At 71.0% G+C, this 55102-nt stretch carries 58 protein-coding genes, 1 tRNA gene and 1 pseudogene (1 of these 60 cut by a window edge); 30 read left to right on the forward strand and 30 right to left on the reverse strand.

The window, feature by feature from the left end; genetic code table 11:
* Positions 1 to 139: 139 nt before the first annotated feature.
* Positions 140 to 2563: an excinuclease ABC subunit UvrA gene (locus tag BIU89_RS15880; RefSeq protein WP_071248186.1), complete on the forward strand. Its 2424-nt coding sequence runs from the start codon at positions 140 to 142 to the stop codon at positions 2561 to 2563.
* A gap of 54 nt (positions 2564 to 2617) precedes the next feature.
* On the opposite strand, the gene BIU89_RS18705 is transcribed toward BIU89_RS15880, so the two are convergent.
* The 3 genes from BIU89_RS18705 to BIU89_RS15890 all read right to left on the reverse strand — a co-directional run bounded on the left by BIU89_RS18705 (position 2618) and on the right by BIU89_RS15890 (position 4765).
* Positions 2618 to 2773, reverse strand: coding sequence for a hypothetical protein (locus tag BIU89_RS18705; protein ID WP_155896774.1), 156 nt, complete (start codon positions 2771 to 2773; stop codon positions 2618 to 2620).
* A 240-nt stretch (positions 2774 to 3013) separates the two neighbouring features.
* Positions 3014 to 3721, reverse strand: coding sequence for a 5'-methylthioadenosine/S-adenosylhomocysteine nucleosidase (mtnN, locus tag BIU89_RS15885; protein ID WP_083404427.1), 708 nt, complete (start codon positions 3719 to 3721; stop codon positions 3014 to 3016).
* 57 nt (positions 3722 to 3778) lie between these two features.
* Positions 3779 to 4765: a serine hydrolase domain-containing protein gene (locus BIU89_RS15890; protein ID WP_071248188.1), complete on the reverse strand. Its 987-nt coding sequence runs from the start codon at positions 4763 to 4765 to the stop codon at positions 3779 to 3781.
* 65 nt (positions 4766 to 4830) lie between these two features.
* Here BIU89_RS15890 and BIU89_RS15895 point away from each other — a divergent pair, with 65 nt between their 5' ends.
* The 4 genes from BIU89_RS15895 (at position 4831) to BIU89_RS15910 (ending at position 7608) form a co-directional block, all read left to right on the forward strand.
* Positions 4831 to 5163: a hypothetical protein gene (locus tag BIU89_RS15895; RefSeq protein ID WP_071248191.1), complete on the forward strand. Its 333-nt coding sequence runs from the start codon at positions 4831 to 4833 to the stop codon at positions 5161 to 5163.
* Between the two features lie 107 nt (positions 5164 to 5270).
* On the forward strand, positions 5271 to 6398 hold the full coding sequence (locus tag BIU89_RS15900; protein ID WP_071248193.1) for an NAD(P)/FAD-dependent oxidoreductase: 1128 nt from the start codon (positions 5271 to 5273) through the stop codon (positions 6396 to 6398).
* A complete protein-coding gene (locus BIU89_RS15905) occupies positions 6398 to 7420 on the forward strand; it encodes an arsenic resistance protein (RefSeq protein WP_071248482.1) in 1023 nt (340 codons plus the stop codon). Before BIU89_RS15900 ends, BIU89_RS15905 begins: the two co-directional genes overlap by 1 nt.
* Entirely contained in the window at positions 7417 to 7608 is a 192-nt protein-coding gene (locus BIU89_RS15910) for a hypothetical protein (protein WP_139179285.1), read from the forward strand. Before BIU89_RS15905 ends, BIU89_RS15910 begins: the two co-directional genes overlap by 4 nt.
* 120 nt (positions 7609 to 7728) lie before the next feature.
* Here the strand turns inward: BIU89_RS15910 and BIU89_RS15915 are convergent, their stop codons facing one another.
* Positions 7729 to 8331 carry a TetR/AcrR family transcriptional regulator gene (locus BIU89_RS15915; protein WP_071248198.1) on the reverse strand — a complete coding sequence of 201 codons (603 nt, stop codon included), beginning with the start codon at positions 8329 to 8331 and terminating at the stop codon, positions 7729 to 7731.
* A 154-nt stretch (positions 8332 to 8485) separates the two neighbouring features.
* Here BIU89_RS15915 and BIU89_RS15920 point away from each other — a divergent pair, with 154 nt between their 5' ends.
* The 6 genes from BIU89_RS15920 (at position 8486) to BIU89_RS19115 (ending at position 14307) form a co-directional block, all read left to right on the forward strand.
* Positions 8486 to 9436 (forward strand): alpha/beta hydrolase family protein, encoded by a 951-nt coding sequence (locus BIU89_RS15920; protein WP_083404429.1) that lies wholly within the window; start codon positions 8486 to 8488, stop codon positions 9434 to 9436.
* Positions 9433 to 10410 (forward strand): SDR family NAD(P)-dependent oxidoreductase, encoded by a 978-nt coding sequence (locus tag BIU89_RS15925; RefSeq protein WP_071248204.1) that lies wholly within the window; start codon positions 9433 to 9435, stop codon positions 10408 to 10410. Before BIU89_RS15920 ends, BIU89_RS15925 begins: the two co-directional genes overlap by 4 nt.
* Positions 10411 to 10471: 61 nt before the next feature.
* On the forward strand, positions 10472 to 10927 hold the full coding sequence (locus BIU89_RS15930; protein WP_111100045.1) for a GNAT family N-acetyltransferase: 456 nt from the start codon (positions 10472 to 10474) through the stop codon (positions 10925 to 10927).
* Positions 10928 to 10957: 30 nt separating this feature from the next.
* Complete coding sequence (locus BIU89_RS15935) at positions 10958 to 12424, forward strand: SDR family oxidoreductase (protein ID WP_017886157.1); 1467 nt, start codon at positions 10958 to 10960, stop codon at positions 12422 to 12424.
* A gap of 366 nt (positions 12425 to 12790) precedes the next feature.
* The gene (locus BIU89_RS15940; RefSeq protein WP_071248207.1) at positions 12791 to 13651 is read left to right on the forward strand and encodes a hypothetical protein; all 861 of its coding nucleotides are present in this window, start codon (positions 12791 to 12793) and stop codon (positions 13649 to 13651) included.
* 191 nt (positions 13652 to 13842) lie between these two features.
* Complete coding sequence (locus BIU89_RS19115; protein WP_368073341.1) at positions 13843 to 14307, forward strand: GIY-YIG nuclease family protein; 465 nt, start codon at positions 13843 to 13845, stop codon at positions 14305 to 14307.
* 195 nt (positions 14308 to 14502) lie between these two features.
* Here the strand turns inward: BIU89_RS19115 and BIU89_RS15945 are convergent, their stop codons facing one another.
* From BIU89_RS15945 to BIU89_RS15960, 4 genes are all read right to left on the reverse strand, one after another.
* Positions 14503 to 15648, reverse strand: a complete 1146-nt coding sequence (locus BIU89_RS15945) for a hypothetical protein (RefSeq protein WP_071248210.1) — start codon at positions 15646 to 15648, stop codon at positions 14503 to 14505.
* A gap of 468 nt (positions 15649 to 16116) precedes the next feature.
* The gene (locus tag BIU89_RS15950; RefSeq protein WP_071248213.1) at positions 16117 to 16971 is read right to left on the reverse strand and encodes a hypothetical protein; all 855 of its coding nucleotides are present in this window, start codon (positions 16969 to 16971) and stop codon (positions 16117 to 16119) included.
* Complete coding sequence (locus BIU89_RS15955) at positions 16971 to 17822, reverse strand: hypothetical protein (RefSeq protein ID WP_071248215.1); 852 nt, start codon at positions 17820 to 17822, stop codon at positions 16971 to 16973. Before BIU89_RS15955 ends, BIU89_RS15950 begins: the two co-directional genes overlap by 1 nt.
* A 209-nt stretch (positions 17823 to 18031) precedes the next feature.
* A tRNA-Gln gene (locus tag BIU89_RS15960) sits at positions 18032 to 18103 on the reverse strand.
* Between the two features lie 79 nt (positions 18104 to 18182).
* Here BIU89_RS15960 and BIU89_RS15965 point away from each other — a divergent pair.
* Both BIU89_RS15965 and BIU89_RS15970 read left to right on the forward strand, forming a co-directional pair.
* Positions 18183 to 18677: a MarR family winged helix-turn-helix transcriptional regulator gene (locus BIU89_RS15965; protein WP_027465090.1), complete on the forward strand. Its 495-nt coding sequence runs from the start codon at positions 18183 to 18185 to the stop codon at positions 18675 to 18677.
* 47 nt (positions 18678 to 18724) lie between these two features.
* Positions 18725 to 19201 (forward strand): VOC family protein, encoded by a 477-nt coding sequence (locus BIU89_RS15970; protein ID WP_071248218.1) that lies wholly within the window; start codon positions 18725 to 18727, stop codon positions 19199 to 19201.
* Between the two features lie 6 nt (positions 19202 to 19207).
* Here BIU89_RS15970 and BIU89_RS15975 read toward each other — a convergent pair whose 3' ends face one another.
* The 7 genes and pseudogenes from BIU89_RS15975 to BIU89_RS16000 all read right to left on the reverse strand — a co-directional run bounded on the left by BIU89_RS15975 (position 19208) and on the right by BIU89_RS16000 (position 24434).
* Positions 19208 to 20530 (reverse strand): ABC-F family ATP-binding cassette domain-containing protein, encoded by a 1323-nt coding sequence (locus BIU89_RS15975; protein WP_412163250.1) that lies wholly within the window; start codon positions 20528 to 20530, stop codon positions 19208 to 19210.
* A 56-nt stretch (positions 20531 to 20586) separates the two neighbouring features.
* Positions 20587 to 21055 (reverse strand): annotated as a pseudogene (locus BIU89_RS19190) (ATP-binding cassette domain-containing protein); the annotation flags it as partial.
* Positions 21056 to 21286: 231 nt separating this feature from the next.
* Entirely contained in the window at positions 21287 to 21685 is a 399-nt protein-coding gene (locus tag BIU89_RS15980) for a PLDc N-terminal domain-containing protein (protein WP_051596635.1), read from the reverse strand.
* Positions 21686 to 21770: 85 nt separating this feature from the next.
* Positions 21771 to 22211 carry a molybdenum cofactor biosynthesis protein MoaE gene (locus BIU89_RS15985; RefSeq protein ID WP_071248225.1) on the reverse strand — a complete coding sequence of 147 codons (441 nt, stop codon included), beginning with the start codon at positions 22209 to 22211 and terminating at the stop codon, positions 21771 to 21773.
* Positions 22208 to 22720 (reverse strand): MogA/MoaB family molybdenum cofactor biosynthesis protein, encoded by a 513-nt coding sequence (locus BIU89_RS15990; RefSeq protein WP_071248228.1) that lies wholly within the window; start codon positions 22718 to 22720, stop codon positions 22208 to 22210. Before BIU89_RS15990 ends, BIU89_RS15985 begins: the two co-directional genes overlap by 4 nt.
* Positions 22717 to 23205 (reverse strand): cyclic pyranopterin monophosphate synthase MoaC, encoded by a 489-nt coding sequence (moaC, locus tag BIU89_RS15995; RefSeq protein ID WP_071248230.1) that lies wholly within the window; start codon positions 23203 to 23205, stop codon positions 22717 to 22719. Before moaC ends, BIU89_RS15990 begins: the two co-directional genes overlap by 4 nt.
* Positions 23202 to 24434 (reverse strand): molybdopterin molybdotransferase MoeA, encoded by a 1233-nt coding sequence (locus tag BIU89_RS16000; protein WP_071248233.1) that lies wholly within the window; start codon positions 24432 to 24434, stop codon positions 23202 to 23204. Before BIU89_RS16000 ends, moaC begins: the two co-directional genes overlap by 4 nt.
* Positions 24435 to 24540: 106 nt before the next feature.
* On the opposite strand from BIU89_RS16000, the gene BIU89_RS16005 reads away from it, so the two are divergent.
* The 8 genes from BIU89_RS16005 (at position 24541) to BIU89_RS16040 (ending at position 33808) form a co-directional block, all read left to right on the forward strand.
* Positions 24541 to 25470, forward strand: coding sequence for an MTAP family purine nucleoside phosphorylase (locus BIU89_RS16005; RefSeq protein WP_071248235.1), 930 nt, complete (start codon positions 24541 to 24543; stop codon positions 25468 to 25470).
* Complete coding sequence (locus BIU89_RS16010) at positions 25467 to 26537, forward strand: NAD-dependent epimerase/dehydratase family protein (protein WP_071248238.1); 1071 nt, start codon at positions 25467 to 25469, stop codon at positions 26535 to 26537. Before BIU89_RS16005 ends, BIU89_RS16010 begins: the two co-directional genes overlap by 4 nt.
* A gap of 386 nt (positions 26538 to 26923) precedes the next feature.
* Complete coding sequence (locus BIU89_RS16015; RefSeq protein WP_027465082.1) at positions 26924 to 27673, forward strand: glycosyltransferase family 2 protein; 750 nt, start codon at positions 26924 to 26926, stop codon at positions 27671 to 27673.
* A complete protein-coding gene (locus tag BIU89_RS16020) occupies positions 27670 to 28329 on the forward strand; it encodes a TIGR04282 family arsenosugar biosynthesis glycosyltransferase (protein WP_071248241.1) in 660 nt (219 codons plus the stop codon). Before BIU89_RS16015 ends, BIU89_RS16020 begins: the two co-directional genes overlap by 4 nt.
* Positions 28326 to 28988 (forward strand): class I SAM-dependent methyltransferase, encoded by a 663-nt coding sequence (locus BIU89_RS16025; RefSeq protein ID WP_071248244.1) that lies wholly within the window; start codon positions 28326 to 28328, stop codon positions 28986 to 28988. Before BIU89_RS16020 ends, BIU89_RS16025 begins: the two co-directional genes overlap by 4 nt.
* 126 nt (positions 28989 to 29114) lie before the next feature.
* Positions 29115 to 29360 (forward strand): hypothetical protein, encoded by a 246-nt coding sequence (locus BIU89_RS16030; RefSeq protein ID WP_027465079.1) that lies wholly within the window; start codon positions 29115 to 29117, stop codon positions 29358 to 29360.
* A 145-nt stretch (positions 29361 to 29505) separates the two neighbouring features.
* Positions 29506 to 31125 (forward strand): phosphoglucomutase (alpha-D-glucose-1,6-bisphosphate-dependent), encoded by a 1620-nt coding sequence (gene pgm / locus BIU89_RS16035; RefSeq protein ID WP_071248247.1) that lies wholly within the window; start codon positions 29506 to 29508, stop codon positions 31123 to 31125.
* Between the two features lie 223 nt (positions 31126 to 31348).
* A complete protein-coding gene (locus BIU89_RS16040; protein ID WP_071248250.1) occupies positions 31349 to 33808 on the forward strand; it encodes an MDR family MFS transporter in 2460 nt (819 codons plus the stop codon).
* A 154-nt stretch (positions 33809 to 33962) separates the two neighbouring features.
* On the opposite strand, the gene BIU89_RS16045 is transcribed toward BIU89_RS16040, so the two are convergent.
* From BIU89_RS16045 to BIU89_RS16055, 3 genes are all read right to left on the reverse strand, one after another.
* On the reverse strand, positions 33963 to 34469 hold the full coding sequence (locus BIU89_RS16045) for a hypothetical protein (RefSeq protein WP_071248253.1): 507 nt from the start codon (positions 34467 to 34469) through the stop codon (positions 33963 to 33965).
* A gap of 40 nt (positions 34470 to 34509) precedes the next feature.
* Entirely contained in the window at positions 34510 to 36318 is a 1809-nt protein-coding gene (locus BIU89_RS16050; protein ID WP_071248256.1) for an alpha/beta hydrolase, read from the reverse strand.
* 101 nt (positions 36319 to 36419) lie between these two features.
* Complete coding sequence (locus tag BIU89_RS16055; RefSeq protein ID WP_139179287.1) at positions 36420 to 37310, reverse strand: DNA-methyltransferase; 891 nt, start codon at positions 37308 to 37310, stop codon at positions 36420 to 36422.
* A 125-nt stretch (positions 37311 to 37435) separates the two neighbouring features.
* Between BIU89_RS16055 and BIU89_RS16060 the strand changes: the two genes are divergently transcribed.
* On the forward strand, positions 37436 to 37726 hold the full coding sequence (locus BIU89_RS16060; protein WP_027465074.1) for a GNAT family N-acetyltransferase: 291 nt from the start codon (positions 37436 to 37438) through the stop codon (positions 37724 to 37726).
* Positions 37727 to 37763: 37 nt separating this feature from the next.
* Here BIU89_RS16060 and BIU89_RS16065 read toward each other — a convergent pair whose 3' ends face one another.
* From BIU89_RS16065 to BIU89_RS16075, 3 genes are all read right to left on the reverse strand, one after another.
* Complete coding sequence (locus BIU89_RS16065; RefSeq protein ID WP_051596634.1) at positions 37764 to 38093, reverse strand: hypothetical protein; 330 nt, start codon at positions 38091 to 38093, stop codon at positions 37764 to 37766.
* Positions 38094 to 38259: 166 nt separating this feature from the next.
* Positions 38260 to 39309 carry a lipoate--protein ligase family protein gene (locus tag BIU89_RS16070; RefSeq protein WP_071248259.1) on the reverse strand — a complete coding sequence of 350 codons (1050 nt, stop codon included), beginning with the start codon at positions 39307 to 39309 and terminating at the stop codon, positions 38260 to 38262.
* 131 nt (positions 39310 to 39440) lie between these two features.
* Entirely contained in the window at positions 39441 to 40310 is an 870-nt protein-coding gene (locus BIU89_RS16075) for an alpha/beta hydrolase (RefSeq protein ID WP_071248262.1), read from the reverse strand.
* 105 nt (positions 40311 to 40415) lie between these two features.
* Here BIU89_RS16075 and BIU89_RS16080 point away from each other — a divergent pair, with 105 nt between their 5' ends.
* The 3 genes from BIU89_RS16080 to BIU89_RS16090 all read left to right on the forward strand — a co-directional run bounded on the left by BIU89_RS16080 (position 40416) and on the right by BIU89_RS16090 (position 42961).
* A complete protein-coding gene (locus BIU89_RS16080; protein ID WP_027465071.1) occupies positions 40416 to 41573 on the forward strand; it encodes an inorganic phosphate transporter in 1158 nt (385 codons plus the stop codon).
* An 11-nt stretch (positions 41574 to 41584) separates the two neighbouring features.
* The gene (locus BIU89_RS16085) at positions 41585 to 41854 is read left to right on the forward strand and encodes a hypothetical protein (protein WP_071248265.1); all 270 of its coding nucleotides are present in this window, start codon (positions 41585 to 41587) and stop codon (positions 41852 to 41854) included.
* A gap of 162 nt (positions 41855 to 42016) precedes the next feature.
* Complete coding sequence (locus BIU89_RS16090) at positions 42017 to 42961, forward strand: acetamidase/formamidase family protein (protein WP_254791670.1); 945 nt, start codon at positions 42017 to 42019, stop codon at positions 42959 to 42961.
* Positions 42962 to 43141: 180 nt separating this feature from the next.
* On the opposite strand, the gene BIU89_RS16095 is transcribed toward BIU89_RS16090, so the two are convergent.
* Entirely contained in the window at positions 43142 to 43894 is a 753-nt protein-coding gene (locus tag BIU89_RS16095; protein WP_027465068.1) for an SDR family NAD(P)-dependent oxidoreductase, read from the reverse strand.
* 95 nt (positions 43895 to 43989) lie between these two features.
* On the opposite strand from BIU89_RS16095, the gene BIU89_RS16100 reads away from it, so the two are divergent.
* Both BIU89_RS16100 and BIU89_RS16105 read left to right on the forward strand, forming a co-directional pair.
* Entirely contained in the window at positions 43990 to 44400 is a 411-nt protein-coding gene (locus BIU89_RS16100) for a MarR family winged helix-turn-helix transcriptional regulator (RefSeq protein ID WP_071248270.1), read from the forward strand.
* 5 nt (positions 44401 to 44405) lie between these two features.
* Positions 44406 to 45734, forward strand: coding sequence for an MFS transporter (locus BIU89_RS16105; RefSeq protein WP_071248488.1), 1329 nt, complete (start codon positions 44406 to 44408; stop codon positions 45732 to 45734).
* A 170-nt stretch (positions 45735 to 45904) separates the two neighbouring features.
* Here BIU89_RS16105 and BIU89_RS16110 read toward each other — a convergent pair whose 3' ends face one another.
* Entirely contained in the window at positions 45905 to 46798 is an 894-nt protein-coding gene (locus BIU89_RS16110) for an alpha-E domain-containing protein (protein ID WP_071248273.1), read from the reverse strand.
* A 132-nt stretch (positions 46799 to 46930) separates the two neighbouring features.
* Between BIU89_RS16110 and BIU89_RS16115 the strand changes: the two genes are divergently transcribed.
* On the forward strand, positions 46931 to 47449 hold the full coding sequence (locus BIU89_RS16115) for a MarR family winged helix-turn-helix transcriptional regulator (RefSeq protein WP_071248276.1): 519 nt from the start codon (positions 46931 to 46933) through the stop codon (positions 47447 to 47449).
* Positions 47450 to 47459: 10 nt separating this feature from the next.
* Entirely contained in the window at positions 47460 to 47663 is a 204-nt protein-coding gene (locus BIU89_RS16120) for a hypothetical protein (protein WP_027465064.1), read from the forward strand.
* 66 nt (positions 47664 to 47729) lie between these two features.
* Here BIU89_RS16120 and BIU89_RS16125 read toward each other — a convergent pair whose 3' ends face one another.
* The 6 genes from BIU89_RS16125 to BIU89_RS16150 all read right to left on the reverse strand — a co-directional run bounded on the left by BIU89_RS16125 (position 47730) and on the right by BIU89_RS16150 (position 53932).
* Positions 47730 to 48578, reverse strand: coding sequence for an NAD(P)-dependent oxidoreductase (locus BIU89_RS16125; protein WP_302847415.1), 849 nt, complete (start codon positions 48576 to 48578; stop codon positions 47730 to 47732).
* 61 nt (positions 48579 to 48639) lie between these two features.
* Positions 48640 to 49254, reverse strand: a complete 615-nt coding sequence (locus tag BIU89_RS17870; RefSeq protein ID WP_217642845.1) for a M23 family metallopeptidase — start codon at positions 49252 to 49254, stop codon at positions 48640 to 48642.
* Positions 49255 to 49579: 325 nt separating this feature from the next.
* The gene (locus BIU89_RS16135; protein WP_071248283.1) at positions 49580 to 49936 is read right to left on the reverse strand and encodes a hypothetical protein; all 357 of its coding nucleotides are present in this window, start codon (positions 49934 to 49936) and stop codon (positions 49580 to 49582) included.
* A gap of 135 nt (positions 49937 to 50071) precedes the next feature.
* Positions 50072 to 50818: a lysophospholipid acyltransferase family protein gene (locus tag BIU89_RS16140; protein ID WP_027465061.1), complete on the reverse strand. Its 747-nt coding sequence runs from the start codon at positions 50816 to 50818 to the stop codon at positions 50072 to 50074.
* An 87-nt stretch (positions 50819 to 50905) separates the two neighbouring features.
* Positions 50906 to 52774 (reverse strand): DNA helicase RecQ, encoded by a 1869-nt coding sequence (gene recQ, locus BIU89_RS16145; protein ID WP_071248286.1) that lies wholly within the window; start codon positions 52772 to 52774, stop codon positions 50906 to 50908.
* A 9-nt stretch (positions 52775 to 52783) separates the two neighbouring features.
* Positions 52784 to 53932, reverse strand: a complete 1149-nt coding sequence (locus tag BIU89_RS16150; RefSeq protein ID WP_071248289.1) for a CPBP family intramembrane glutamic endopeptidase — start codon at positions 53930 to 53932, stop codon at positions 52784 to 52786.
* 36 nt (positions 53933 to 53968) lie between these two features.
* Between BIU89_RS16150 and BIU89_RS16155 the strand changes: the two genes are divergently transcribed.
* Positions 53969 to 54892 carry an EamA family transporter gene (locus tag BIU89_RS16155; protein WP_083404430.1) on the forward strand — a complete coding sequence of 308 codons (924 nt, stop codon included), beginning with the start codon at positions 53969 to 53971 and terminating at the stop codon, positions 54890 to 54892.
* A 7-nt stretch (positions 54893 to 54899) separates the two neighbouring features.
* Here BIU89_RS16155 and BIU89_RS16160 read toward each other — a convergent pair whose 3' ends face one another.
* On the reverse strand, positions 54900 to 55102 hold the final stretch of the coding sequence (locus BIU89_RS16160) for a GNAT family acetyltransferase (protein WP_071248294.1). Its footprint extends 268 nt past the window's final position; the window shows 203 of its 471 coding nt (coding positions 269-471); its start codon lies off the right edge, out of view — the gene reads right to left on this strand; its stop codon occupies positions 54900 to 54902.

Consider the following 55102-nt stretch of genomic DNA (forward strand, 5'->3'; position numbering starts at 1 on the left):
CGCCCAGATCAAGTAACACCTGCCGCAACACCGCTCGACACGAAGAGTCGCTCCGCCGATCAGGGCGGAGCGGCTCTTCGTCGTTCGCGGTTCCGCACCGGTACTGCTTCTCCCAGTGGCCGAGCCTACGATCGAGCGAATGCCCGCTCCTCGCTCGACCCCCACCGACGACCGACCCGGGCCGGACGACTTCATCCGCGTCCGAGGCGCCCGCGAGAACAACCTGCGCGACGTCGACGTGGACATCCCCCGCGACCGGATCGTCGCGTTCACCGGCGTCTCCGGTTCCGGCAAGTCCTCGCTCGCCTTCGGCACCGTCTTCGCCGAGGCCCAGCGCCGGTTCCTCGAGTCCGTCGCCCCGTACGCGCGGCGGCTGATCGCGCAGGGGTCCACCCCGCACGTCGACTCGATCACCGGACTGCCGCCCGCCGTCGCCCTGCAGCAGCGCCGCGGTGCCCCGAGCTCCCGCTCCACCGTCGGCACCATGACCACGCTGTCGAACTCGATGCGCATGCTCTACTCGCGTGCCGGCACCTACCCGTCCGGCGCCGACCGGCTCGAGTCGGACTCCTTCTCGCCGAACACCGTCGCCGGCGCCTGCCCCCGGTGCCACGGCATCGGGACCGCGCACGAGGTCACCGAGGCATCGGCCGTGCACGATCCGTCGCTGAGCATCCGCGACGGCGCGATCACCGCCTGGCCCGGTGCGTGGCAGGGCAAGAACCTGCGCGACGTCACCGCCGTGCTCGGCTACGACATCGACCGCCCGTGGCGCGAGCTGTCGCGCAAGGACCGCGACTGGCTGCTCTTCACCGAGGAACAGCCCGTCGTGCAGGTGCAGCCGAAGCGCGACCGTGTGGCCAAGCCCTACAAGGGCCGGTTCTGGAGCGCCCGCCAGTTCGTGCTGCACACCCTCGCCGACTCGCAGAGCGAAACCCAGCGCAAGAAGGTGCTGCAGTTCGTCGAGTCCGGCCCGTGCGGGCTGTGCGGCGGAACCGGCCTGACCCGAGCCGCCCTCGCCGTCACGATCGGCGGCCACTCGATCGCCGAGCTGAACGCCCTGCCGTTGACCGGCCTGGCCGACGTCCTGCGCCCGATCGCGGCGATCACGGACGCGGCAGCGGCGACGTCGCGAGCATCGTCCGGCGAGCACACCGAGGTCGCCGTGGCGATCTCCCGCGACCTGCTCACCCGCGTCGAGGTCCTGGTCGGCCTGGGTCTCGGCTACCTCGCGCTCGACCGCGCCACCCCGACGCTCTCCCCCGGTGAGAGTCAGCGGCTGCGGATCGCGACGCAGCTGCGCTCCGGTCTGTTCGGTGTCGTCTACGTGCTCGACGAACCGAGCGCCGGGCTGCACCCCGCCGATGCGGAGTCTCTCGTCGACGTCCTCGACGACCTGCGCGCCGGCGGCAACAGCGTCTTCGTCGTCGAGCACGACATGAGCATCGTGCGGCGAGCCGACTGGATCGTCGATGTCGGCCCCCGCGCGGGCACCGGCGGCGGCACCGTCCTGTACAGCGGCCCGGTCGTCGGCCTGGCCGAGGTCGAGGCATCGGTCACCCGGCGCTTCCTGGAGCCCCGGCAGCCGACCGCCGACCGTGCCGTCCGGACCCCGATCGGCACCCTCGAACTCCGCGACCTCACCCTGCACAACCTGCGGGGGCTCGACGTCGACCTGCCGCTCGGTGTGCTCACCGCGGTCACCGGGGTCAGCGGCTCCGGCAAGTCGTCGCTCGTCGGCGGCGTGCTGCCCGGCGTCGCGACGTCGCACCCGCTCATCGACCGCGTCGTGCAGGTCGACCAGAAGCCGATCGGCCGGACGCCCCGCTCGAACCTCGCCACCTACACCGGCCTGTTCGACGCGGTCCGGGCCGCCTTCGCCCAGACCGACGAGGCGAAGGCCCGGGGCTGGACCGCCGGACGGTTCTCGTTCAACGTCGCCGGCGGCCGGTGCGAGGTCTGCCAGGGCGAGGGGTCGGTGTCCGTCGAACTCCTCTTCCTGCCGGGCAGCTGGGCACCGTGCCCCGAGTGCCACGGCTCCCGATACACCGCCGAGACGCTCGAGGTCCGGTGGAACGGGGCGTCCATCGCCGACGTCCTCGGCATGACCGTCGACGAAGCGGCGCCGTTCCTGGCGTCCCTGCCCGCAGCCGGGCGCGGACTCGAGACCCTCCGCGAGGTCGGCCTCGGCTACCTGCGGCTCGGCCAGCCCGCTCCGGAGCTGTCCGGCGGCGAGGCGCAGCGCATCAAGCTCGCCACGGAACTCCAGCGCGCGCGGACCGGCCACACCCTGTACCTGCTCGACGAGCCCACCACCGGCCTGCACCCCGCCGACGTCGAGCTGCTCACCGCCCAGCTCGCCCGCCTGACCGACGCGGGCAACACGGTCGTCGTGGTGGAGCACGCCATGGACGTCGTCGCGAGCGCCGACCACGTCATCGACATGGGCCCGTCGGGCGGCGACGACGGCGGCCGGGTCGTCGCCTCCGGCACGCCCGCCGAGGTCGCCGCGTCGACCACCAGCCGGACCGCGCCCTACCTGCGGGACCAGCTCGGTCGCTGACGCAGAAGTGCCCGCCAGGATCGCTCCTGGCGGGCACTCCATGGCTGCCGCTGGTTACCGCTGGACCGCTTCGGGGGCGTCGTCGCGGAAGAAGTCGCTGCCACTGTGCGTGTAGCCGACCTCACCCGTCCGACGCCACTGCTTGCGGACGCGCTTGAAGGTGGTGATGCGTGCAGGTTCGACGTTCTCGTCGCTCGTGTAGGCGCTCATGGCTGATCTCCCTGTGTGATTGGCCGTGGTTCCTTGGCCCCCCGAAATGGAGGCTAACGAGGGCCTCCGAGCCGAGTTCGCAATCCGTCCCGGAACGTCCGTGGAACGCAATTCCGGCCATCTGATGGCCGCGGAACGCATGCACGGACGCGACCAGGCGGGACGGACTGGAGGCCCGGATCACCGCCGGCAGACCGGCGGCGGCGAGTCACGCCTCCAGGCCGGTGCACCGGTGCGGACTCAGGAACGCAGGCCGAGCACCAGGTCGTGGACCACGCGCGCTGCGCGTGCCGCGGCGTCGTCCAGGTGCTCGCGGAACTCGGCTCCGTCCGGCGCGCAGAGGTCGCTGATGCACCGGACCGAGACGAACGGCATGTCGTGCACGTGGGCGAACTGCGCGATCGCGGCCGACTCCATGTCGACCGCGGCCACGTCAGGGAACGCGACCCGGAGTGCGCGGGCACGACCCTCGGTCACGAAGACCTCGCTCGAGCCGATCGTCGCCGATCGCAGCGGCCACGCGATGTCGGCGCCCATCGCCAGCTCGACGAGCCGGGCGTCCGGCGCGTAGCCGGTCGGCATGCCGGGGACCTGACCCAGGGCGTAGCCGAACGCGGTGGCGTCGGCGTTGAGGTTGACGTACCGGTCGCCGACCACGACGTCACCGATGGCGACACCGTGCATGAGCCCGCCGGCGGTCCCGACGCTGATCACCGGGATGCCCGGGCCGAAGTCGTGGAAGCCGTGGGCGACCGCGGCCGTGGCGTTCGTGAAGCCGATGCCGCTGCGGCGCACGACGACCGTGGCGCCGCCGATGTCGAGCAGCTGGTGCGGGTCGTGGCCACCGACGGGGCCGTCGAGGACGGGGACGCCGCCGAAGAGGTCGGCGAAGGCCGAGACCTCTTCGCTCATGGCCGCGATGATGATCGCGACGGGTTGCTGCTGCACTGATCGATCCTCCCACGCCGGGCGCGCGCGGACGTGCAGGTCGGGTCGTCGCGGTCGCTACCGGCGGGGGTCCTGGCGGGGGTCCTGCCGGGCCAGCTCGTCGGCGACGAAGGCGGCGAGCGCGTCGGCGCCGAAGTGGTCGTCGGCGGTGATGGTGACGACGGTGCCGGTGCCGGTGCCGGTGTCGCTGTCGGTGTCGGTGTCGGTGTCACCCTCGGTCTGGTCGAACAGGAGCATCTGCCCGTACGCACCGTGCAGGCGCCAGAGCCGGCCGGGACCACCCCACCCCGCCAGCGCGTACCGCTCGTACCCGGGGCCGGTGTCCTCGCGCTCCACCCAGTCGGTGTGCATCGCGTCGCACCACCGCGCGCTGACGATCCGCTGTCCGTCGACGACCCCGCGTTCGCGGATCAGGTGCCCGACGCGGGCGAGTTCCTCGGTGCTGAGCGACAGCCCCTCGCCCGCGGCGACGAACCCGTTCGGGCAGCGCTGCCACTCGACGTCCCGGAGGCCGAGCGGCGCGAACAGCCGCTCCGCGACGAACGCGCCGACGTCGCCGACCCGGGTCTCGAGCACGCGCATCGCGGTGTAGGTGCTGGCGTTCGCGTACTGGAACACCCGGCCGCGGGACGGGCGCCGCAGGAACTCGGCCGCCAGGTCCGGCCAGTCCGTCATCTCGGTCGCCGACCAGGGCATGTCGATCCCGCTGGTCATGGTGAGCAGGTGGCGGAGGGTGACCCGGTCGACGCCGTCGCCGAGGACGAGGCCGGTCTCCGCCCCGAGGCCGGTGCCGACCAGGTACGTCGCGATCGGTTCGTCGAGGTCGACCAGGCCGTCGTCGGCGGCGATGCCGGCGGCCAGGACGCAGACTCCCTTGGCGGCGGAGTGGACCTCGCGCCGGACGTCGGGAGTCCAGTGGCGCTCGGCGACGTCATCGGTGCCCGGCGCCGAAGTCCGCGTGCGCACGTGGATGCCGTGTGCGGCGAACCCCGTCGCGTCGATGTGCCGGACGACGGCGTCGAGGATGGTCGCGGCGGTGTGCACACCCCATCTTCTCGTGGCCGGGCGGCTGCGGGCACGGGCAGGGGCCGCCGCGTACCGTCCGGCTCGTGTCCGACGAACAGCCCCGCCGCCCCGATCCCACCCGCGTCGGCGACCAGCCCGCACTCCGGACGGCGTCGGGCTCGAACTGGCTCGTGTGGGGAGCCGTCACGGCCGTCATCGTCGCCGCGGTGATGGTCCTCATGGCGATCCGAGCGCCGGCGATCGGCTGGCCGGCGCTGGTGCTCGTCGTCGCGTTGTTCGTGGCGATGGTCGTGGTGCGGACGGCCGTCCGGCCGCAGCGGGCCCGACTCGTCACCCTGGCCGTGCTCGACCTCGCCATCGTGGTCGTCGGGTTGGTGGCGACCCTGGCGGTCCTGTACTCGACCCCGGTGGGCTGATGCTGCGGTAGCTTGCTGATAATGCTTCTCACTAAGATGGGGCTCAGCGACCACACGACAGTGGCCGTTCCATCGACGCAGCCGCAGCTGCTGGGAAGACCGACCCCATGCCAGCACCACACCCCACCGAGACCCTCGACGCCCTCGTGGTCGGAGCCGGACCGGCCGGCGTCGGCACCGGCTTGGCACTCCACGCCGTCGACGGCCTGCTGTTCGGCGTCGTCGAACGCGGCGTCGTCGGGGACACGTTCCGGCGGTGGCCCGAGCACCAGCGGTTCCTGACGCCGTCCTTCACCGGGAACGGGTTCGGGGCCACCGACCTCAACGCGGTCCACCCGCGCACCTCACCCGCCTACAGCCTGGGGACCGACTACCCCTCGGGGCCGGAGTACGCCCGGTACCTGCGCGGCGTCGTCGCGGCCTTCCACCTGCCGACCCTGCTCGACACCGAGGTCGAGCGCATCGAGCCGGACGACGACGGCTTCCGCGTGACCACGAGCCGCGGCCCCGTCATCACCCGCAACGTGGTCTGGGCCGGCGGCGAGTTCTCCGACCCGGTCCTGCCCCGCTGCGCGGGCACCTCGCTCGGGGTGCACGCGTCCGCCGAGGCAGCCTGGGTGGCGCGGTCCGGGCACGTGGTGGTCGTGGGTGGCTTCGAGTCCGGCATCGACCTGGCGTGCCACCACGTCGAGCAGGGGGCGACGGTGACGGTCGTCGACCCGTCCCACCCCTGGGACGCCGGCAGCGGGTCCGACCCGTCGTTCCGCCTCGCCCCGCGGACCCGTCAACGGCTCGCGGCCGCGCGGGCCAGTGGACGCCTCACCCTGGTCGACGACGGCCAGGTCACCGGCATCAAACGGTCCGGAGAGGGGTTCACCGTCGGCGTCGCCGGACGGACCGCCTTGGTGTCGGACGCGCTACCGATCCTCGCCACCGGGTACGGCCCGGGGCTCGGGCCGGCCGCGAGCCTGTTCGACACCCGCGCGGACGGCTGGCCGCTGCTCACCGAGGACGACGAGTCGACCACCACGCCCGGGCTGTTCCTGGCAGGCACGGCGCTCCGGCACGGTGGGCTGCAGTTCTGCTTCGTGTACAAGTTCCGGCAGCGGTTCGCCCACGTCGCCCGCGTCATCGGCGAACGAGCCGGGCGCGACTGCGGCGCCCTGCAGGAGTGGGACGACGCCGGGATGCTCACCGACGACCTGAGCTGCTGCGGTGTCGAATGCGCGTGCTGATGCCGGCACAGCGGCCCGCCCACCCCGCCGGTGCACGGCTCTGGGCCACCCCCGCGATCGTCGGCGGCGCCATCCTGGTCGGGTCGGTGATCGGCGGGGCCTCCCCCGCGAGCGGCGACGCGATGGGCTCCGTGGTGGACCCGTTGGTGATCACCCTGGTCGTCGCCCTGTTCGCCGACGTCCCGCTGCGCCGCCTCCCACGGACGACGGGCGCGTGGAAGGTCATCGGCATCGCCTGGAGCATGAACTTCCTGCTCGCCCCGCTCGTCGCGTTCCTGCTCACCCGCGTGGCCCTGCCCGGGCACCCCGCCGTCCAACTCGGCGTGATGCTGTACTTCCTGGCACCCTGCACCGACTGGTTCCTGGCGTTCACCCGCCTGAGCGACGGGGACACCGCTGTCGGGGCGACCCTGCTGCCGATCAACATGGTCACCCAGCTGCTGCTGTTCCCGGTGTGGATCACGGTCCTGGGCGGCAACGCCGGCGTCGATGCCGTGGGGACCGTCGGCACCCTGCTGCAGTGGTTCGTCCTGCCCGCCGCGATCGCCGTGGTGACCCGCCTCGGGATCTCACTGCTGCCGGACGGCGCTCGAGCCCGCGCCGCCGCCCTGCCCGGCCGCGCGGTTCCCTGGATCGTGGGCGCGATGGTCGCCGGGCTCTTCGCCTCGCACATCGCGCTGCTGCTGGCGAACCTGCCGGTGTTCGTCGCCGTGCTGGGGTGCGCGGTGGTCTTCTTCGCCGTCGTGTTCATCGCAGCCGAGTGGGCGTCACGCCTCGCCGCCCTGTCGTACCCGCGGTCGGCGCTGCTCGCGATGACGACGGCGGCCCGCAACGCGCCCCTGATGATCGGGCTGACGAGTGCCGCACTCCCCCACCAGCCGCTGGTCACCACGGCGATCGTCGTCGGCATGCTCGTCGAGTTCCCGCACCTGCTCGCGGTCCGCCACCTGCTGCTGCGTCGACGACGTGGTCAGCACGCCGAGCGACGCCTGCGCGGCATCGCAGCGTGGGGGCACCCGTGACGCATCGGGTCCGACTCGTCGTCGTGCCCACCGAGCGGCGGGTGATCGAGACCGAGCACAACGACCGGCGGACGGCGCTCCTGCTCGCGCTCGGCCAGGTGCCGCTCGGGTACACGGTCACCGACGTCGACGTACTGCCGGAACACGAGGACACAGCGGGCTGCCCCGCGGAGCCGGACGCGGTCTGAGCGGGGCGCTCCGACGGCGCTGGTGCGGCCCGAGACGGTCGCGACGCCAGACGGGAGGCCCGTGACAGCCCGCACCGCGCCTCCAGTCCGGTGCCGGTCGCGACCAGTGCACGTGACCGGCTACGCGCTGTCGGTCACCGTCGGCTGCGCCTGCCGCAGCCCGGTGACCAGGAGGGTCACGATCGTCCGGACGTCGTAGTCGGGGTCCTGGGGACTCCACGCCACCAGGTCGCCGACGGCCCGGAGCAGCTGGTACGGCGGGGTCGGTGCGGCCACCTCGCCGGACGCCCGCGCGGCGTCGAGCAGCCGGCCGAGCACGGGCACGAGCTCGTCGACGAACAGCGTGTGCAGCGCCGTGAAGCCGTCGGCGTCGCCCTCCCAGACACGCGCCAGGCCGTGCTTGGTGCCGAGGAAGTCGACGAACTGGTGCACCCAGCGCAGCAGGGCGTCGAACGGCGTCGGCTCGGAGTCGAGCAGCGACGGCCCGGCGTCGACCAGGGCCTCGATCTGGTGCCGGTAGACAGCGACGACCAGGTCCGAACGGGTCGGGAAGTGCCGGTAGAGCGTGCCCACCCCGACACCGGCGGCGGTGGCGACCTCGCGGACCGGTGCGCCGACGCCCGAGGCCGTGAAGACCGCGGCAGCGGCGTCGAGGATCGTGCGCTCATTGCGCTCGACGTCGCGACGGCGACGCGGCACGGGGTCGGTCGACGGGGTGCTCATGCGTCGATCATCGCACGACACCGACGCGATGCGGAACAATGCTCCGCTTCCTCTTGCAATCCGGATCGCTGTTCCGTATCGTGCCGGAACGTCGCTCCGTTTCGGACGACGATCGCTCCGACCACGGGCGACACCGCATCCCGGAAAGGCCCACATGGCACCCACAGCACCTCGACCGCAGGTCATCAGCGTGCGCCCCGTCACGCTTCCCGCACCCTCGCGCGGTCAGGACCTCGAGGTCCGGATCACCGCACCGACGACCGGAACGGACCTGCCCGTCATCGTCTTCGCCCACGGCTTCGGCCAGTCCATGACCGGCGGCGACCCCCTGGTCGACCACTGGACCGCGAACGGCTTCGTCGTCGTCCAACCGACCTTCCTCGACGCGAAGGCCTACGGGCTGACGCTCGAGGACCCGCGCTACCCGACCATCTGGCAGACGCGCGTCGACGACCTCGAGCGGGTGCTCGACGACCTCGACCAGATCATCGACGCGGTCCCCGGTCTGAGCGGGCGCGTCGACACCGCGCGCCTCGCCGCGGTCGGACACTCGTGGGGCGGACAGTCCGTGGGCATGCTGCTCGGGGCCCGCGTCCTGGACGCCGACGGGCGGCCGGGCGAGGACCGCACCCACCACCGCGTGCGCGCCGGGGTCCTGCTGTCCACCACCGGGATCGCGCGCGGCGACCTCGCGCCGTTCGCGCAGGAGCACTTCGCGTTCATGAGCCCCGACTTCAGCCAGCTGCACACCCCGTCACTGGTCGTCGCCGGCGACCACGACCAGTCCCAGCTCTCGACGCGAGGCCCGGACTGGTTCACCGACGTCTACCACCTGAGCCCCGGCGCGCGGCACCTGGTGACCGTCCACGGCGGCGAGCACCTGCTCGGCGGGATCCAGGACTACGAGTCGACCGCCACCACGGACGAGAGCCCCGAGCGTGTGGACCTCGTCCGCCACACCACGACGGCGTTCCTCCGGACCGAGCTCGGGCTCGACCCCGACGCGTGGTCGGCGATCGCCGACGCCGTCGGCCCTGCCGCCGCCGTCGGGGCCGGCCCTGCTGCCGCCGTCGGCCACATCGAATCGAAGGAGCACCACTCGTGATCACCGACCAGCACCCCCTGCCCAGCGGCTTCACCGCCGCGTCCACCGCCGCCGACGTCCTGGACGGCGTCGACCTGACCGGCCGGAACGTCGTCGTGACCGGCGGACACAGCCGCCTCGGCCGCGAGACCAGCCGCGCCCTCGCGGCGGCCGGCGCCGACGTCACCGTCGCCTCGCGTGACGTCGACCGGGCATCCGCAGCGGTCGCCGACATCCCGGGCATCCACGTCGAGACCCTCGACCTCACCGACCCGTCGTCGGTCGATGCCTTCGCCGCGCGCTGGTCGGCCTCCGGCCGCCCGCTGCACATGCTCGTGAACAGTGCCGCGATGCTCTTCACCCCGGACCGCCGGCTCGACGACCGCGTCAACGAACTGGCGTTCTCGACGACGCACCTCGGGCACTTCCAGCTCACGCGGGCGCTCCTCCCCGCCCTCCTGGAGGCCCGTGGTGCGCGGGTCCTGACCGTCACCTCCGGCGCGGCGCGGTTCGGGCAGATCCGGTGGGACGACCTGACGTTCGCGCACGGGTACGACCCGGTCACCGCGTACGGGCAGTCGAAGCGGGCGAACGTCCTGTTCACGGTGGAGCTCGACCGGCGGTACGCCGACCAGGGCATCCGAGCCTTCGCCGCGCACCCGGGCGTCATCATCGGACCCGGCCCGCACGACCCGGCGGTGCTCGCGTCGTACCGCGAGCAGGGACTGGTCGACGACCACGGGGTGACCGTCATCGACCCCGAGGTCGGCAAGAAGACCGTCGAGCAGGGCGCAGCGACGCTCGTGTTCGGTGCCGCGAGCCCGCTGCTCGACGGCGTCGGCGGGGTCTACCTGAAGGACAGCGACGTCGCCGTGATCGACGACCGGGTCCTGCCCCTCACAGCGGACCGCATCCCGTCCGACGCGAACTCGGCGATGCTCGACGCCGACGATGCCCGGCGCCTGTGGGAGGTCAGCGAGGGACTCCTGGTCTGATCGCCGTCGGCCGGGGGCCTCGTCTGCCCACTGTTCTCGTCGTCCTCGCTACTGTGTGACGGTGCTGACCGTGCGGATCGAGAGCCCCCGACAGGACGACGTCCTGCACCTGCTGCAGCAGGGCGACGACTACGGACTGAGCCTCTACCCGGCCGAGAACTACCACGCCCTCGACGTCGACGACCTGGACCAGCCCGACGTCACGTTCCTGGTGGCGCGCGAGGACGGCACCGCCCTCGGCACGGTGGCGCTCGTCGACGCCGGCGACGGCACCGGCGAGGTCAAGCGCATGTTCGTGAGCGACGCCGCGCGTGGGCTCGGCGTGGGGACGCGGCTGCTCGACGCCCTGCACGACCGGGCCCGCGCGGTCGGCATCGGGACCGTCCGGCTCGAGACCGGTCTGCCGCAGGCCGCGGCCATCGCGCTCTACCGGAAGGCCGGGTACGCGGACATCCCCCGGTTCGGCCCGTACGTCGACGACCCGACGAGCGTGTGCATGGAGCAGCAGCTCGTCTGATCGGTGCTCGGTCCCGACGTAGGATCGCGTGTGAGCTCCGAGCACCCCGAACCCAGCGGCATCGACCCCGACGACCTGACCGTCGCGCTCCGGGTGCTCGAGCAGCTGCCGTCGATCGACGAGACGCACCCGGACTTCATCAGGGTCCGCCAGGCCACCGCGAAGATGTTCAAGGCCGTCAAGCGCGCGCACCGTCTCGAGAAGCGCGGCGTCATCGCCGAGGCCGACCGCCGGGTGATCGCCGCCACCGCCACCGGGGCCGCCGACCGGATCGACGACGAGACCCGCGGCGTCCCGATCAGCGCCTCGACCGCATCGACCACCGCGGGCACGCTGCTGAAGTCACGGCCCTGCTACATGTGCAAGCAGCACTACACGGTCGTCGATGCGTTCTACCACCAGCTCTGCCCGGCGTGCGCTCGCATGAGCCACGCGAAGCGCGACGCCCGGACGGACCTGACCGGCAAGCGGGCGCTGCTCACGGGCGGTCGCGCGAAGATCGGCATGTACATCGCGCTCCGGCTGCTGCGCGACGGGGCGCACACCACCATCACCACGCGGTTCCCCCGCGACGCGGTGCGCCGGTTCGCGAGCCTGCCCGACTCCGCCGACTGGATGGACCGTCTGAAGGTCGTCGGCATCGACCTGCGCGACCCCGCGCAGGTGATCGGGCTCGCCGAGGACGTCGCCGCGTCCGGTCCCCTCGACATCCTGATCAACAACGCCACGCAGACCGTGCGCCGGTCGACCGGGGCCTACCAGCCACTGGTCGACGCGGAACTCGCGCCGCTGCCCGACGGACCACTGCCTGAACTCGTGACCTTCGGGCACACGAACGACCAGCACCCGCTGGCGCTCGCCCGCTCGGTGGCCGCGCACCCGATCCTCGCGGCCGCCGCAGCCCGGGCCGACGAGCTGACCGAACAGGCGATGGCGCCGGGGTCAAGCTCGCTCGAACGACTCGCCCTGGGCACCGCGATCGACGCCGGCGGCCTGGTCCCCGACCTGCACGACGAGAACTCGTGGACCCAGCAGGTGGACGAGGTCGACCCGCTCGAGATGCTCGAGGTCCAGCTGGCCAACACCACGGCGCCGTTCATCCTCATCTCGAAGCTCCGCCCCGCCATGGCCGCGAGCACGGGACGCCGCACCTACGTGGTGAACGTCAGCGCCATGGAAGGGGTGTTCGGCCGCGCCTACAAGGGGCCGGGGCACCCGCACACGAACATGGCGAAGGCCGCCGTGAACATGCTCACCCGCACGAGCGCGCAGGAGATGTTCGAGACCGACAACATCCTGATGACGAGCGTCGACACCGGCTGGATCACCGACGAACGGCCGCACCCCACGAAGGTCCGGCTCGCCGAAGAAGGCTTCCACGCGCCACTCGATCTGGTCGACGGGGCAGCCCGCGTCTACGACCCGATCGTCCGGGGCGAAGCCGGCGAGGACGTGTTCGGTGTCTTCCTGAAGGACTACGCGCCGAGTTCGTGGTGACGAGCGGCTGACCGGATCGGTTCCGTCAGTGCTTCGACGCGGCCGAGCTGTGCCGATTCACCGGTGTCTACAGCCGGAGAGCGCGACGGCTACAACCCAGTTCCTAACGAACGCAGCGCGGTGCTGGTGAGCGCTACTCGATGTGGACCGCCTTCGCGTATGTTCGCTACGTGAAGACCACCAGTCCTCTGCCGAGCGCTGCAAAGCATGTCGCAATCTAATCCGCGAGCGCGTCGAGCCGCCCGCGCCGCAGTCTCCGCGCGCAGCGCGCAGGCATCGGGCACCATCAAATGCTTCGTCCAATTCATTCGAGCTGAGGACGGACGGCCGGACTTGCGGCTCCGCGAGAAGGGTACTTCCCGACACGTGCGCGTCGCGACCGGCGACACGACGATGGCAACGATGGCTCCGCTGAGAAACCTGCTCCAAGACAGCTTTCGGCATGGGAACGGCCTGATCGAGCCCCGAAGCCGGAATGAGTTCATCCTCCTTTCCGGACGGGTCATCACACAGAACGCCGATCAGGTGGTCGTACTGTTCGATGAGGCCTTCTCCGCGACGGTGAGGATTCAGACGACCAGCGTCGCTCAACCCCCGTTGTCCCTATGGTGCTACATCGAGGAATACACCGAGGCCGGCGGCGCGCGGGGGCTGCGGCTGCGTCAGAAAGTGACTGGCCGAAAAGTTGAGATGTATGGCACATCGAAGGACCACCTCGTCACCTTTCTTGCCAGTCCCAGCTTCGTGGGCGCGCGGGATTCGATGCCGAACCTCTATGAGCGACAAGGCTACCGAGACTACGTGCTCGTCTCCGGTGGTACCGCTGTCGACTCCTACGACGTAGTCCGTTTCAACGGCGACACGGCTCTGACGTATCTGCTCGGTCCCACACCGGACACCGCCTACCGCGATGCGTTTCGCGCCGCAATCGAGGAGTCTCCCAGCACCGCGCACGCTCGAACTGCAGCAACGCACCTTGACAGCGCGTGTTATCGAGAGGCAGTCCTGTCCGCACGTCTGGCCGTAGAGATGGCGTGCGGTGGCAACGGGCAGCAGGTGAAGCGCCGTCTAACCGATGCGCCCAAACTGGTCGCCGAAGCTGGTTCGGTTCTCTTCGAAAAACGCAACACAGCCGTCCATGAGGGTGGCACGCGCGTCGAGCTGCAGGACGCTGAAGTAGCGGTGGATGCGATGCGAACGGTCCTCCGCTTCGTGAACGGCACGTAGGCGTTCGCGGACCCGCCGTTGACGACAGGCGCGCTGTTTGTTACCTGCGTCGTTACTGTCCATAGTCGTCTGAGCTCTGTTCCCTGGTTTGTAAGCTGCTTTCGTGCATTGGATGGCTACACGGGAGGCGCTGCTCAACGCTGTCCACCAGCACCCTCGGGCCGTCGAGAACGTCGCCGAACCGGGGTTGTATGCCTGGTGGGATCGAAAGGGGGCGCTGCTGTCGCTCTACCCCTCCAGGCTTCCCTCCGATCGACGTGCGTCTTCCCCTTTACGTCGACGTTGCCAAGATGAGCCTCGGGACACGTGGGGCTGGCATGCATCTCAGCACGACACGGATGTCGACATTGCGGCGCAACTTGTGCGCGCTTCTGGTCGACGAACTGGATCTGGCTCACTGCATCGACTTGAAGCCGCGCGCGAAGTTCGCGCTAGCTGAACCAGCGGAGTCTCGGGTCACGTCCTGGATCGAGGAGCACCTCGAGTTGACCTGGACCACACGGCTTCAACCAGCTGAAGTCGAAGCACAGGTCGTGGGCTCCCTCCTGCCTCCGTTCAACGATGCGTGGGCACACGGCGGGCCGTACTGGCGGCACATCGCTGCGTCGCGTGCAAGGCTGCGGACCGTAGTCGAGGAGGTAGCTTCCGGCCGATAAGAGGTGTTCGGTCTATTCGTGGGTGCCAGTGGTGGCGCGGATCCCGGATCCCAGTCGAGGCGGGCGCTCCACGGTAACCGGGGATCCGTCCCACGAACACTGGGCCGTGCGAGTAAGGGGCGCTTCGATTGGATCCTTCGATCCACACTGACCTGCCCGCCCGAACCGAATGAGTCTGACGCTGAGCCCCGCGGGCTAGCGGATCCGTCGGTCGTATGAGTGAAAGTCCGCCCCGTCTACAGCGACATGAACCTTCAACCTGCGCGATTTCAACTCCCGGAGCACCGGCGCGTGCGGGTGATGGTTGCCCTGGCCGCCCACCGGATGTGCCGCCTCGATGGTCACCCGCCGCAGGCTCGTGAGGGCGTCCCAGAGCGGTGCGCCCGAATCGAGGCGCGAGCCGTGGTGTGGAACTGAAGCAACTCCCACCCGGTCGAGCCGACTCTGCCCGAGCACCGCTCGCATCGCGTCCACATGCTGGGCCGCCACGAGTCCTGCGTCACCGGTACCGAGCCAGGACGGTGCGATAGGAACGACTTCCGGAGCGGAGCCGATTACGTCCCACCCACGCCGGTACCGGCACCAGTCGTATGGTGAAACCGGCCCCGAGTACAGACAGATCGTCGACAGATTTGGCCCCGTCCTCGCGCCGGAACCCCGGGACCCCCGCGGGGTGTTTGCATGATGAGCCTTTACTGCGGCGTTGAACTGCTTCATCAATGCACTGTCGGACATGAGCGAGAGGACGTCGGCAAGTGTGCACTCGTGGATGGGCTTGCCGAGTCTTGCGCTGACCACTGCTTCGACGTTCGTGGCCCCTTCAAGCGACGACTCGGTGATGTAGGGCTGCAGTTCCCACAGCGGCTCGTCCACGGCCGGCCGACTGGTGTTCGCCGCGCGGACTTTGAGGCCGGCACCGACAACTTCGTCCACGAGGCTCACCTCGACCAGCCTCACGGCGCCGTCCGCATCCGCGTTCTGGTCCGCGTCCGGGTCCGGGTCCGGGTCCGGTCCTAGTGAGTCGTCCGGGGGCTCGTTCGTCGGGATTGCGTCTGTTGACGGAGGCAGCGACAGAACCTCTGCGCCCGGGAACAAGGTCTCAAGCGCATCCAAGGGGTCAGCCAGAAAGTCTGCGACGCCTGCGCGTTGCCCGGGCGCCGACTGAAGCGCGACGACGAGCGCCTCGATCCCGGTGAGTACCGGCGCCCAGATCCTCCCGACGGTGATCTGACGCCGTTGGAGCTCGGTTGATAGCAGAGCGAGACCGTTGATGTGGTCCTGGTCGAAGTGCGACACGACGAGGAGGTCGATCACGGAGGCGTCGGGCACCTCGAGGAGCATGCGGCTCACCGCGGCCGCGAGCGCCGGGCGCGCCGTCCTGGTCCGTCCGGATCCGCAATCGTAAACGACCCGAAGGTGCAAGGGTGCTCCGACATTCCTGGTCGGCTCGCGATCACGCGTCTGAAAGACGAGTGACTGCGAATGGAAGCCGCCGTGTCCAACTCCCCACTGACTCAACTCGAAATTATATGACCCACTCCACACAGCATTTTCCTCTCCGATCGCAGAAGACACTGTCGGCCGCGAGAACGGATTCGTCAGTTTGCCGGTCTCGCCGGCATGCGTGCCACGCTTCGCGGTCGCCGGCGGCGGGGCGGTGGCTACGCGAACCGGGTGCCCGGCCGGCTCGGCGCGTCACCATGCCCACGGAGATAATCTGTGATGCTCCGTGGCCGCACAGTGCCTGCGATCGCGCGTCGATGGGCGGCTCTTGCCCGAGCTTGGCAACGGGCGGGAGGCACACACGAGCTATTTGCCGACGCGCAGGTCATCCGTGATCCAGCGCTCTATCTCGTTGCGAACTGTAGCTTCGACCGCCAAGTCGACAGACTTGTAGATCATGCCGATGAAGTCGGTCGGCATCTTCTCGATGGAGCCGTCCTTGAGCAGCGCGCAGCGGCGGCCCGTCATGAGCATTGAGCCGACCTCGGTAACTAGGTTGTAGTTCAGCCCGCGCTCCACCTTGTCCTCAAAGAATCCGATGCCGTAACGCGATCCCCACATGTGCGCCATGACGTTCGGCCACAGATCGTCGACCAGCTGACGGTCGGACGCTAGATGGAACTCAAGTCCGTAGTCTGCACAGACCTCCTTTGCCACCGAAAGTGCCCGCCCAACCGGGTCCCGCGCCTCGGCTTTCGCATCTGGGAAACGGGTCATGCCGAAGACGTTGGTGTCGAAGGGGTGCTCCTCGAGGAAGCCGCGAAGGGGTTGAACGAGAGCGGGCGGTGCGAGAGTCGGCGGCACCAGCGCGAGTTGCGTCTGGCCAAACACCGGAGCATTACTCGATGCAGCCTCGGCCGTAAGCGCGACCAGGTCGAGACCCGACATGTACTCGGCAATCCTCTCGTGACCCGCAGGCGTGACCTTGTACCGGCCGTTGCCCGGCACCGATGTGAGCAGCTTTTTCGTCTTGAGTGAGGCGAAAGTGTTACCGATCTTCGCGGGTGCCGGCACCGCAAAGTTATGAAACATCTGCAGGACAGCGGCCGGCGTCACAACCTTGTCATCCGCGCGGTCTGCCGCGAGTGCAGCGAGCACCAGTGCCTGAACTTGCGAATCGAGACGCTGCAAACGCAGCGCTACCGAATCATGACTGGGCATCAGGCGTCGTTCTTCGCGCCAACAGTCGCAAGGTAGGCCTCGCCGTCGCTGGTGATTCGGATGGTCTGATCCTGCGTTGAGCGATTTGCGTAGCCCGGTCCCTTCGCACTGTTAAATGCGGCGGTGATTTGCCCGTTTGGAATACCGTCGCCGATGTGGTCGGTGATCCATTCAACGTCCTTGTTCGCCAAGCCCTTGACGCCGTGCTTTTTCGCATACAAGAGCACCCAAAGGAGCTTATCCTTGTTGAACTTCATCTTGCTGTAGGGAGGGAACCCATCCATGGTGGAAGCGAACTCATCGAGCCCAGCGAAGATTTCCGGCTTGCTTTTCGCCTTCTGGGCCTTGGCTGTCTTGCGCGGCGCTCGCGTCTTGGAACCTCCCGCGAAGGAGAAGCCATCGTCAAAGATTCCGTCGACCTTGGTGGTCAGATAGAACTCGCCTGCCCCCTCTTCCGCAATCCATCCCGCTGAAACCGCCTGCGACAGATCCCGTGAGAAGTTACCTGGCGCATTCTCCCGCGCGCGCCGGAACTGCGCCTTGACATCCTCTGCCTTGAAGGTGTCGCCGCCATCCTGGAGCACGAAGGCCCCGAGCGCGACAATCTTCTCCGGATTCCTTTTCGCACCCGAGATCGCGATTGCGTCGCGGGGGCTCTCCACCTTCTTGCGGTTAGAAGACTGGCGATCGGGTTCAACAAAGCCGACCGCGGGGCCGTCCAAACCGTCGGACGAGACGGCCTCCCCCTCATCACTGTTGAGGAACGTGATGATGCGCGCCGCCTGAGCGACGCTGATCTCGTCCTCGTAGCTGACCTTGCCAGTGATGCTGATCTTGAGGATGTCTACCATCTCCCCAATGTATCAGGCACGTCGGCTCAGCACTACAGGTACTACATCAGTACATTGCTCAACTTGGCCCCGCTGGGCGGCGTGGCGTCGCAGCGGATCGTTCGGCTTCCTCTCCGGCCGATAACGCTGAATACAGTTTCGAACCCGGATCTCACGGCTTCGCGCCTGCGCCGTCGTGAGGTGAAGCAACGTGGACGGCGTGGTCCCCGCTCCGCCTCCAGGATTCGAACCCGGACCTAACGGCACCAAAGGCCGTCGTGCTGCCATTACACCAAGGCGGAACGCACCCGGAGGTGCTCCTCCATCTTCCCACGACCGACGAGGCTGGCTGTCCGCTCCGGGTTCGGCCAAGATGGAGGGATGCCGCATGAGGACGAGGTCGATCGCATCGTCGCGGCGTGGGGTCGTGAGCGTGCCGACCTCGACTTCGGCCCGCTCGAGGTCCTGTCCCGCGTGGACCGGCTCGCCCGGCACCTGGACCGCGCCCGGCGGACGGCGTTCGACGCGAGCGACATGGAACCGTGGGAGTTCGACGTCCTGTCGGCCCTGCGGCGGGCGGGTGAGCCGTACGAGCTGAGCCCGAAGACCCTGCTGCAGCAGACCCTGGTGTCGAGCGGCACGATGACGAACCGGGTGGACCGCCTGGCGGCCCGCGGCTTCGTGGGGCGACGGACCGACCCGAAGGACGGCCGCGGCATCCTCGTCTCGCTGACGGGCAAGGGCCGGGTGGCGGTGGACGCGGCGATCGCAGACCTGCTGGCCGCCGAGCGGGACATCCTGTCCGGGGTCTCCGCCGACGAGCAGGGCCAGTTGGCCGGGCTGCTCCGCCGGCTCATCCTGGGCCTCGGGGACTGACCGACAGCGTGACACGGGCCGAGCGGCCCCGGCGTATCGTGCGGCGCATGCACGCCATCACCCTCGCCGTCGCCGACGTCGCTCGATCGGCCGAGTTCTACCGCGCCCTGCTCGGCATCGAGGGCAGCGGCGTCATCGGGACCGAGTACCCCGCCACCGAGACGCAGGCCGGCGGCACCACGGCGATGTTCACCCTCGACGACGGGCTGATCATCAGCGTCTACGGCCGTGACGACATGGCGAAGGACTCCGGCGTGCAGCTGGCCACGGCACCGAGCAGCACGATCGGGCACTTCACGGGCAGCCAGGCAGAGGCGGAGGCGTTCCTCGAGCGAGCACAGGCAGCGGGCGCCACGATGCCCGAACCGCCGTACACGCGCCCGTGGGGCATGTGGTCCGGCTTCTTCCAGGACCCGGACGGCCACCTGTGGGAGGTCGTGGCGAACCCCGGCGGCGGGGCCCCCGAGGACGCCACACCGACGGACAGCAGCCAGGACGCGAGCGACCCCGCGTCCGTCGAGTAGACCGCCTCAGACCCCGAGCAGCTCCGCGACCTCGAGCCAGCGCTCCTCGAGCTGCTCGACCTCGGCCTCGAGCGCACCGAGCTTCGCCTGCAGTTCGCCGAGTCCGGCGTAGTCGGACTGGTCGTGCGTCGCGAACTGGTCGAGCAGCTTCTTGCGGTCCGCGCCGACCTTCGCGATCTTGCGGTCGAGCGCAGACATCTCCTTCTCGGCCGTCCGCCGGTCCGCTCCCGACAGGGCGGACGCACCGGCGGCCTTGGACCCGGCCACGGCACCGGCCGAGCCGGTCCCGCCGACGGTGTCGGGCCTCCCGGCAGACGCGGCGGCAGCCGCAGAGGCGGTCCCGCCACCGGTTCCGGCCTCGCGCAGACGCATGTACTCGTCGACGCCGCCGGGCAGGTGGCGCAGGTGCCCGCCGAGCACGGCGTACTGCTGGTCGGTGACGCGCTCGAGCAGGTACCGGTCGTGGCTGACGACCAGCAGGGTGCCGGGCCAGGTGTCGAGCAGGTCCTCCATGGCGGCGAGCATGTCGGTGTCGAGGTCGTTGGTGGGCTCGTCGAGGATCAGCACGTTCGGCTCGTCGAGCAGGATGAGCATGAGCTGCAGGCGCCGCTTCTGCCCACCGGACAGGTCCTTGACCGGCGTGGAGAGCTGCTCCGAGGTGAAGCCGAGCCGCTCGAGCAGCTGCGACGGCGTCATCTCCTTGCCGTCGGCGACGTAGCTCGTCTTCTTGCGGGCCACGACCTCGCGCACGCGGTCGTCGGCGAACTGCTGCAGGTCGGCGAGCTGCTGGTCGAGCACCGCGACCTGCACCGTCTTGCCGGTCTTCACCCGCCCGCTCGTCGGCTGCAGCCGGCCGGAGACCAGGTTGAGGAGCGTGGACTTGCCGGCGCCGTTCGGGCCGAGGATGCCGGTCCGCTCCCCCGGTGCGATGCGCCACTCGATTCGGTCGAGGATCTGTGTGCCGTCGAACGAGACGCTCACGTCGAGCAGGTCGACGACGTCCTTGCCGAGGCGCGCGGTCGCCGTCCGGGACAGCGCGACCGTGTCGCGGATCGGCGGGACGTCGTCGATCAGGGCGTTCGCCGCGTCGATGCGGAACTTCGGCTTGCTCGTGCGGGCCGGGGCACCGCGGCGGAGCCACGCGAGCTCCTTGCGGGCCAGGTTCTGGCGGCGCTGCTCGATCGTGGCGGCCTGCCGGTCACGCTCGACGCGCTGCAGGATGTACGCGGCGTAGCCACCTTCGAAGGGATCGACGACGCCGTCGTGGACCTCCCACGTGTCGGTCGACACCGCGTCGAGGAACCACCGGTCGTGCGTCACGACGACCATGCCGCCCTGGTTCGACGACCAGCGGCGGTTGATGTGCCCGGCGAGCCACTCGATGCCCTCGACGTCCAGGTGGTTGGTCGGCTCGTCCAGGAACAGGACGTCCCAGTCGCCGACCAGCAGCCGCGCGAGGGCCACACGGCGACGCTGCCCACCGGACAGCTCGTCGACGCTGACGTCCCACGGGATGTCCGAGACCAGACCGCCGATGATGTCGCGGATCTTCGGGTCACCGGCCCACTCGTGCTCCTCGAGGTCGCCGACGACGGTGCTGCCGACGGTCGCGCCCTCGGGCAGGATGTCGCGCTGGTCCAGGTAGCCGATGGTCAGCCCGCGGCGGTGCGTGACGCGGCCGCCGTCCGGCTCGAGGCGCTGGGACAGCAGTGCGAGGAGGGTCGACTTGCCGTCGCCGTTCCGGCCGACGACGCCGATCCGGTCACCCTCGTCGATGCCGAGGGTGACGTTGTCGAAGACGACCTTGGTGGGGAACTCGAGATGCAGGTTCTCGGCGCCGAGGAGATGTGCCACGCGTCAAGGGTAGGTGGCGCGGCGGGGTGGTGGGTGCGGGGCGGGTGGTTCGGGTGTTCGGCCAGCTCTGGTCGCACGGTGCGCGCTTGTTCGAGTGGTGCGAGGTTGCCCACTCGGTGCGAACCCGTAGCGGCACACGGAGCGCGTAACCTCGCACCAGCCGACAGACTGCGCACGGTGCGTCGGCGAGGCGGCGCTTGGCGCGTCGGTGCGACGGCCTGGAGGCCCGGGTCAGCTCGCGGGGGCCGCGTCGCCTTCGCCCGCGGCCTCCTTTGCACGCTTCAGGCGGGCCTGCGCCTCCCAGTACTCGATCTCGCGCTCGAGCTCGGCGAGCTCCTGCTCCGTGCCGGTCACGCGCTTGGCGCCGTGCGCACTGCGGGCATCGCCGAGGGTGGCGTACCGGTCCTCGTGGCGGGTCGGCTCGATGTAGCGACCGTGGTTCCGTTCGCCCGGAGCCCAGTCGTGGCCGATGGCGAACCAGACGATGCTGCCGACGACCGGGACCAGGATCACGAGGATCACCCACGCGATCTTCGGCAGGCCGCGGATCTGGTCATCCGTCTTCGTCAGGATGTCGATCAGGGCGAAGACCAGCAGGATGACGGTGATCCCGGGCAGCAAGACGCTCATGTTCGCGATTCTATGGATCCGCTTGGAGTCTCACCATGCCCCGAACGAGCGTCCCGGTTGCGAAGGTGCACAGGGTGGGGGCCGGTCACAGCGCCGCGACCCACTCGTCCGTCCCGTCGGCGAACCGCTGGTGCTTCCAGATCGGCACGCGCTCCTTCACCAGGTCGACCAGCGCACCACATGCGGCGAACGCCTGAGCCCGGTGCGACGACGACACCGCTGCGGCGAGCGCGACGTCCCCGATGCCGAGTGCCCCGACGCGGTGCAGCACGGCGATCCGGACGTCGGGGTGGTCCGCGGCGATGGTCCGGGCGACCTCGGTGATGACGTCGCCGGCGCTGGGGTGCCGCTCGTAGTCGAGCGCCGTGACGCCCTTGCCACCGTCGTGGTCACGGACGATGCCGGCGAAGGTCACCACGGCGCCGTCCTGCTCGGTGGCCACCACGGCTGCGACCTCGTCGACGCTGATGTCGCGGTCGACGACGTCGGCCAGCACGACCCGTGCGGTGGCCTCGGTGCTGTTCACGAGGCGCTCCGCGGGGCGTGGCCCTCGCCGTGCACCTGGGCGACGACGTGGTCGAGCACACCGTCGAGCACGGCGAGCCCGTCGGACACCCCGCCGCGCGACCCGGGCAGGGTGACGAGCAGGCACCCGGCGTTCGTGACCCCGGCGACGCCGCGGGTGAGCAGCGCGGTGGGGCCGGCACCCGCGAGTCCGCGTCGGCGGATCTCCTCGGCGATGCCGGGTAGTTCGAGGTCGATCAGCCCCGCCACCGCCTCGGGGGTCCGGTCGGTCGGGGTGACCCCGGTGCCACCGGTGGTGATGACGACCCGTGCGTCGGCCAGGAGTTCGGCGGTGACGGTCTCGGTGATCGCGCCGCCGTCGGGGACGATGATCGGGTCGCTCGTCGTGAACCCGCGGTCGCGCAGCCAGTCGACGATGACGGGTCCGGTGCGGTCGAGTGCGGGGTCGGCGGCGGCCTGCGTGGACACCACGACGACGGCGGCCCGGCCCCTGGTCGGCTCGGCGGTCATCGGTGGCTCCAGTCCCCGGAGCGCCCGCCGTGCTTCTCGAGCACGCGCACGTCCGTGATCACGGCCGCTCGGTCGACGGCCTTCACCATGTCGTACACCGTCAGGGCGGCGACGCTCGCCCCGGTCAGGGCTTCCATCTCGACGCCGGTGCGCGAGGTCGTGCGGACCGACACCTCGATCAGCACGCGGTCGTCGGTGCCGGTGATGTCGACCTGCACGCCGGCGATCGGCAGCGGGTGGCACAGCGGGATCAGGTCGGAGGTCTTCTTCACCGCCATGATCGCGGCGATCCGGGCGGTGCCGACGACCTCGCCCTTGGGCAGCGAGCCGTCGAGGATGCGTGCGACGACGTCGGGGCGTGTGACGACGGTTGCGGTGGCGGTGGCCGACCGGTCGGTGACGTCCTTCGCGGAGACGTCGACCATGTGCGCGCTGCCGTCGGCGCGGACGTGCGACAGCTGATCGGAGGCGGACGGGTCGGTCATCGGAGGCTCCAGACGGTGAGGGGGTCGCCGACCTCGACGGTGTCGACCCCCACGGGGACGTGCACCAGGTGGGTGGCGGCGGCGTAGTGCACGAGCAGGTGTGAACTCGGCCCACCGACGAAGTGCACGGCCCCGTCCTGCACCCGGCCGCGACGGACCTGGTGCTTGCCGACGGGTGAGCCGGCCGCGGACGCCGCCGGCAGGACCTGCGTGGGGCGGTCCGGCACGAGTCCGACGGCGGCGGCGAGCAGGGGGCGCAGGAACACCTCGAACGAGACGAGCGCCGACACCGGGTTGCCGGGGAAGGACACGACCGGTACGGCGCGACCGTCTCCGAACACGACGCTGCCGAACGCCTGCGGCCCACCGGGTTGCATCGCGACCGGCGTCACCGCGAGCCCGCGGGGTTCGAGCGCCTGTCGGACGACCTCGTACGCCCCGGCGCTGATGCCCCCGGTGGTCAGCACGAGGTCGGCCCAGTCCCCCACGGCTGCATCGATCGCCCGGTCGAAGGCAACGACGTCGTCGGGCACCCGGACGGCCCGCGAGTCCGCACCGACCTGGGCAAGGGCAGCCCGCAGCGCGATGCCGTTCGCGTCGCCGATGGTCGCCGCATCCGTGTCGGCTCCCTGCAGCTCCGAGCCGGTCGACACGACGAGGACCCGCAGCGGTCGGCGCACCGACACGGTCGTCACCCCCGCAGCAGCCAGGGCCCCGAGCAGCGCCGGCGTGACCGCGGAACCGGCCGGAGCGAGCTCGGCACCGGCGGGCAGGTCGCTGCCGGTGACCCGCACGAACGTGCCGGCGGTCAGGTCGGCGGGCACCGTCACCCGGGGCAGCTCGAGCGCCGCCGGGAACGCGCCGGGCTCGGTCGCCTCGACCGGGAACACCGCGTCGGCGCCGGTCGGGATCCGTGCACCGGTCATGATCGGCGCGGCCGTGCCGGGCTCGAGCGGTTCGGGCACCACGCCGGCGGGGATCGGTTCGACGACCCGGATCTGCTGCCCCGCCTCGGCGACCCGCACCGCGAACCCGTCCATCTGGCTGTTGTCGAAGGGCGGCAGCGGAACGGGCGACAGGACGGCGGCCGCGAGCACGCGGTGTGCGAACCCGGCCCCGAACCCCGCGCCGACGAGCTCGTCGATCGGCAGTTCTTCTGCTCCGAGGCCCGCCACCACCGGCGCGAGCAACGCCGCCAGGTCGTCGCGGTGCTGACCGATCGTTCGCACAGGTGCCTCCGAACAGGGGTTGGTGGCGCCGTTCCCGGTTCGCCCGGTGGCGCCGTCAGTAGCGTATCCAGCGCGCAGCCCGCGCCGACGACCAACCGGAGGACCTGTGGAGAACGACGAAGCCGTGACGATCGGTGTCATCGGAGGCTCCGGCCTCTACCAGCTGTTCGAGGAGGGCACCGCCGACGAGCTCGACGTCCCGACCCCGTTCGGCCCGACGTCGAGCCCGATCAGCATCGGCAGGATGGCCGGACGACGGGTCGCGTTCCTGACCCGCCACGGCCGTGAGCACTCCGTCGCCCCGCACCGCATCAACCACCGTGCGAACGTCTGGGCGCTCCGTTCGCTCGGCGTCCGCGCGATCGTGTCCTCGAGCGCCGTCGGCGGCCTGCACCCCGACTACGCCCCGGGCACCTTCGTCGTGACGGACCAGCTCATCGACCGCACCTGGGGCCGCGCCGACACGTTCTTCGAGGACGACGTGCAGCACCTGTCCTTCGCCGATCCCTTCGACCCGACGCTCCGCCGCGCGGCGATCGACGCCGTCGCCGGACTCGACGTGCCGTTCCGTCCGACCGGCACGTGCGTCGTCATCCAGGGTCCCCGGTTCTCCACCCGCGCCGAGTCCGTCTGGCTCCGGCAGGCCGGCGGCCACACCATCAACATGACGATGACGCCCGAGGTCCCCCTGGCCGCCGAACTCGGCATCGCCACGGTGAACCTGTCGTTCGTCACCGACGCCGACGCCGGCCTGGCCCCGACCGAGGACGAGGCCGCAGCTGCCGCCAGCGGTCCCGACGTCGACGACGCTGGCGCCGTCGTCACCCACGCCCTCGTCATGGAACGCCTCGCCCGCGCCAACGAGGTCATCGTCCGCGCCATCGGCCAGATCGTCGCCGCGATCCCCGCCGACTTCACCCCGCGCGAGCTCGTGCCGACCAGCGCGAGCGCCAGCATCATGCAGGCCCAGCCCGCAGGTGCCACCGCCACGCAGGCCCAGCCCGCCGCCACCGCCACCACGGGCCCCACCGCATGACCCGCCTCCTCGTCACCGGCGGCGCCGGCTTCATCGGTTCCGCGATCGTCCGCCGCGCCCTGGCCGACGGCCACGAGGTCCGCGTCCTCGACTCCCTGCGCGACGACGTGCACGGCGACCCCGCCGAGGTCATCCGTGCCCACCAGCAGCAGGGCATCGCGTTCGTGCACGGCGACGTCCGCGACCGGGTCGCCCTCGACGCCGCCCTCGACGGCATCGACGTCGTGTGCCACCAGGCCGCCAAGGTCGGCCTCGGCGTGGACTTCCAGGACGCCCCCGACTACGTCTCGTCGAACGACGCCGGCACCGCCCACGTCCTCGCCGGCATGGACCGGCACGACATCGGCCGGCTCGTCGTCGCCAGCTCGATGGTCGTCTACGGCGAGGGCGCGTACACCACCGCCTCCGGCGAGCCGACCCGTCCGCCGGCCCGCCGCCGCGAGGACCTCGACGCCGGCCGCTTCGACCCCATCGGCCCCGACGGTCAGCCCCTGCTGCCCGGCCTGATCGACGAGTCCGCCGCGCTCGACCCCCGCAACGTGTACGCGCAGACGAAGGTCGCGCAGGAGCACCTCGCCTCCAGTTGGGCCCGTGCCACGGGCGGCCGCGCGATCGCGCTCCGCTACCACAACGTCTACGGGCCGGGCATGCCGGCGAACACCCCCTACGCCGGTGTCGCGTCCCTGTTCCGCTCGGCGCTGGCCCGCGGCGAGGCACCCCGGGTCTTCGAGGACGGCGCCCAGCGACGCGACTTCGTGCACGTCGACGACGTCGCCGGCGCGAACGCCGCCTCCATCGCGGCGACCGCCGACCTGCCGTCGGACACGTTCCGCGCGTACAACATCGGCTCCGGCACCGTGCACACCATCGGCGACATGGCCGCCGCGATCGCCGGACCCGACGGCCCGCAGCCGGTCGTCACGGGCGAGTACCGCCTGGGTGACGTCCGCCACGTCACCGCGAGTTCGGCACGCATCGCCGCCGAGCTCGGCTGGCACGCCGAGGTCGACTTCGAGGCCGGCATGCGCGACTTCGCGACGGCACCGCTCCGCAGCGCCGTCCGCTAGCCGGAACGCGTTCGCGGGCCGGTCGGCGCGAGCGACGCCTGAGAGCACGGCCAGCCACCGGACGGGAGGCCCGGGACGGCCCCGCCCCGTGCCTCCCGTCCGAATTCCCCGCCCCCCACGGCCCCGCAGGACGCCGTCGCGTCGGCACCACGCCCCCTGCTGCGTGAGACGCCGCCGCATCCGGCGGCGTCTCGACGACACGACGGCGTCTTGCGCAACCACTCGCGGCACCCACGCGCGCACCCTGTCCCCCGTTCTGGGGACCGGACGCGCGCCGAGCGCGCTGAACGACCAGGACCCGGCAGTTTCCTGTACCCCGCAGCGCGTCGTCGTGTTGTGTCGAGTGCATGCCAGGACAGACCCGTCGATCCGACCGACCGCACCGAATGACGGACATGACTGTCGACGTGATCCTGCCGTGCCTCGACGAGGCGGACGCCCTGCCGAAGGTCATCGCGCGCCTCCCCACGGGTTACCGGGCCATCGTCGTCGACAACGGATCGACCGACGGATCGGCCGACGTCGCCCGCGCCCACGGTGCCCTCGTGGTGACGGAACCCGTCAAGGGGTTCGGTTCGGCCTGCGCCGCCGGGGTCGCCGCGGCGACCGCCGACTTCGTCGCGTTCTGCGACGCCGACGCCTCGATGGACCCCGCCGAGCTCCCGCCCCTGGTCGACCGCGTGGCCAGTGGCCGCGTCGACCTGGCACTCGGCCGTCGCGTCCCGACCGGCCGCGGCGCGTGGGCCCCGCACGCGCGGTTCGCGAACCGCGTCCTCGCCGTCCTCATGCACCGCGCGACCGGCTACCGCCTGCGCGACCTCGGCCCGATGCGTGTGATGCGCCGCGAGGACCTCGTCTCCCTCGACCTGCGCGACCGCCGCAGCGGCTACCCGCTCGAGATGGTCCTGGCCGCGCACGCCGCCGGCTGGCGCGTCGACGAGTCCGACATCGGGTACGCGCAGCGCATCGGCGACAGCAAGGTCACCGGAACGCTCCGCGGCACGATCAACGCGGTGCGGGACATGTCCCGTCTGCTCCGTGCGTACCGCCGGGAGGCCCGTGTCCGGGTCGTCGCACCGGGGCCGCTCCGCCAGGCGGCCGAGTCCACCCCCGTGGTCGAGGAGGCCCGCTCGTGACCGCCACCCATGCCAGCGACGCTGCTCGCGCCGACGTCACCGTCGCCGTCGTGGCGAAGGAGTGCCTGCCCGGCAAGGTGAAGACCCGGCTGACGCCGGCGCTCTCGCCCGAGGGCGCCGCACGCGTCGCGTCCGCGAGCCTCGCCGACACCCTGGCGACCGTCCGCGCACTGCCCGCGGCCCGCCGGGTCCTGTTCTTCGACGGCGACGTCGTGCCGGCTTCGGCCGAGGGGTTCGAGGTGCTGGACCAGCCCGGTGGCGGTCTGGACGAGCGCCTCGGGTTCCTGTTCGACGCCGTCGACGGTCCACTGCTGCTCGTCGGCATGGACACCCCGCAGGTGTCCACCGCGGACCTCGCACCGGTGTTCGACGACGCCGCCCGTGACGCCTGGTTCGGCCCGGCCGAGGACGGCGGCTTCTGGTCGCTGTACCTGCGACAGCCCACCGGCGACCTGCTGCGCGGCGTCCCGATGTCGCGTGACGACACCGGAGCCGTGCAGCTCGCACGCCTGACCGATGCCGGACTCGACGTGGGCGTGCTCGGGGAGCTGCTCGACGTCGACACGATCCCGGACGCCGAGCGGGTCGCCGACCTCGCTCCCGAGTCCGACTTCACCCGGGCACTCCGTGCCGAGACCGTGGGGAGCACCCGATGACCATGCACGCACCCGTCTCGTTCGGCGCCGGCGGCGGCGAACCGTACGCCCGTGCCCTGCGCACCGACGGCCACCTGCGCCTGACCGATGCCGACCGCCCCGACGCCGTCACCACGATGGACGTCGGCCGTTGGAGCGCCGCCGCCGACCGCGTCGACCGCTCGCTCCTCGACGACGTCGACGGCGGAGTCATCGACATCGGCTGCGGCCCGGGCCGGATGCTCGTCGCCGCACGGTCCCGGGGCATCCCGGCGCTCGGCGTGGACGTCTCCGCCGAGGCCGTGGCCATCGCGCAGCGCGCCGGCGGCACGGCCCTGCAGGGCTCCGTCTTCGACCCGGTGCCCGACGAGGGCCACTGGGACACCGCGCTGGTGATCGACGGGAACATCGGCATCGGCGGCGACCCGACGGCCCTGCTCGCACGCTGCCGCGAGATCGTGCGCGCCGGCGGCCGGGTCATCGTCGAGACGAACCCGGAAGCGGCGGCCGACCGCGTGTACACCGCCCGGGTGGTGGACGCCGACGGCAACGAGAGCGCCGGCTTCCCGTGGGCCGAGGTCGGCCTCGATGCCCTGCACCGGCACGCGGCGGACGCCGGGATGGTCCCGCGGCAGAGCTGGACGGACGAGGGCCGGAACTTCTGCGAGCTGCTCGCCTGAGCCTCCGACACGCGCTTGTTTTGCATCGTGCAAGACAAGTGCGTAGAGTGGTGGTCATCCAGCCGACGGCGTCGCGGTCGCCGGCTCGGTGACCTGCGGACCTCGGCACGACGACGAGGAGCACCCATGCAGAACCGTCAGAACCCCCTGGGCGGCGCCTACGTGACCGGCCTCGAGACCCGCACCGAACTCGGCGCCTTCACGGGCGACGCGACCCGCAGCCCGGTCGGCAGCTACACCGGCACCGGCATCGGCCGAGCACTCGGTCGCTTCGTCGACACGCAGTTCCGCCGTCCCGGCACCGCGACGTCCTCGACGCGCACCGTGACCGGCTCGTTCCGCACGGCGACGGGTTCGTTCCGCACCGCCTGAGGCACCTGCCTCCACAGACCGCGAGCGGTCGCCCGCCCCGGGTGTCCCCCCTCAACCCGGGTTGGGCGGCCGCTCGCTCGCGTTCCCCCGACCTCCGGTGCACTTCCCCCGAACGCGCCAGCGCGGCCGATGCCAGGATGGACGCATGAACGACCGCGCCGGCACCCCAGCGACCGCAGACGACCTCGTCGACCTCGACGAGCTCCTCGCCGCCTACCACGACCGAGTGCCCGACGTCTCGGTCCCCGAGCAGAAGGTCGTGTTCGGCACGTCCGGACACCGGGGGTCGTCGCTCGACACCGCCTTCAACGACACCCACATCGCCGCCATCACGCAGGCGATCGTGGAGTACCGCCGCGACCAGGGCACCGACGGGCCGCTCTTCATCGGCCGCGACACCCACGCGCTCTCGGCCCCCGCCGAGCAGACCGCTCTGCAGGTCCTCGCCGCCAACGGCGTGCGCGTGCTCGCCGACAGCCAGGACGGTTTCGTGCCGACGCCCGCGCTGAGCCACGCGATCATCCGCTACAACCGCGCCGGCAACCCGGACACGGCCGACGGCATCGTCATCACGCCGAGCCACAACCCGCCCCGCGACGGCGGCTTCAAGTACAACCCGCCGCACGGCGGTCCCGCCGACAGCGACGCCACGAGCTGGATCGCGAACCGCGCGAACGCGATCATCGAGGGCGGCAACGCCGAGGTGCAGCGCACCGAGGACGCCGCGCCCGAGCGCTACGACTTCCTGAACACGTACGTCGCCGACCTCGAGAACATCATCGACATCGCCGCGATCAAGCGTGCCGGCGTGAAGATCGGTGCCGACCCGCTCGGTGGCGCCTCGCTGCCGTACTGGAACGCCATCCGCGACCACTACGGACTCGACCTGACCGTCGTGAACCCCGAGGTCGACCCCACGTGGGCGTTCATGACGCTCGACTGGGACGGCAAGATCCGGATGGACCCGTCGAGCCCCTCGGCGATGGCTTCGGTCCTCGCGCGCAAGGACGACTTCGACGTGCTGACGGGTAACGACGCCGACTCCGACCGGCACGGCATCGTCACGCCCGACGGCGGACTGATGAACCCGAACCACTACCTCGCGGTCGCGATCGAGTACCTCTACGCGCACCGGCCCGAGTGGCGCGACGACGCCGCGATCGGCAAGACCCTGGTGTCGTCGAGCATCATCGACCGCGTCGCCGAGTCCCTGGGCCGTCGCCTGTGGGAGGTCCCGGTCGGCTTCAAGTGGTTCGTCCCCGGCCTGATCGACGGCTCCGTGGCCTTCGGCGGCGAGGAATCCGCGGGTGCGTCGTTCCTGCGCACCGACGGCACCGCGTGGACCACCGACAAGGACGGCATCATCCTGGCGCTCCTGGCGTCCGAGATCGTCGCCGTCACCGGCAAGACCCCGTCGCAGCTCTACGCCGAGCTGACCGAACGCTTCGGTGCCCCGGTCTACCAGCGCGTCGACGCCGCGGCCTCGAAGGAGCAGAAGGCCCGCCTCGGCAAGCTCGACGGCGACGCCATCACCGCGGACACCCTGGCCGGTGACCCGATCACCGCGAAGCTGTCGAAGGCCCCGGGCAACGACGCAGCCGTCGGCGGCGTGAAGGTCGTCACCGACAAGGCGTGGTTCGCCGCGCGCCCGTCGGGCACCGAGGACGTCTACAAGATCTACGCGGAGAGCTTCGTCGGGCAGGAGCACCTCGAGCAGGTGCAGCGCGAGGCCAAGGAGATCGTCGACGCAGCCCTGGGCGCGTAGCGCCCTCGTCGGACGGGCTGCGGGTCTCGGACACCGCAGCCCGTCCGCCGGAACCGAGCCGGGCCTCCAGGCCGTGTGCCACCGGGGCCCACTGGGCGTACCGTGACTGCCGATCCACTCAGGAAGCCGTCTCGGTGCGACCGAGCACTTGCGGCAGTTGTAACTTTGCAGGCAGCGCAAAAATCGTTCTGCCAGCGCATCGGTACCCCGGGAGACCCTGCTCATGACCCAGACGGCGACCGCCCCCGCGGCCCCCACCACGGCGTCCAACGTCGTGATGAACCACCGACAGATCCTGTTGGTGATCTACGGCCTGATGGCCGGCATGTTCCTCGGTGCCCTCGACCAGACGATCGTCGGCACCGCGATCCGCACCATCGGTGACGACCTGCACGGACTCGACCAGCAGGCCTGGGTCACGACCGGGTACCTCATCGCGTCGACGGTGACGACCCCGATCTACGGCAAGCTCTCCGACATCTTCGGTCGCCGGCCGCTCTTCATCACCGCGATCGGCATCTTCATCGTCGGTTCGTTCGCGGCGTCGTTCTCCGACTCGATGCTCATGCTCGCCGGGTTCCGCGCGCTGCAGGGCCTGGGCGCCGGTGGTCTGATGTCCCTGCCGCTGGCGATCATGGGCGACATGCTCGCCCCACGCGAGCGGGCGAAGTACCAGGGCTACTTCCTGGCGGTCTTCGGCATCTCGTCCGTCATCGGGCCGCTCGTCGGCGGCGTCTTCGCCGGCGCGGACCAGCTGCTGTTCATCGCCGGCTGGCGTTGGGTGTTCCTGATCAACGTGCCGATCGGCATCATCGCCCTGTTCATGGTGCTGACGTTCCTGCACCTGCCGAAGTTCGGCGACCGGGGCAAGCCCCGCATCGACTGGTGGGGTGCGACGCTCGTCATCGTCACGCTCGTACCGCTGCTGCTCATCGCCGAGCAGGGCCGCGAGTGGGGTTGGGACTCCCCCGCCGCCTTCGCCTGCTACGCCATCGGCGCCCTCGGCCTGATCGCGTTCATCATCGTCGAGCGGGCCATGGGCGACGATGCGATCCTGCCGATGAAGCTGTTCGGATCGCGGGTGTTCTCGATGTCCGCGATCCTGTCCGTGCTCGTCGGCTTCGGCATGTTCGGCGCGATGCTGACGATCCCGCTCTACCTGCAGATCGTCAAGGGCGTGACCCCGACCGAGTCCGGCTTCGCCATGCTGCCGATGGTGCTCGGCCTGATGATCTCGTCGATCGCCTCCGGCCAGATCATCTCCCGGACCGGCAACTACCAGGTCTTCCCGATCACCGGAACGGCGTTCACGGCGATCGGCTTCACGGTCCTGACGTTCCTGACCGCCGACCGGCCCCTGTGGTTCCTGATGCTCGGTATGTTCGGCATCGGTCTCGGACTCGGGCAGCTCATGCAGACGCTGACCCTCGCCGCGCAGAACTCGGTGTCACCGCGGGACATCGGTGTCGCCACGAGTGCCGCGACGTTCTTCCGCCAGATCGGCGGCACGATGGGCACCGCTGTCCTGCTCTCCGTGCTGTTCACCCTGATGCCGACGAACATCAGCGCCGCGATGCAGAACGAGTCCGACCTGAAGAGCGCGCTGAACGCCGCGATGACGCCCTCGGTCGCGAACGCGTCGAAGAACCAGGGCGTGATGGACGAGATCTGGACGAAGATCGTCGACCCGGTGCAGAAGAAGGTGCAGGACGGTCTCGACCAGGGCACCGCGCAGGCGAAGCAGGCCGCCGACGCCGCCGTGACCAAGCAGGTGACGGCAGCGGTGCAGCAGCAGGTCGCCGCGGGGACCGTCCCGGCCGCCGCAGCGGACACGATCATCGCCCAGCAGGTCGACGACGCCAAGCCCGCAGCCGAACAGCAGGCGCTCGAGACGGCGGCCACGAAGGCGAACGCCTCGGTCGTCGACGGCAAGCTGCGGATCGACTACTCCGACAAGGGGCAGCGGGAGAACGTCGTCGAGCAGGTCGCCCCGACGCTCATCAAGCAGCTCAAGAGCGGCGACTCGGCCGCGAGCTCGTCCACCGACTCGGCGACGAGCGACACGTCGTTCCTGAACGGGGCGGACCCCCGGCTGAGCCGTCCGTTCCTGGTCGGGTTCAGCGACTCGGCCGTCCGCGTCTACTACGTCGGCCTCGCGGTGATCCTGCTCGCGTTCGTGCTGACGTGGTTCTTCCGGGTGCCGCCGCTCCGCAAGACTTCGGCGCTGCAGGAGCAGGCCGATGCCGCACGCACGGCTGCCGGTGCGGGGTCGGACGGGAGCGCCGCTGCAGCGGCTGCCGCCGCCGCACCTGGAGCTGCCCCGGTGCCGACGGGGTCGTCCTCCGCCGAAGTCCCGACCTCGCCCGACGTGCCGACGTCGCCGGACGTGCAGCCTCGGTCCGCCCGGGCCACCGGGGCGTCGGACGTCTCGGTGCTGCCGCACGGGGTCGACGACACCCGCGCGCCGCTGCCGAACGCCACGACGCACGGTGCACACTCGGCGGCTGCGCCGGTCGACGAGCCCCCGACGACGACCGGCGCCATCCGGACCCGGGCTGCCCACGCCGCCCCGGTCGTGGAGCCGGACGCCCACGGGGCCGGAGCCGATGCTGCGGAGGCGAGCCGCGCCTCCCGGCCGGACGCTGACGACGCGCACGCGCACGGGCGGCACTCCGCGGAGTAGTCGGCGCTGGCGCTCGCTCGCTGATGCCGAACGACGAGGTCGCTGTCGTACGACAGCGACCTCGTCGCATCTGCGCGCGTGCAACTGTTGCGGCCGCGCGGGAGCGACACCGTCGACGTCGTGCGACATCGACATCGTCGATCCCGTGCGGAGGCTACGAGCGCTCTCGCTCGCGCATCTCGACGTAGTCCCCGGCGGCGCACGCCGAGGTACCACTGACCGTGTCGCCCCCGCCGAGGTCGGAGGACTGGAACCCGATGTTCGCCACGCCGTCCCCGCTGCCGTCGACGCCGCTGTAGGACGCGTCGGCATCGGAGAACCGCTTCGTGTCGAGTCCGCGCTCGCCCCACAGCTTCTCGAGCGTCCGGATCCCCTGCTCGACGTCGCCGCGATCAGCACGGGACTTGATGTACGTGTAGTTCACACCCTCACCGACGCCGCGCTCGTCCTCACACGTGCCGAGCCGCGGCCCTTCCTGGACCGTCCACGTCCCGCCGAGCGCATCGGTCGTGTCGTCGACGAGCTGCTGGATGCTGCGCTTCGCATCGGCCGGCTCCTGGGTCGGTCGGTTCTCCATCTGTCCTCCAGAACAGCCGGCAGTCGTGCCGACGATCGCGATCGTGGTCACGGTGACTGCGATCCACTGCTTCAGGGCGGTCATCGGTGTCGGTTCTCCGTTGGGTCGTCGAGCGTCCAGCATGTCACCCTGCCGGCGTCACGCGGTCGCCGTGACCGGTCGTCGTCTTTGCCACGTTCCTCAGCGACTCCGTGCCCGGGTCGAGGTAGCCGTTGCCGCTTGCGGTGTGCACGCCGTGGTCCTTCACCGGGTCGAAGCCGTCGGCGCCGTCCGCGCCGAAGGTCTCCGCGCCGAAGCTGGAGTTCGTCGGGTCGAGCCGGTACGGCACGCTGAACCCTCTGCCGATGTAGGCGTACTGGTCGCCCAGCCCGGGAATGCCGACGAAGGTGTCCTGGGCCTGCCCCGCGTAGACGTGGTCAGCCTGGATGTCCTGCGCTGTCGGGATGGTCTGCGGGATGCCGGCAGACGCGATCGACGTGAACGAGTCGACGTGGACGCCGGGTGCTGTCAGTCCGATCGACGCCGTCGTGGTGCCGTACGAGTGTGCCAGGACGTTCGTCCGGGGCATGTCGCCGGCACGAACGGCGTCGAGCCCACGGATCGATGCCGCCAGCTTCGCCCCACCGCTCTCGGCCGCGTCCTCGTTGAAGACACCGAGATCAGGCGGCGCTGGAGGCGCCTCGTAACCCATCCAGGCGATCACCGCACGGTTTCCCGGGCCGTCCACCTTGACCTGCTCGTCCGCGACGTTCTGCGCTGCTTGTACCCAACCGGTCATCGTCTTAGTACTGGATCCCATCCCCGGAACGGCCCACGTGACGTTGGTCGCGGTGTCAAGGTCTCCGATCGAGACGGCGGCCAAGGGCGGGACGTCTCCCGTCAACGAAATGAGGAACCGGTTGTCCCCCAAGCTGGCCCGGATGCTCCTCAGCGCTTCGCGCTCATCGGGATCGAGGTTCTTGCGCGCGAGACGGTCGTCGAGGACCTCTTGGTTCGCGGTGTTCCGTGCCCAGTACGGGATCCCCTCGAGGTTCCCGAGCATCGCGAGCACCTCGGGCGGCAACGCCAGGAGGTCCACCTCGTTCGCCTTCGTCAGGCCGAGACCCGCCCAGGTCGCCGCGACCTCGGCCGGCGTGGCCCCGGGTGCGAGCAGGGTCTGGAACGACGGGGGGATCGTCGCAGCAGCAGCGAAGTCGAGGACGGAGTTCGAGAGCGTGCTGATTGCGCCGGCGCGTTCGAACGCGGACGCTATCCGCTCGATCCAATCTGCATCGGAAGCGTTCTCCTGCAGGTACCGGTCGAACCCCGGGAGCAGGGTCGAACTGGACACCTCTGCCCAGGAGCAGTTGCTCGTGAAGCCGGACCATGCCGTCCGCAGCTTCACCGCATGCTCCGAGAACCCGCGATCCGAGGCCCGCGCCGACGCCACGAAGGTCCGGAGCCGCTCGGGGTCCGCCGAACTGCGACCCATGCTCGACCCGCCAGCCGTTCGCGGACGGTCCGATGCGGAGAACGACGCCGAGATCGGTGTTGGTCGGATCGGGATGTCCGAGGGCTTCGGGTCGAACATCGGAGTCGGCTTGACCTCGAAGATCCCCAGCGGTTCATCGTCGGCCTGCTGACGCGCGGTCTCGCGTCCCTGCCAGGCGTCGACGGCGGCCAGCCGTTCGCGCTCTCGCTGGGCCTCACCGATGACGACCTGCACCGCGTCCGCAAGTCGACCGAGCGCACCGGCGAGGCGGACACGATCAGCGGCTTCGGCCACCGCAGCTTCGGCGAAGCGGTCAGCGTAGGCGCCGGAGAAGTCAGTGGAAGCGTCCTCGGCAGCTGATCGACGGGCGGAAGCCGCGAACAGCAACGTGATGTCCGCTCCAGTCGCCGCCTTGATCAGGCGGTTCGCCGCGCTTTCGTCGAACGGTATGGTCCCCAACATCGCCCCCGTGATGCTCGCGTCCGCTCATCGACGGCCGAGGCCTCAACCCTACCCATCGACGACGATGTGCGGACACTCCCGTCCCGGACCCTGCCCACGCCTCAGACCGCCGGCGCCGCGTCCCCCGCCGCTGCCGCCGGTGCTGCGGCCACCTCGAACGACGCACCCGGCAACCGCTTCCGCATCACGTCGATCGCCGCAGGGTTGTCGTCCACCAGCACGTACCGCCGCCCCAAGGCCTGTGCCACGGCGCCCGTGGTCCCGCTGCCCGCGAAGAAGTCGAGCACCCAGTCCCCCTCGCGTGAGGACGCCTGCACGATCCGCCGCAGCACCCCCTCGGGCTTCTGCGTGGGGTAGCCGGTCTTCTCGCGGCCGGTCGGCGAGACGATCGTGTGCCACCAGACGTCGGTGGGCAGCTTGCCGCGCTCGCGCTTCTCGGGGGTGACGAGACCCGGCGCCATGTACGGCTCGCGGTCGACGGCCTCGGAGTCGAACCAGTACCGCGACGGGTCCTTCACGTAGACCAGGATCGTGTCGTGTTTCGTGGGCCAGCGCGTCTTGGACTTGGCACCGAAGTCGTAGGCCCACACGATCTCGTTCAGGAACGACTCACGGCCGAACAGCGCGTCGAGCAGCACCTTGGCGTAGTGCGACTCGCGGTAGTCGAGGTGCAGGTACAGCGTGCCGTCGGCGGCGAGCAGCCGCCAGGCCTCGATGAGTCGGGGTTCAAGGAACGACCAGTAGTCCTCGAACCGGTCGTCGAAGCGCATCAGGTCGCCGCGCACCCGCTCGTAGGTCCGGCCGTGGAACCCCATCACGGGACCGTCGGCCTTCGGCACGGCGGACGTCGCGTGCCGACGCTGGTACCGGCCGGTGTTGAACGGCGGGTCGAGGTACACCAGCGTGAAGGACCCGTCCGGGTAGGCGGGGACCACGTCGAGGGCGTCGCCGAGGACGACGCGGTCCGGGCCTCGGTCGTCTCCCCTGCGCACGGACCCATTGTCGCGCACCGAGCGAGCACGCTCGACGCGCACCGCACCGCACCGCACCGCACCGCACCGCACCGCACCGAGCGAACACGCACCGCACGCCCAGGCCCCGGCGTACGGTCGAGTGCATGGCAGCAGCACCCGAGGTCCGCAACGACACCGACAAGCAGCAGTACTCCCTGATCGAGGACGGCGAGGTCATCGGCCTCGCGGCGTACGAGATCGACGGCGACGAGATCCGCTTCGTGCACACCGAGGTCGATCCCGAGCACCGCGGTGGTGGGCACGCGTCGATCCTGGTGCAGCACGCCCTCGACGACGTGCGTGCGAGTTCGTCACGCCGGGTCGTCGCGCAGTGCAGCTACGTGCACGCGTGGATCGAGCGGCACCCGGACTACCAGGAGCTCACGACGCGCTGACGCGGGCGACGCACAGACGAGCGCGGCGCCCGTCCGCTCAGTACGAGCGGTCGTGCGTCCCCACGCGGGCCTCGTGCCGCCCGGCGCTCCGCACCGTCGGCACCCGGATGAGCACGCTGCCGCTGAGCAGGTCGTGGTCGTCGTCCGCCGGTGACGGGGCTTGTTTCGGCAGGCGCGCCTGCCGTTCGTACTCGGCTTGCGTCTCGTGCCGGGTCGGTGCGAACACCTCGTCCAGCATCCCGACCATGCCTCCGGATCCACCGCTCCGCTGGGATTTGTTCGACAGGTCGATCCACCCCATGCGATCGGCGATCCACACCACGACGGCCACGGCGGCCACCGCCCCCAGGAAGATCAACCAGTTCACGGCAGCGACGCTACGTGGGCTGCGCGGCGAGCGGATCAGCCGCGCGGGGGATTCTCATCATCCACACGTCTGGTTCATGAGGTCGAGGCGCACACTCGAGGAAGCGGCGGCCGGGACGTCCCCCCTCAGCTCCGGCCGTCGCGTCCACCGTCGATCGGAACGGGGCTCACGGCACCCGCTCGAGCCACTCCTTCGTCGCGAACTTCGTCCGCACCAGCTCCTGCGCCCGCTCCCGCTCGGCCTGGGTGATGTGCCCCTCGGTCGCCCCGTACAGGCGGGTGAAGGTGCCGATCAGCCGCTCGATGATCTCGGCGCGGGACAGCCCCGTCTGCGAGCGGAGCGGGTCGACGCGCTTCGCGGCGCTGGTGGTGCCCTTGTCGCTCATCTTCTCGCGCCCGATGCGCAGCACCTGCACCATCTTCTCGCCGTCCATGTCGTAACTCATGGTGGCGTGGTGCAGCAGCGAACCGGTACCGAGGCGCTTCTGGGCGGCACCGCCGATCTTGCCCTTGGTCGAGGTGATGTCGTTGAGCGGCTGGTAGTACGCCTCGATGCCGAGCGACTTGAGCGCCTCGATCACCCATTCGTCGAGGAACGCGTACGAGTCGGCGAAGGTCATGCCCTGCACCAGGTCGGACGGCACGTAGAGCGAGTACGAGATCACGGCGCCGGCGTCCATGAACATGGCACCGCCGCCGGAGATGCGTCGGACCACCTGCACGCCGTACTTCTCGGCGCCGGCGGGGTCGACCTCGTTCTTGAGCGACTGGAACGACCCGATCACGACGGCCGGCTGGTCCCACTCCCAGATGCGCAGCGTGGGACCGCGACGGCCTGCACCGACCTCCTCGGTCAGCACCTGGTCGAGCGCGAGGTGCTCGTTCGGGCCGATCGGCCCCTCGTGCACGATCTGCCAGTCGTGGTCGCGCCAGGTCGAGGCCCGCGACAGCGCGCGGCGCACCGCGACGCCGACGGACTCGGGCGTGAAGCCGAGCAGCACCGCATCGGTCGGCAGGGCCGCCCGCACAGCTGCGGCGATGCCCGCGGCGTCGGTGGTGGCGGGGAGCCCGTTCACGGCCGCGTCGATGAGCGGCAGCGCGTCGTCGGGTTCCAGGAAGAAGTCACCCGCCAGGCGGAACTGCTGGATCGTGCCGTCGACGACCTCGAGGTCGACGACGACCAGCTTGCCTCCGGGGACCTTGTACTCACCGTGCATGCCGCAACCCTATTCCGGACGGCCGACTGCCCGGCAGTGGGCCGGCCTGGTGACGGACGGGAGGCCCGTGGCGGCGTCGCCACGGGCCTCCCGTCCGTCACCGGTCGCGTCGCAGGACGCGGCGAGCGCCGTCAGCGCGCCGTCACCCGGTCGAGCCACGCGACCAGGTCGCCGATGACCTCTGCGCGGTTCGTCTCGTTGTAGACCTCGTGCCGCGCGCCCTCGTACACCTGCACGGTCACGTCGGACAGCCGGCCGCGTCGGCGGTACGCCTGCGCCAGACGCTCGATCGAGCGCGGACCCCCGAGGGTGTCGTCGGAGCCGACCTGCAGCAGCATCGGCAGGTCGTGCGGGATCCCCCGCCGCGGCACCCCGAGCAGCCGGAGGGTGTCGGCGAGCCCGAACAGCCCGATGACGTCGGCCTCGACCGCCAGGGGGTCGAGCGCCATCGCGTCGATGATCGTGCGGTCGCGGGTGAGCCACTCGTACTTGGTGGGTCCCGACCCCGCGTGCCGTGCGTTGAGGTCGCCGCTGTTCATCCAGCCGGGCAGCCGGTAGGCGCTCGCGGACAGGACGACGCCGTCGTAGCGGTCCGACGAGGTGTTCACGATCCGCTGCGCCATGAGCGACCCCCACGAGTGCCCGAGCAGCACGAGCGGCAGCCCGGGTTCGTCGGCGCGCGCGACCGTGCTCATCTGCTCCACCGCGGCGATCGCCGCACGCAGGCCGCCGGGGCCGAGCCGACCGAGCTTGGCGTGGTCGCCGTCCCACTGGGTCAGGCCGGTGCGTCCGTGCCCGCGGTGGTCGTTCGCGTGCACGGTGTAGCCGGCGCGCACCAGGTCCTGCGCGAGCGGTTCGTACCGGAGCCCGTGCTCCCCGACCCCGTGCGCGATCTGCACGACACCCTTCGGCCGTGCCGCACGCCAGGTCGAGTAGACGATCTCGACGCCGTGGGCGTCGGTGAACGAGGCGTCGCCGCGAGCGGCGGAGAAGGTGGGCACACTCGCATCCTTTCAGACACTGCCATCCTCGCAGACGCGCTCCATCCCGGACCTGTTCACCCGGCGTTCACGCAGGGGGTTCCGGGCGGGCCTAGCGTCCTGCGCATGGACGTCATCGTCATCGTCACGCTGGTGATCGTCGTGGCCCTCGTGTTCGACTTCACGAACGGCTTCCACGACACCGCGAACGCCATGGCCACGTCGGTCGCCACGGGAGCTCTCAAGCCCCGGACCGCCGTGCTCATCTCCGCCGTGCTCAACGTGGTCGGCGCGTTCCTGTCCACCGAGGTCGCCAAGACCGTCTCGCAGGGCATCATCCGTGAGGGGCAGGACGGCATCCACATCTCCCCCACGATGATCTTCGCGGGGCTCGTCGGCGCGGTGCTCTGGAACCTGGCGACCTGGTACCTCGGGCTGCCGTCGTCCTCCACGCACGCGCTCTTCGGCGGGCTCATCGGCGCCTCGATCATCGGGGCGGGTCTGAACTCGATCAGCTGGGCGACGGTGGTGTCGAAGGTCGTGCTGCCGGCGCTGCTCTCCCCGGTCATCGCCGGGGTGATCGCCCTGGTCGCGACGTACCTGGCGTACGTGCTCACGAAGAACGCGACGACGCACGGTGCGGCGACGGGGTTCCGGCACGGGCAGACGATCTCGGCGTCGCTGGTGTCGCTCGCACACGGCACGAACGACGCGCAGAAGACGATGGGCGTCATCACGCTGACCCTCATCGCCGCGAACTACCAGGCCGCCGGCACCGGTCCGGCGCTCTGGGTGATCCTGGCCTGCGGGCTCGCGATCGGCCTCGGCACGTACATGGGCGGCTGGCGGATCATGCAGACCGTCGGCAAGAAGATCTCCGACGTGCAGTCGCCGCAGGGCTTCGCCGCCGAGACGAGCTCCGCCGCGACGATCCTCATCTCGTCGCACCTGGGCTTCGCGCTCTCGACGACCCACGTGACGAGCGGCGCGGTCGTCGGTTCGGGGCTCGGCAAGAAGCTCGCCGACGTGCACTGGTCGGTCGTCGGCCGCATCGTCGTCGCGTGGGTGATCACGCTGCCCGCCGCTGCGGTGGTCGGGGCGCTCGCGACCTGGCTCGCGTCGACCTCGGCCTTCGGGCTGGTGCTCGTCGCGGTCCTCGCCCTGGCCGGCGGGCTCACCTTCTACGTCCTCGCCAAGCGCAAGCCGATCTCGCACGAGGACATCACCACCGAGTCCGGGCCGGCCGAGCAAGCCGAGCCGCAGCCGACCGGCGCGACGAACTGAGGGGAACGACGATGGACATCGACTTCACCGCGATCGGCACGGTCGCCGGCGTCGGCTTCGTGGCCGCCGTGGGCCTGGTGCTCGTGTACACGCTCGGCCTCCGACTGCTCGGGACCGGGCAGCCGGACGACGCGGGCGGCGAGCGCACGCAGTACTCCGACGAGACCCCGCGCTCCGGGCACACCCCGCCGGCGGCACTGGCGGGAGCCGTGTTGTGCTTCGCGCTGTGCATCGCCGCGGTGCTGGCGGGCATCTGGTTGACGATCCCCCAGTTCCACTGAGGACGTTCCTTCCCAGAACACCCGCGATGCCTGGTGGAATCGGGCGTACCTGGTCAGAACTTCCGCCCAGGTACGCCCGATCCGCCCAGGTACGCCCGATCCGACCAGGCACGCCCGGTCCGACCAGGCATGCCCGGAACACCCGCCTGGGATGATCGACGGGTGACCACCCACCACCACCTCGACGCCACGGTCGACTCCGCCGTCGACGTCTTCACCGCCGAGCGCCAGCCGGTCCTGACCGTGGAACCGGGCGACACGGTGACCGTCCGAACCCTGAGCGCCGCGGGCTACACGGAACGCCAGCCGGGCCCGGGCCTCGACGCCCCGACCCTGATCGACCCGCGCCGGGGCCACTGCCTGGTCGGGCCGATCGCCGTCGCGGGCGCACGTCCGGGGATGGTCCTGGCGGTGCACTTCGACGACCTCGTGCCCGACGACTGGGGCTACACGGCCTCGGGCGGGGTCGACTCCCCGGTGAACCGCGCACTCGGCCTGACCGATCCGGCGTCGCGCGGCCCGCTGCTCTGGGACGTCGACGTGTCCGCCGGTGTCGCCGTGAACCAGCTCGGCCTCGGGGTGCGGACGGCACCGTTCCTCGGCGTCGTCGGCGTCCCACCCGAGCCCACCGGGGAGCACTCGACGATCCCGCCCCGCACGGTCGGCGGCGGCAACGTCGACTGCCGCGAGCTGATCGCCGGCTCGACCCTGTACCTGCCCGTGACGGTGCCGGACGCCCTGCTCCACGTCGGCGACGGGCACGCGGCCCAGGGCGACGGCGAGGTCTCCGGAACGGCGGTCGAGTGCGGCATGACCACGACGATGACCCTGACGCTCCTCGACCGGGCTCCGGTCGAGGGTGTGCACGCCGACACCCCCGCCGGACGCATCACCTTCGGCTTCGACGCCGATCTCAACGTCGCGACGGCCACGGCGCTCGACCGGATGGTCGACTGGATCGCCGGGCTGCACCGGATCGGCCGCGCCGAGGCACTCGCGATGGCGAGCGTGGCGGTGAGCATGCGCATCACGCAGGTCGCGAACCGCACGTGGGGCGTGCACGCGCTGCTCCCGCACGACGCGATCCTGACGGACGCGCGGCACTGAAGGACGGGAGGCCCGCCCACCGCGAGCCGACCGGCGCACGCTGGGCGGGCCTCCCGTCCGACGTTCCTTCCCATCGCACCCGCGGTGGAAAGCGGAAACGGGCGTACCTGGTCGAAAGAATCGACCAGGTACGCCCGTTTCGACCAGGTACGCCCGGAACGACCAGGTACGCCCGAGGCGTCAGTGGGCGGAGTAGCCGCCGTCCACCAGGTGATAGCTGCCCGTGATGAACGAGGCCTTGTCGCTCAGCAGGAACAGCACGAGCGCGGCGACCTCGGCGACGGTGCCGAGCCGCTTCGTGGCGTGCTCGTCCTCGAGTGCCGCGACTGCCTCGGGCGAGAGCGACTTCCGGAGCAGCGGGGTGTCGATGAACCCGGGGCCCACCGCGTTCGTGCGGACGCCCTGCGACGAGTACTCGAGCGCGGCGACCTTGGTCAGTCCGGCGAGCGCGTGCTTCGAGGTGACGTACGCCGCGTTCTGGGCCATCCCGACCACGCCGAGCACCGACGCCATGTTCACGATCGCGCCACCGCCGGCGGCCACCATCGCGGGGATCTCGTAGCGCAGCCCGTAGAAGACGCCGTCCAGGTCGACCGCACGGACGCGGTCCCAGGCGGCGATGTCGTACTCGCCGATCGGCTGCGGTGCCGCAGCGATGCCGGCGTTGTTCACGGCGAGGTGCAGCGCGCCGAACGTGTCGACCGCGAACTGCACCATGCGCTCGTTGTCCGCGGCGACCGCGGAGTTCGCCTCGAACGCGCGAGCGGTGCCACCGGCCTCCACGATCGACGCGGCGACGCGCTCGGCGCCCGCCAAGTTGATGTCGGCGACGACCACCGTGGCGCCCGCCGCTGCGAGCTCCTTCGCGACGGACTCGCCGATGCCGCTGCCACCACCGGTGACGACGGCGACCTTGCCCTCGAACTCGGACATGTTCTCCTTCTCTCTCGGCAACACGTGTTGTCTAAGAGCACGGTACACCCGAAATCCAGTTCGTTCGCTGAACTAATGAGATAGGCTAACGACCGATGACCGACGCCACCGACCTCCGCATCGCGGTGAACCGGCTGTCCCGCACACTCCGTGCCCAGAAGGCCGACTCGAGCGTCACGGACGCGCAGTTCTCCGCCCTCGCCCGACTGCACCGCGACGGCGCCATGACCCTGGCCGACCTGAGCCGACAGGACGGCGTCACCCCGCCGTCGATGACGAAGACCGTCGCGGTGCTGGTCGAGCGGGGCCTGGTGTCCAAGTGCGGGCACGGCGACGACCGCCGCAAGGTGCTGCTCGGTGCGACACCCGCCGGAGCCGCCTTCGTCGAGGAGACCCGACGCCGCCGCGACGGCTGGCTCTCCCCGCGACTCGCAGCACTCACCGCCGACGAGCGGAGCACCCTCGCCGACGCCACCGAGATCATGAGGAGGCTGGCCCAGCAGTGACCGCCATGTTCCGCTCCCTCGCCGGACGCAACTACCGCATCTGGTTCGCCGGGGCCCTGGTGTCGAACGTCGGCACCTGGATGCAGCGCACCGCCCAGGACTGGATCGTGCTGACCCAGCTCTCGGACAACAACGCCGTCGCGGTGGGCATCACGATGGCCCTGCAGTTCGGCCCCCAGCTGCTGCTCCTGCCGCTCACCGGGCTCGCCGCCGACCGGTTCGACCGCCGGAAGATGCTCATGCTCACCCAGGGCCTGATGGGACTGCTCGGGCTGGGACTCGGCGTCATGGTCCTCACGCACACCGCCACCCTGCTCGCGCTGTACGGCTTCGCCCTGGCACTCGGCATCGTCGCCGCGTTCGACGCCCCGATCCGGCAGGCCTTCGTCTCCGACGTCGTGCAGGGCGAGGACGTCTCGAACGCCGTCGCCCTGAACTCCGCGTCCTTCAACGCCGCACGCCTGATCGGCCCCGCGGTCGCCGGTGTGCTCATCGCGGCGATCGGCTCCGGATGGGTGTTCGTCATCAACGCCGGGTCGTTCCTGGCGGTCCTGCTCGCACTCCGGTTCGTCGACCCCGCCCAGCTCGCCGAACGGGTCCGGGCGGGCCGCGGCAAGGGGCAGATCGTCGCCGGCTTCCGGTACGTCCGCACCCGGCCGGACATCGTCGTCGTGCTCTGCATGATCTTCGTCGTCGGCACGTTCGGCGTGAACTTCCCGATCTTCACCTCGACGATGGCGCGGGTCGAGTTCCACCAGGGCGCCGGCGAGTTCGGGCTGCTCAACTCGGTGATGGCGATCGGCTCGGTGCTCGGCGCGCTGCTGTCCGCCCGCCGGGACAAGCCGCGGATGCGCACCCTCGTGCTCGCCGCCGGCGGGTTCGGGCTCGCGTGCACGGCCGCTGCCCTCGCTCCGACGTACTGGACCTTCGCGATCGTGCTGGTGTTCGTCGGGCTCGCGTCCCTGACCTTCATGACCACGGCGAACGCCCTGGTGCAGACGACGACGAAGCCCGCGATGCGCGGCCGCGTGATGGCGCTCTACATGGCGATCTTCGCGGGCGGCACCCCCATCGGCGCCCCGCTCGTCGGTGCCGTCGCCGATGCCTTCGGCCCGCGCTGGGCGATCGTCGTCGGCGCGGCCTCGGGCTTCGTCGCACTCGGGATCGCGCTCATCTGGCTCGTCCGGTACCAGCGGGTCCGGCTGCGCTACGACGCCGACTCGCGGCTGCACCTGGCGATCACGCACGCCGTGCCGGTGGTCGGCTCACGCGCGGCGCTCCGCCGCGAGCTGGAACGCGACGAGGCACTCGCCGACCGCTCCAGCGCCGTCTGACGGACCGGCGGGTCGCCCTGCCCGTCGGCCAACGGTCCATGACGCACCGACCGTCGGACGGGAGGCCCGCACCGGCGCCGCCACGGGCCTCCCGTCAGACGCCACCCGGGCCCACGGCCGCGGTCACGACGCGCGGACCAGCCGCCTTCCGCCACACGCCCCCGGTCGGCTCAGAGGACGGGAGCGGACGACGCGAAGACGCGCTCGTCGAGAGCCGCGGCGACGCGGTCGGCAGCCACCGCCAGCCGTTGCCCGACGTCACCCGCCACCGCGAGCGCCGACTCCTCGGGGATGCCGTCGAGCAGGGCACGGACCTCGTCGAACCCGGCGACCTCGTCCGCGATGCAGGACGGGGCGACGTCGGCCAGGCACTCGGCCGCGCGGTGCACGGTGAAACGCAACGACCGCGGGCTGTGGGCGTCGAGGAGCAGGAAGGCGGCGGCGTCGGACGGCACCGGTGGGTGGTCGCGTCCGCGCAGGAAAGCCTCGCCCGCGCCGCACGCCCGGAGCGCCGCCGTCCACGAGGTGACCGCGTCCGGCTCGAGCAGCCGTGACGCCAGCAGCCGTGCGGTGGAGGCGCAGCGGGTGAGTGATCGCCCGAGGGTGAAGAACTCCCACACCTCGTCACGGCTGGCGTCGCCCTCGACCACCCCGATGGCGAGGGCACTGCGCTCCCGCACCCAGCCGAGGAACTCGTGCGCACGGTCTGGGGCGATCTTCCGGGGCATCCGCGACCGCGTGACGTCGAGGCAGTCCCAGAGCTCGCTCGAGACGACCTCGCGGGCACGGCGTGCGTGGTCGCGGGCGACGGCGACCGCGGCGGCGATGGACGCGGGTTCGTGCCGGTCGAGCGCGAGGGCGTCGACGGTGGCGGCGCGGTCCGGGTCGTTCGCGGGGCCGGTGGTCCCGATGACGCTGCGGAGCTCGGTGGACACGAGCCGGTCGTCGTCGAGGGTGCCTGGTTCGCGGCGGGCGACGTAGACGTCGAGCAACCGTGCGACGACGTCGGTGCGCTCCACCGCGCTCCCCACGTGGAAGACGTTCCCCGCGAGGCGGCTCAGCACGGCTGCTCCTGCATGTCCAGAACCTAACGAGCCGGCGTTGCCGGGGTGTTACAGAACCGCGTCACGGGTGTTGCAGGTGTCCCGTCTCCGCGCTCGCTAGACAATCTAACTAGAGCGTCTAGCATTGGGGGCATGACGTCCGAGGTGATGACCAGCACCGCGGGGTACTGGTACGAAGACTCCGCGGTCTCCGCCGTGGACGTCCTCAACGCCCTGCGGCGGTACCGGACGGCCGAGAGCGCTGCCCAGCGCCGAGCGCGCGAGGCACTGGGGATCGGCGAGAACGCCCTGCTGGCGCTCCGGTTCCTGATCGACGCCGAGCACGACGGCCGCACCGTCAACGCGAAGGACCTCGCCGAGCGGCTCGAGATCACGGCGGCGTCGACGTCGGCGCTCGTCGACCGGCTCGTCCGCAGCGGCCACGTCGAACGGCACGCCGACCCGAACGACCGCCGTGGTGTGATCCTCACCGCCACCGGCACCTCGATGCGGCACGCACTCCGGGTCATCGAGGAGCTCGACGCCCGCGCGCTCGAGGTCACCGAGCACCTGCCGAGCAACGAGATGGCCGTCGTCGTGGACTTCCTGGACGAGATGGTCCGCGTCGTGGACGAGCTCGACGGCGGGTCGGACCACCTCCGTCGCGCGTAGCCTGGTCCGCATGGACCCTCGCGGCGAGCACCACCCCGAGGACGACATGCCGTTCGCCGAGCTCGACTCGCGGGCCCGTGCCGACGCAGCACTCCGACGCATCCAGGCCGGGTCCGATCCGGCTCGTGAGGCGTTCGACCTCGCCAACACCATGAACGACGAGGCCGTGGGGCGGCTCACGAAGCGCCTGCGGCGGTTGTTCCGTCGGGGCTGATCGGTCGGCCGATCCGTGCGTGGGCGTGCGCGCGTGTGCGTGGGTGCGCGTGCCCGTCCCCGTGCGTCAGAACGCGGTGCCGACCGCGGCGATGTCGTCGCCCCCGTGCCCGGCTGCGCTGGCATCGGCGTAGACGCGCCCGAGTGCCTCGAGCAGCGTGGTGGACACCCCGGCGGTCCGGGCGGCATCGGTGATGAGTCCGATGTCCTTCCGCAGCCCGTCGAGAGCGAACTGGGCGGGGAACTCGTGGGCGATCATCGCGGCGCCCTTGGTGTGGGCGTAGGCGGAGTCGCTCGCGCTGCCCTCGATCGCCTGCAGGAACAGCGCAGGGTCGAGCCCGAGTGCCGCCGCGAGAGCCAGGGACTGCCCGGTCGCCGCGGTGATCGACGCGATCCAGGCGTTCGCGGCGAGCTTGAGTGCGGTGCCGTCGCCGACGTGGTCGCCGGCACGGACGGTCTTCGCGCCGATCGCGTCGAGCACGGGGTCGACACGGTCCAGCAGGTCCGCGGGGCCGGCCGCGAGCATCGTGAGCTTGCCCTGTTCCGCGGGGGCCTTCGTGCCGAGCATCATGGCCTCGACCAGGGTGATGCCGTACTTCTCGGCCAGTTGCACGACCGTCGCGGTGCCGTCGACCCCGATCGTCGAGGCCTGCACCCACACGGCGTCGGTCGGGGCGTCACCAGCGGCCTGCTCGAGGACGTCGACGACCGCATCGGTGTCGAACAGGGTGAGCAGGACGACCTCGGCGTGCTCGACGGCGCTGCCCGGGTCACTCGCCACCGTTGCGCCGCGGTCCCCCAGGGGTGCGGCCTTGTCGGCACTCCGGTTCCAGACCGTCACCTGGTGGCCGTCGCGGAGCAGCGATCCAGCCACGCCGGCGCCCATCGCACCCGTCCCCAACACCGTCACTCGCACGTGCGTCTCCGTCCTGGCGCGACTCCGTGCCGCGACCGTCCCGACGCTACGCCCGCCGCCGTCAGAGGAGGCCGCGAGCCTGCAGCCAGGCGGCCGGGTCGATCGGTGTGCCGGCCACGATGACCTCGAAGTGCAGGTGCGCGCCGGTCGAGACGCCCGTGTTGCCGACGGCCCCGAGGCGTTCCCCCGCGCGGAGGATCTGGCCGGGGCGGACGTCGATCGCCGACAGGTGCCCGTACCGGGTCGCGGTGCCGTCGGCGTGCTGCAGGAGGACCTGGTTGCCGTAGCCACCGAGCACACCCGCCGAGACGACCCGGCCGGGCAGCGCCGCGACGACCGGGGTCCCGATGGCCGCGGCGAAGTCGACCCCCTGGTGGTTCGACGAGCAGGCCGCGCAGCCGACGACCCAGCGGGAGCCGAAGCCACCGGCGTCGGGGACCGCACCGACCGTGGGGCGGACGGCTCCACCGGTCGGGCCCGAGCCACCGGGGACCCGGAGGGCTGCCGCGGCACGACCCACCGAGAAGTCGTCGCGGCCGGCGGTCGGCCCGGACGAACCGTCGGCGACGAAGTGCTGCATGCCGGCCGATGCCGACGTGGCTTCCGGAGAGGCCGGAGCGGCGACGGCGGTCTGCGGGGAGCCGACCGCGACGAACAGGCACGTGACGGCGGTCACCGCCGCGGCGGGCAGTGTCCGCCGGGCGGGGATCCGGAACGACGCGAGGCGGCGGCGCGCGGGAGCGGCGGCCTGCGTGGGCCGGGTCGGCCGCGCGGCCAGCGTGGACCGGGTCGGCCGTGCGGACTGCGCGGGCCGGGTGGAAGCCGGGGTGGCGGGAGGGGGCACCGCCACCCCGGCGGCTCGGAGGGGCCCGGGCTGTGCAGCGTGCCGTGCACGGCGCAGCGGGGGCTCGGTCGGTCGGTCGGCGGTGCGGCGCTCGGCTCCGCGCGGGCGCCGGGGCAGACCGTCATCGAGGGTCGTCATCGTGCGGTGACCGGCCCGGTCAGACGCGGACGACGCCGTCACGGGCGATCCGGTCCAGCTCGCACACGACGGCGTCGACGACCGCTCGGGTGATCGCGTCGGCGACGGTCTCGACCAGGACGAGGTGCTCGGGACGGATCGTGACCTCGGTCACGAGGGCCGATGCCACCCGCACCGGGATCTCGTCGATCGCGGCGACGAGGGCGGCCGGGACCAGCGTGGAGTCACCCGGGCGGACGGGCGCGGACATCGGCGAGGTCGGCACCGGGGTCACGACGGCGAGCGCCGGCGACGGGGTCGAGTGCACGGTGGAGTGTGGAGCGTCGGCCTGATCGCGACGCTGGGCGATGGAGTCGAAGAGCGGGGTGGAGGACATGCTGCGGACGGTCCGATCTGGATGTCGTGGCTGGTCGTTCTCGGGCGACCGGCGATGGCGGCGTGCCGAGCGGCACGTCCGCCATTCAACCATCGATATTTCAGATGTGCAATAGTGACCGGACAGTCGCAGCGATCAGTCCGGGTCGACGGCGGCCGCGGTGGGGTCGTCCGGCTGCAGTGCACGACGGACCCGTTCCACGATCGTCGCGGGCGGGTTGTTGTAGGCGTTCGCCGGCTCCTGGCCGCTGAGCTCCTGGATCGCCGCCATCACCGCATCGGTCGCGTGGCGCCGAGCACGACCGGACGACGCCTCGCCGAAGGACGACAGGTCGATCGGCTGCCCGAACTCGATCGTCACGCGGGCGAGCTTCGGCAGCCGGGACCCGACCGGCTGCACGTCCTCGGTGCCGGTGAGCGCGACGGGGACGACGGGGGCGCCGCTCGTCAACGCCAGCCACGCCACGCCAGTGCGGCCCTTGTAGATCCGGCCGTCGAGCGAGCGCGTGCCCTCCGGGTAGATCGCGAACGCCTCGCCCTCCTGCAGGCGTGCCAGCCCGAGGTCGAGGGCCTGCTGGGCCGCCGCACCCGCGCCACGCTCGACCCCGATGGCGCCGATGCCACCGAAGAACGCCCGCGAGACGGCTCCCTTGAGACCCGAACCCGTGAAGTACTCCTGCTTCGCCAGGAACGACACCTTGCGCGGCGCCATGAGCGTGATCGCGGGCGAGTCGATGAAGGATCGGTGGTTGCTCGCGAGGATCACCGGGCCACGCTTCGGGACGTTCCGACGACCGATGATCTTCGGCCGCCACAGCAACCGGGCGAGCGGGGTCACCACCGCGCGACTGAGCACGGTGGCGAACTTCGTCGAACCGGACACCGGACCTCCTCGTGGTGACGAGCTACCGAGTGTAATGAGGCGCGCGGAGGACACATGCCCGGAACGGCATGCAGTGGTGGCCGGGCGTCAGTCGGCAGCGGCGACGACGTCGAGGACCGCTCGCCCGTACCGCTCGAGCTTCGCTGCGCCGACGCCGGAGATCTCGCCGAGCTGGTCGACGTCGGCCGGGCGGACGGCGGAGATGCCCCGGAGTGTCGCGTCGTTGAACACCACGTACGCGGGGACGCCCTGCTCGCGGGCCTCGGCAGCACGCCAGGCACGCAGGGCCTCGAACAGGCCGACGGCTTCCTGCGGCATGTCGGTGACGACCGTTCGTCGACTGCTGCGGCCGGCCCGCGGCGCCTTGACCGGGTCGCGACGCATCCGCACCTGCACCTTGCCCGTCAGGACCTCGGCGCTCGTGGGACTGAGGACGACCGTGCCGAAGCCGTCGCCCGACACCGCCGCGTAGCCCTGGGCCAGCACCTGTCGTGCGACCGCTCGCCACTCGCCCTCGGACAGGTCGGCACCGATGCCGAAGGTCGCCAGGGTGTCGTGCTGGAGTTCCTGCACGCGGGGCGACCGCTTGCCGATCAGGATGTCGACGAGGTGCGAGACGCCGTACCGCTGGCGGCGCTCACGCTCGAGCCGCACGACGGTGGACAGCAGCTTCTGCGCGGGGACGGTGCCGTCCCACGACTCCGGCGGCGCGATGCACGTGTCGCAGTTGCCGCACGCCGTGCTCTCCTGCCCGAAGTACGCGAGCAGCCGCACCCGGCGGCACTCGATCGTCTCGCACAGGCTGAGCATGGCGTCGAGGTGGGCGCTGAGCTGCCGACGGTGTGCGGCGTCGCCCTCGGACTGGTCGATCATCCGCCGCTGCTGCACGACGTCGTTCAGGCCGTACGCGAGCCACGCGGTGGCCGGCAGCCCGTCACGACCCGCACGGCCGGTCTCCTGGTAGTACCCCTCGACCGACTTCGGCAGGTCGAGGTGCGCCACGAACCGGACGTCCGGCTTGTCTATGCCCATGCCGAACGCGATCGTCGCCACCATGACGACGCCGTCCTCGCGCAGGAACGTCGACTGGTTGCGGGCACGCACCCGGGCGTCGAGGCCTGCGTGGTACGGCAGGGCGTTGATCCCCTGATCGGCCAGGGCGGTCGCGGTGCGCTCGACGGAGTTGCGGGACAGGCAGTACACGATGCCGGCGTCGCCGCTGTGCTCCGTGCGGATGAAGGTGAGCAGCTGCTGCAGCGCGCCGGTCTTCGGTTCGATGCGGTACTGGATGTTCGGCCGGTCGAAGTCGGCGACGAAGTGCGCGGCGTCGTCGAGGCCGAGCCGGGCGGAGATCTCGCGGTGGGTCTGCGGCGTGGCGGTGGCGGTGAGGGCGATGCGCGGCACCGTCGGCCACCGCTCGTGCAGGACGCTCAGCTCGAGGTAGTCCGGGCGGAAGTCGTGCCCCCACTGGGCGACGCAGTGTGCCTCGTCGATGGCGAACAGTGAGACGCGCGCCCGGTCGAGGAGCGCACGGGTGGACTCGAGCCGGAGCCGCTCGGGCGCGAGGTAGAGCATGTCGACCTCGCCCTGCACGACCGCACGCTCGACCCGGGACCGTTCGTCAGGGCCCTGCGTGGAGTTGAGGAACGCGGCCCGGACGCCGTTCGCCGCCAGGGCGTCGACCTGGTCCTGCATGAGGGCGATGAGCGGCGACACCACGACGCCGACGCCGTCGCGGACGAGCGAGGGCACCTGGTAGCAGAGGGACTTGCCACCACCGGTCGGCATGAGCACCAGGGCGTCACCACCGGTCACCACCTGGTCGATGATGGCCGCCTGCTCACCGCGGAAGTCGTCGTAGCCCCACACGCGGTGCAGCACGTCGAGCGCAGCGGCACGGGGTGCGGACACGGCAGCGGGAGCAGGCACGGCAGCGGGCGCGGGCGTGGTGCTCATGCCACGAGCCTACGGGCGACCGGCGACACCCACCGCACTGTCCACAGCACCGTCCGTGCCGGAGTCGGCACGGTGGTCGGAACCGGCCACCTCGTCGGCGCGGGCCGGCGTGGTGGCCCAGCCCGTGCCTCCAGGCCGGATCCAGCGGACGCCGCCCGCCCAGGCCGGGGTCACACCGCGGAACCGGGGTGCCTCGTGCCCGGCGAAGCGGCGGTCCAGCCCCCGCCACCACGCCAGGAACTCGACCATGCCCCAGAACGCGAGCGACGTGACGAGGGTGACGAGGGTCCCCTGCCAGGTGCCGTTCGCGTCGGACGAGGTCAGGTCGACCTTCGACCAGCCGGGCGCCTGCAGCACGAAGATCATGATGTTGTTGAAGGCGTGCTGCAGGACCGTGGCCTCGAGCCCGCCGGTCCGGAGGACGATGATCGCCGCGATCAGGCCGAACGAGCCGACGTCGAGGATGCCCCAGACGTTGTAGCCGTTCGGGATGTGCAGCACCGCGAAGACGACCGTCGAGACCGCCACGGCGATGACCGTGCCGACGCGACGCGGGATCCACGACGCGACGGTCTGCATCAGGAAGCCGCGGAAGATGTACTCCTCGGCCGCGCCCTGGAACGGGACGAGCACGACGACGAGGGCGATCGTCAGGGTGAGGGTGCCGAGGGAGACCGTCGACTGGCCGATCGCGTCGTGGTTCCAGGCGAAGCCGCCGTCGGTCGTGATCATCCCCCCGTCCCAGAACAGGCCGGTCTGGACGACGAACATGACCGCGGCGATGACGAGCGTCGGCAGCAGGCACCACGCCGTCCAGGCCCACCGGACCCGGAACCGCGTCGACGACAGGATGCCGGCCGGTCCGATGCGCGCGATCTTCACGGCGAGCAGGACCCCCGGCAGCAGGACCACGAGCGACACCAGGGTCAGCGAGAGGGTCAACGGATCGGTCGGGTCGAGGGCACCGCTCTGCAGGTCATCCAGCAGGCCGTAGAGCCCGGACGCGCCCCCGACCGCGGCGACCGGGATGAAGTAGGCGACGGTGATCAGCACCTGCGACACGAGGTACCACCCCGCCAGGAACGCGAGGGCGACGAGCGGCCGCCACCACCTCCAGCGCGCGTCGATCCGGGGCAGGCGCTGGTAGGGAACACTCACGCACCGCAGGGTACCGGGCCGGGCAGGATGGGAGCCGTGCTCACCGTCCTGTTCGGCCTGTCCGGCGCGATCGTCTACGGGTTCGCCGACTTCCTGGGCGGACTCGCCTCGCGCCGGGTCCGCCCGGTCGTCGTCACGGCGGTGGCCGCCGCGATCGGGATCGTGCCGTTGCTCGTCGGACTGGTGGTCCTCGGCGGCGTGTTCTCGTGGCCGGCCGTGGTCTGGGGTGCGGTCGCCGGGCTCTCCGGCGGTGTCGGGGTGCTGCTGCTCTACGCGGCACTCGCGATCGGACCGATGAGCGTGCTCTCCCCCGTCACCGCCGTCTTCGCGGCCGTCGTGCCGGTGCTCGTCGCGGTGTTCCGTGGCACGGTGCTGTCGCCCGTGGCCACCGGCGCGCTCGTGGTCGCGGTCGTCGCGGTGGTCCTGGTCGCGGTGGTCCGGGACGCCTCGGGCGCACGGCTCACCGCCCGGGGCGTGGTCGCGGCCGCCGTCGCCGGGTGCGGCTTCGGCGGGATCGTGCTGGCCTACGACATGACGCCGTCGGACTCGGGCATCGCACCCCTCGTGGTCGCGCGGGTGCTGCAGGCGGTGCTGCTGGGTGCGGCGGCGCTCGTCGTCGTACTCCGGACGGGAGGCCCGGTGTCCGCCCCGACGTCGGCCCGCCCCGACGGGGCTGCCGTGACCCCCGGGCGTCGGCCGGGTCGCGGATGGGGTCCGCGGCTGCTGGTCACCGTGGCCGTGTGCGGCGTCTTCGACGCGATGGCGAACGTGTTCATCCAGGCGGGGCTGCACAGCAGCGACGATCCGGCGACCCTGCCCGTCGTGAGTGTGCTCAACGCGCTCTACCCGATCGGCACGGTGGTGCTGGCCGGGGTGGTGCTGCGGGAGCGGTTGACCGCGCAGCAGTGGATCGGCATCGTGCTGGCGTTCGTCGCGTCGGTGGCGCTGGCGTTGGCGTAGCGCGCGGTCAGGCGTCGGGGATGAGGCGCTTCCCGAGCGAGACCGTGCGGTCGTCGGTGTAGCCGAGGGACGCGTAGAACCCGAGCACCTGCTCGTTGCCCGCACGCACCTGCAGGTTGAGCTTCGGGCAACCGAGGTCGGTCAGGAGCCGCTCGAACTCGGCCATCAGGGTGCGACCGAGGCCGGAGCCCTGCAGGTCGGGGCGCACGG

The sequence above is a fragment of the Curtobacterium sp. MCBA15_005 genome, assembly GCF_001864855.1.
GTDB lineage: Bacteria > Actinomycetota > Actinomycetes > Actinomycetales > Microbacteriaceae > Curtobacterium > Curtobacterium flaccumfaciens.

What these genes read in the sequence shown, in the direction of transcription:
- BIU89_RS15950 (WP_071248213.1), bottom strand. Translation starts at nt 16,971, where the DNA reads ATGCCCAGTCATGATTCGGTAGCGCTGCGTTTGCAGCGTCTCGATTCG.
- BIU89_RS15880 (WP_071248186.1), top strand. Translation starts at nt 140, where the DNA reads ATGCCCGCTCCTCGCTCGACCCCCACCGACGACCGACCCGGGCCGGAC.
- BIU89_RS16080 (WP_027465071.1), top strand. Translation starts at nt 40,416, where the DNA reads ATGGACGTCATCGTCATCGTCACGCTGGTGATCGTCGTGGCCCTCGTG.
- BIU89_RS16010 (WP_071248238.1), top strand. Translation starts at nt 25,467, where the DNA reads ATGACCCGCCTCCTCGTCACCGGCGGCGCCGGCTTCATCGGTTCCGCG.
- BIU89_RS16025 (WP_071248244.1), top strand. Translation starts at nt 28,326, where the DNA reads ATGACCATGCACGCACCCGTCTCGTTCGGCGCCGGCGGCGGCGAACCG.
- BIU89_RS18705 (WP_155896774.1), bottom strand. Translation starts at nt 2,773, where the DNA reads ATGAGCGCCTACACGAGCGACGAGAACGTCGAACCTGCACGCATCACC.
- BIU89_RS15915 (WP_071248198.1), bottom strand. Translation starts at nt 8,331, where the DNA reads ATGAGCACCCCGTCGACCGACCCCGTGCCGCGTCGCCGTCGCGACGTC.
- BIU89_RS16100 (WP_071248270.1), top strand. Translation starts at nt 43,990, where the DNA reads ATGACCGACGCCACCGACCTCCGCATCGCGGTGAACCGGCTGTCCCGC.
- BIU89_RS16105 (WP_071248488.1), top strand. Translation starts at nt 44,406, where the DNA reads ATGTTCCGCTCCCTCGCCGGACGCAACTACCGCATCTGGTTCGCCGGG.
- BIU89_RS16135 (WP_071248283.1), bottom strand. Translation starts at nt 49,936, where the DNA reads ATGTCCTCCACCCCGCTCTTCGACTCCATCGCCCAGCGTCGCGATCAG.
- BIU89_RS16085 (WP_071248265.1), top strand. Translation starts at nt 41,585, where the DNA reads ATGGACATCGACTTCACCGCGATCGGCACGGTCGCCGGCGTCGGCTTC.
- BIU89_RS16015 (WP_027465082.1), top strand. Translation starts at nt 26,924, where the DNA reads ATGACGGACATGACTGTCGACGTGATCCTGCCGTGCCTCGACGAGGCG.
- BIU89_RS15965 (WP_027465090.1), top strand. Translation starts at nt 18,183, where the DNA reads ATGCCGCATGAGGACGAGGTCGATCGCATCGTCGCGGCGTGGGGTCGT.
- BIU89_RS15990 (WP_071248228.1), bottom strand. Translation starts at nt 22,720, where the DNA reads ATGACCGCCGAGCCGACCAGGGGCCGGGCCGCCGTCGTCGTGGTGTCC.
- BIU89_RS16030 (WP_027465079.1), top strand. Translation starts at nt 29,115, where the DNA reads ATGCAGAACCGTCAGAACCCCCTGGGCGGCGCCTACGTGACCGGCCTC.
- BIU89_RS15955 (WP_071248215.1), bottom strand. Translation starts at nt 17,822, where the DNA reads ATGGTAGACATCCTCAAGATCAGCATCACTGGCAAGGTCAGCTACGAG.
- BIU89_RS15975 (WP_412163250.1), bottom strand. Translation starts at nt 20,530, where the DNA reads ATGGTCGTCGTGACGCACGACCGGTGGTTCCTCGACGCGGTGTCGACC.
- BIU89_RS15905 (WP_071248482.1), top strand. Translation starts at nt 6,398, where the DNA reads ATGCCGGCACAGCGGCCCGCCCACCCCGCCGGTGCACGGCTCTGGGCC.
- BIU89_RS16120 (WP_027465064.1), top strand. Translation starts at nt 47,460, where the DNA reads ATGGACCCTCGCGGCGAGCACCACCCCGAGGACGACATGCCGTTCGCC.
- BIU89_RS16050 (WP_071248256.1), bottom strand. Translation starts at nt 36,318, where the DNA reads ATGTTGGGGACCATACCGTTCGACGAAAGCGCGGCGAACCGCCTGATC.
- BIU89_RS16040 (WP_071248250.1), top strand. Translation starts at nt 31,349, where the DNA reads ATGACCCAGACGGCGACCGCCCCCGCGGCCCCCACCACGGCGTCCAAC.
- pgm (WP_071248247.1), top strand. Translation starts at nt 29,506, where the DNA reads ATGAACGACCGCGCCGGCACCCCAGCGACCGCAGACGACCTCGTCGAC.
- BIU89_RS16070 (WP_071248259.1), bottom strand. Translation starts at nt 39,309, where the DNA reads ATGCACGGTGAGTACAAGGTCCCCGGAGGCAAGCTGGTCGTCGTCGAC.
- moaC (WP_071248230.1), bottom strand. Translation starts at nt 23,205, where the DNA reads ATGACCGACCCGTCCGCCTCCGATCAGCTGTCGCACGTCCGCGCCGAC.
- BIU89_RS15920 (WP_083404429.1), top strand. Translation starts at nt 8,486, where the DNA reads ATGGCACCCACAGCACCTCGACCGCAGGTCATCAGCGTGCGCCCCGTC.
- BIU89_RS16060 (WP_027465074.1), top strand. Translation starts at nt 37,436, where the DNA reads ATGGCAGCAGCACCCGAGGTCCGCAACGACACCGACAAGCAGCAGTAC.
- BIU89_RS15980 (WP_051596635.1), bottom strand. Translation starts at nt 21,685, where the DNA reads ATGAGCGTCTTGCTGCCCGGGATCACCGTCATCCTGCTGGTCTTCGCC.
- BIU89_RS16045 (WP_071248253.1), bottom strand. Translation starts at nt 34,469, where the DNA reads ATGACCGCCCTGAAGCAGTGGATCGCAGTCACCGTGACCACGATCGCG.
- BIU89_RS15900 (WP_071248193.1), top strand. Translation starts at nt 5,271, where the DNA reads ATGCCAGCACCACACCCCACCGAGACCCTCGACGCCCTCGTGGTCGGA.
- BIU89_RS19115 (WP_368073341.1), top strand. Translation starts at nt 13,843, where the DNA reads ATGCCTGGTGGGATCGAAAGGGGGCGCTGCTGTCGCTCTACCCCTCCA.
- BIU89_RS16095 (WP_027465068.1), bottom strand. Translation starts at nt 43,894, where the DNA reads ATGTCCGAGTTCGAGGGCAAGGTCGCCGTCGTCACCGGTGGTGGCAGC.
- BIU89_RS16115 (WP_071248276.1), top strand. Translation starts at nt 46,931, where the DNA reads ATGACGTCCGAGGTGATGACCAGCACCGCGGGGTACTGGTACGAAGAC.
- BIU89_RS15970 (WP_071248218.1), top strand. Translation starts at nt 18,725, where the DNA reads ATGCACGCCATCACCCTCGCCGTCGCCGACGTCGCTCGATCGGCCGAG.
- recQ (WP_071248286.1), bottom strand. Translation starts at nt 52,774, where the DNA reads ATGAGCACCACGCCCGCGCCCGCTGCCGTGCCTGCTCCCGCTGCCGTG.
- BIU89_RS15945 (WP_071248210.1), bottom strand. Translation starts at nt 15,648, where the DNA reads ATGCTCCTCGAGGTGCCCGACGCCTCCGTGATCGACCTCCTCGTCGTG.